The sequence below is a fragment of the Xanthomonas sp. NCPPB 2864 genome (assembly GCF_056675615.1).
On sequence record NZ_JBWWVS010000001.1, the window covers coordinates 1 to 57,671 of the forward strand.

Annotated in this window: 36 protein-coding genes, 1 tRNA gene and 1 other RNA gene; 23 read left to right on the plus strand and 15 right to left on the minus strand. The window is 65.1% G+C overall.

What is annotated here, in order from left to right; translation table 11 throughout:
* Positions 1 to 305 precede the first annotated feature (305 nt).
* The gene (locus AC1KVE_RS00005; RefSeq protein ID WP_024938175.1) at positions 306 to 1,502 is read right to left on the minus strand and encodes a GAF domain-containing sensor histidine kinase; all 1,197 of its coding nucleotides are present in this window, start codon (positions 1,500 to 1,502) and stop codon (positions 306 to 308) included.
* A 293-nt stretch (positions 1,503 to 1,795) separates the two neighbouring features.
* Here AC1KVE_RS00005 and AC1KVE_RS00010 point away from each other — a divergent pair, with 293 nt between their 5' ends.
* From AC1KVE_RS00010 to AC1KVE_RS00020, 3 genes are all read left to right on the plus strand, one after another.
* Positions 1,796 to 2,227 (plus strand): DUF2946 family protein, encoded by a 432-nt coding sequence (locus tag AC1KVE_RS00010; protein ID WP_102251413.1) that lies wholly within the window; start codon positions 1,796 to 1,798, stop codon positions 2,225 to 2,227.
* A 195-nt stretch (positions 2,228 to 2,422) separates the two neighbouring features.
* Complete coding sequence (locus AC1KVE_RS00015; RefSeq protein ID WP_184456965.1) at positions 2,423 to 4,426, plus strand: TonB-dependent receptor; 2,004 nt, start codon at positions 2,423 to 2,425, stop codon at positions 4,424 to 4,426.
* Positions 4,426 to 5,973: a PepSY-associated TM helix domain-containing protein gene (locus AC1KVE_RS00020; protein ID WP_184456685.1), complete on the plus strand. Its 1,548-nt coding sequence runs from the start codon at positions 4,426 to 4,428 to the stop codon at positions 5,971 to 5,973. The genes AC1KVE_RS00015 and AC1KVE_RS00020 overlap by 1 nt, the downstream gene beginning before the upstream one ends.
* Positions 5,974 to 6,102: 129 nt before the next feature.
* Here AC1KVE_RS00020 and AC1KVE_RS00025 read toward each other — a convergent pair whose 3' ends face one another.
* The 3 genes from AC1KVE_RS00025 to AC1KVE_RS00035 all read right to left on the minus strand — a co-directional run bounded on the left by AC1KVE_RS00025 (position 6,103) and on the right by AC1KVE_RS00035 (position 10,499).
* Positions 6,103 to 6,828, minus strand: a complete 726-nt coding sequence (locus tag AC1KVE_RS00025) for a phosphoadenylyl-sulfate reductase (RefSeq protein ID WP_024940721.1) — start codon at positions 6,826 to 6,828, stop codon at positions 6,103 to 6,105.
* Positions 6,825 to 8,546, minus strand: a complete 1,722-nt coding sequence (gene cysI / locus AC1KVE_RS00030) for an assimilatory sulfite reductase (NADPH) hemoprotein subunit (protein ID WP_184379098.1) — start codon at positions 8,544 to 8,546, stop codon at positions 6,825 to 6,827. Before cysI ends, AC1KVE_RS00025 begins: the two co-directional genes overlap by 4 nt.
* Before the next feature lie 105 nt (positions 8,547 to 8,651).
* Entirely contained in the window at positions 8,652 to 10,499 is a 1,848-nt protein-coding gene (locus AC1KVE_RS00035; RefSeq protein WP_184456687.1) for an assimilatory sulfite reductase (NADPH) flavoprotein subunit, read from the minus strand.
* 179 nt (positions 10,500 to 10,678) lie between these two features.
* Between AC1KVE_RS00035 and cysD the strand changes: the two genes are divergently transcribed.
* The 9 genes from cysD (at position 10,679) to AC1KVE_RS00080 (ending at position 24,501) form a co-directional block, all read left to right on the plus strand.
* Positions 10,679 to 11,587 carry a sulfate adenylyltransferase subunit CysD gene (cysD, locus tag AC1KVE_RS00040; RefSeq protein WP_167709535.1) on the plus strand — a complete coding sequence of 303 codons (909 nt, stop codon included), beginning with the start codon at positions 10,679 to 10,681 and terminating at the stop codon, positions 11,585 to 11,587.
* A complete protein-coding gene (cysN, locus tag AC1KVE_RS00045) occupies positions 11,587 to 13,563 on the plus strand; it encodes a sulfate adenylyltransferase subunit CysN (RefSeq protein ID WP_167763781.1) in 1,977 nt (658 codons plus the stop codon). The genes cysD and cysN overlap by 1 nt, the downstream gene beginning before the upstream one ends.
* Before the next feature lie 260 nt (positions 13,564 to 13,823).
* Complete coding sequence (locus tag AC1KVE_RS00050; RefSeq protein ID WP_046344036.1) at positions 13,824 to 14,897, plus strand: efflux RND transporter periplasmic adaptor subunit; 1,074 nt, start codon at positions 13,824 to 13,826, stop codon at positions 14,895 to 14,897.
* Positions 14,894 to 18,019: an efflux RND transporter permease subunit gene (locus AC1KVE_RS00055; protein WP_024940307.1), complete on the plus strand. Its 3,126-nt coding sequence runs from the start codon at positions 14,894 to 14,896 to the stop codon at positions 18,017 to 18,019. The genes AC1KVE_RS00050 and AC1KVE_RS00055 overlap by 4 nt, the downstream gene beginning before the upstream one ends.
* 298 nt (positions 18,020 to 18,317) lie before the next feature.
* Positions 18,318 to 20,993, plus strand: a complete 2,676-nt coding sequence (locus tag AC1KVE_RS00060; RefSeq protein WP_481092941.1) for a M1 family metallopeptidase — start codon at positions 18,318 to 18,320, stop codon at positions 20,991 to 20,993.
* A 116-nt stretch (positions 20,994 to 21,109) separates the two neighbouring features.
* A non-coding RNA gene (locus AC1KVE_RS00065) (sX9 sRNA) lies at positions 21,110 to 21,186 on the plus strand.
* Positions 21,187 to 21,203: 17 nt separating this feature from the next.
* Positions 21,204 to 21,746 (plus strand): GNAT family N-acetyltransferase, encoded by a 543-nt coding sequence (locus AC1KVE_RS00070; protein WP_481092940.1) that lies wholly within the window; start codon positions 21,204 to 21,206, stop codon positions 21,744 to 21,746.
* Positions 21,747 to 22,066: 320 nt separating this feature from the next.
* The gene (locus AC1KVE_RS00075) at positions 22,067 to 22,990 is read left to right on the plus strand and encodes a TrmH family RNA methyltransferase (RefSeq protein ID WP_184456693.1); all 924 of its coding nucleotides are present in this window, start codon (positions 22,067 to 22,069) and stop codon (positions 22,988 to 22,990) included.
* A complete protein-coding gene (locus tag AC1KVE_RS00080) occupies positions 22,987 to 24,501 on the plus strand; it encodes a carboxylesterase/lipase family protein (protein ID WP_481092939.1) in 1,515 nt (504 codons plus the stop codon). The genes AC1KVE_RS00075 and AC1KVE_RS00080 overlap by 4 nt, the downstream gene beginning before the upstream one ends.
* Before the next feature lie 83 nt (positions 24,502 to 24,584).
* On the opposite strand, the gene AC1KVE_RS00085 is transcribed toward AC1KVE_RS00080, so the two are convergent.
* A complete protein-coding gene (locus AC1KVE_RS00085) occupies positions 24,585 to 26,549 on the minus strand; it encodes a glycoside hydrolase family 97 protein (RefSeq protein ID WP_481092938.1) in 1,965 nt (654 codons plus the stop codon).
* A 219-nt stretch (positions 26,550 to 26,768) separates the two neighbouring features.
* Here AC1KVE_RS00085 and AC1KVE_RS00090 point away from each other — a divergent pair, with 219 nt between their 5' ends.
* Positions 26,769 to 30,239 (plus strand): glycosyl hydrolase 2 galactose-binding domain-containing protein, encoded by a 3,471-nt coding sequence (locus AC1KVE_RS00090; RefSeq protein WP_481092937.1) that lies wholly within the window; start codon positions 26,769 to 26,771, stop codon positions 30,237 to 30,239.
* Positions 30,240 to 30,380: 141 nt separating this feature from the next.
* Positions 30,381 to 33,317 carry a TonB-dependent receptor gene (locus tag AC1KVE_RS00095; RefSeq protein WP_184608685.1) on the plus strand — a complete coding sequence of 979 codons (2,937 nt, stop codon included), beginning with the start codon at positions 30,381 to 30,383 and terminating at the stop codon, positions 33,315 to 33,317.
* A 237-nt stretch (positions 33,318 to 33,554) separates the two neighbouring features.
* Here the strand turns inward: AC1KVE_RS00095 and AC1KVE_RS00100 are convergent, their stop codons facing one another.
* The 5 genes from AC1KVE_RS00100 to AC1KVE_RS00120 form a co-directional block, all read right to left on the minus strand.
* Positions 33,555 to 34,607: a LacI family DNA-binding transcriptional regulator gene (locus AC1KVE_RS00100; protein ID WP_024940315.1), complete on the minus strand. Its 1,053-nt coding sequence runs from the start codon at positions 34,605 to 34,607 to the stop codon at positions 33,555 to 33,557.
* 189 nt (positions 34,608 to 34,796) lie between these two features.
* Positions 34,797 to 36,215 carry a M28 family peptidase gene (locus AC1KVE_RS00105; RefSeq protein ID WP_039519353.1) on the minus strand — a complete coding sequence of 473 codons (1,419 nt, stop codon included), beginning with the start codon at positions 36,213 to 36,215 and terminating at the stop codon, positions 34,797 to 34,799.
* 109 nt (positions 36,216 to 36,324) lie between these two features.
* Entirely contained in the window at positions 36,325 to 36,756 is a 432-nt protein-coding gene (mscL, locus tag AC1KVE_RS00110) for a large-conductance mechanosensitive channel protein MscL (RefSeq protein ID WP_024940317.1), read from the minus strand.
* A gap of 60 nt (positions 36,757 to 36,816) precedes the next feature.
* The gene (locus tag AC1KVE_RS00115) at positions 36,817 to 37,530 is read right to left on the minus strand and encodes a fumarylacetoacetate hydrolase family protein (RefSeq protein WP_481092936.1); all 714 of its coding nucleotides are present in this window, start codon (positions 37,528 to 37,530) and stop codon (positions 36,817 to 36,819) included.
* Between the two features lie 216 nt (positions 37,531 to 37,746).
* The gene (locus AC1KVE_RS00120; RefSeq protein WP_039512349.1) at positions 37,747 to 38,022 is read right to left on the minus strand and encodes a hypothetical protein; all 276 of its coding nucleotides are present in this window, start codon (positions 38,020 to 38,022) and stop codon (positions 37,747 to 37,749) included.
* 252 nt (positions 38,023 to 38,274) lie between these two features.
* Between AC1KVE_RS00120 and AC1KVE_RS00125 the strand changes: the two genes are divergently transcribed.
* The gene (locus AC1KVE_RS00125) at positions 38,275 to 38,616 is read left to right on the plus strand and encodes a Rieske (2Fe-2S) protein (RefSeq protein ID WP_039512348.1); all 342 of its coding nucleotides are present in this window, start codon (positions 38,275 to 38,277) and stop codon (positions 38,614 to 38,616) included.
* Positions 38,617 to 38,635: 19 nt separating this feature from the next.
* Here the strand turns inward: AC1KVE_RS00125 and AC1KVE_RS00130 are convergent, their stop codons facing one another.
* From AC1KVE_RS00130 to thiS, 4 genes are all read right to left on the minus strand, one after another.
* Positions 38,636 to 40,498, minus strand: a complete 1,863-nt coding sequence (locus tag AC1KVE_RS00130; RefSeq protein ID WP_024940321.1) for an SLC13 family permease — start codon at positions 40,496 to 40,498, stop codon at positions 38,636 to 38,638.
* 75 nt (positions 40,499 to 40,573) lie between these two features.
* Positions 40,574 to 41,332 (minus strand): tRNA (guanosine(46)-N7)-methyltransferase TrmB, encoded by a 759-nt coding sequence (trmB, locus tag AC1KVE_RS00135; protein ID WP_053045691.1) that lies wholly within the window; start codon positions 41,330 to 41,332, stop codon positions 40,574 to 40,576.
* A gap of 173 nt (positions 41,333 to 41,505) precedes the next feature.
* Complete coding sequence (locus tag AC1KVE_RS00140) at positions 41,506 to 42,300, minus strand: thiazole synthase (protein WP_481092935.1); 795 nt, start codon at positions 42,298 to 42,300, stop codon at positions 41,506 to 41,508.
* Positions 42,301 to 42,349: 49 nt separating this feature from the next.
* Positions 42,350 to 42,550, minus strand: coding sequence for a sulfur carrier protein ThiS (gene thiS / locus AC1KVE_RS00145; protein ID WP_024939391.1), 201 nt, complete (start codon positions 42,548 to 42,550; stop codon positions 42,350 to 42,352).
* Between the two features lie 190 nt (positions 42,551 to 42,740).
* Between thiS and AC1KVE_RS00150 the strand changes: the two genes are divergently transcribed.
* The 8 genes from AC1KVE_RS00150 to AC1KVE_RS00185 all read left to right on the plus strand — a co-directional run bounded on the left by AC1KVE_RS00150 (position 42,741) and on the right by AC1KVE_RS00185 (position 57,048).
* A complete protein-coding gene (locus tag AC1KVE_RS00150; RefSeq protein WP_104559908.1) occupies positions 42,741 to 44,525 on the plus strand; it encodes an autotransporter outer membrane beta-barrel domain-containing protein in 1,785 nt (594 codons plus the stop codon).
* Positions 44,526 to 44,629: 104 nt separating this feature from the next.
* Positions 44,630 to 44,703 (plus strand) — tRNA-Gly (locus AC1KVE_RS00155).
* A 53-nt stretch (positions 44,704 to 44,756) separates the two neighbouring features.
* Positions 44,757 to 46,373, plus strand: coding sequence for a DUF6538 domain-containing protein (locus AC1KVE_RS00160; RefSeq protein WP_481092934.1), 1,617 nt, complete (start codon positions 44,757 to 44,759; stop codon positions 46,371 to 46,373).
* A gap of 238 nt (positions 46,374 to 46,611) precedes the next feature.
* Positions 46,612 to 53,004: an HTH domain-containing protein gene (locus AC1KVE_RS00165; protein WP_481092933.1), complete on the plus strand. Its 6,393-nt coding sequence runs from the start codon at positions 46,612 to 46,614 to the stop codon at positions 53,002 to 53,004.
* Between the two features lie 260 nt (positions 53,005 to 53,264).
* Positions 53,265 to 54,116, plus strand: coding sequence for a DUF4398 domain-containing protein (locus AC1KVE_RS00170; RefSeq protein WP_481092932.1), 852 nt, complete (start codon positions 53,265 to 53,267; stop codon positions 54,114 to 54,116).
* Positions 54,106 to 55,599, plus strand: a complete 1,494-nt coding sequence (locus AC1KVE_RS00175) for a MobA/MobL family protein (protein ID WP_184550807.1) — start codon at positions 54,106 to 54,108, stop codon at positions 55,597 to 55,599. The genes AC1KVE_RS00170 and AC1KVE_RS00175 overlap by 11 nt, the downstream gene beginning before the upstream one ends.
* Positions 55,600 to 56,180: 581 nt before the next feature.
* Positions 56,181 to 56,567, plus strand: a complete 387-nt coding sequence (locus AC1KVE_RS00180) for a hypothetical protein (protein WP_026064907.1) — start codon at positions 56,181 to 56,183, stop codon at positions 56,565 to 56,567.
* Between the two features lie 88 nt (positions 56,568 to 56,655).
* On the plus strand, positions 56,656 to 57,048 hold the full coding sequence (locus AC1KVE_RS00185; protein ID WP_023904915.1) for an H-NS histone family protein: 393 nt from the start codon (positions 56,656 to 56,658) through the stop codon (positions 57,046 to 57,048).
* Between the two features lie 115 nt (positions 57,049 to 57,163).
* On the opposite strand, the gene AC1KVE_RS00190 is transcribed toward AC1KVE_RS00185, so the two are convergent.
* On the minus strand, positions 57,164 to 57,472 hold the full coding sequence (locus tag AC1KVE_RS00190) for a hypothetical protein (protein WP_184456705.1): 309 nt from the start codon (positions 57,470 to 57,472) through the stop codon (positions 57,164 to 57,166).
* Positions 57,473 to 57,671: the final 199 nt, after the last annotated feature.

Consider the following 57,671-nt stretch of genomic DNA (forward strand, 5'->3'; position numbering starts at 1 on the left):
CTAGGGGTGGACGGCGCAGGACCGGCGATGCGGCACATCGCATCGCTGGTTTGTTTGTCGGTGTCGTCAAGCGGTTGCTAGCGCTGTCGCATCACCATTGCGCGAGGCTGCGCAATGGAGCGACTGGCGCACCCGGGTCCCTGGGGAGAGACCTGGCGTGCTTGGCGGCGGATCCGGGTCGGGAGCCCGGGTCCGCCTTTTTTTGCGTGGCATCGGCTGCATGGCGTTGCCGGTCTGCGCAATGCCGGCAAGCAGCGCCCACCTGCTGCGCTGACTCAGTCTGGCCCGGCGCTACCGAGTGGTGGTCAGGCCAGCGGGATGCGTACCGAAAAGCAGGTGCCGCCGCCCGGGCGTGGGCGCACATCCACTTCGCAGCCCAGGGTCTCGGCGGTGCGGTGCACGATCCACAGGCCGATGCCCAGCCCGTCGCTGCGCGGGTCGGCCTGGCGGAAGGCCTGGAACACCTGTTCGGGGTGGTCCAGGTTCAGGCCGATGCCGCTGTCGATGATTTCCACCACCGCGTGGCCGGGGCGACGCCGGACGCCGACCAGCACGCGTCCACGTTCGGTGTACTTGACCGCGTTGCCGATCAGATTGCCGAGCAAGGTGGTCAGCAGCGTGGGATGGCTGCGCACGCGTAGCGAGGTGGGCACGTGGCGCAAGGCCAGGCACTTGTCGATCGCCGGTTGCCGCCACACACCCAGCACCGAATGCAGCACATCTTCCAGCGCCAGCGGCTGCAGATCCGGCGTGGCGGTCTCGCTGGCGGCCGCCAGGGTGGCCAGCTCGTCGAGGTTGCGCGCCACCAGATTGATCGCATCGCGCGCGGTGACCAGGGTCGGCACCGAATCGACATTGGCATGCCGGCGCATCTTGTCGATGGCGTAGGCGGCGGTGCGCAGCGGGGTCTTCAGGTCGTGCCCGGCGATGGCCATCAGGCGACTGCGGTAGCGGTCGGATTCTTCGGCCACCTGCAGCGCGCGGCGCAGTTCCAGCTGTGCCATGGTCTGGCGTGCGAGTGCGCGCAGCGCATCGACCTGTTCGGCACTGAGCTGGCGCGGCTGGCGGTCGAGCACGCAAACCGTGCCCAGCGGCAGACCTTCGCTGGTCTTGAGCACGGCGCCGGCATAGAAATGCAACGGCGCCTCGCCGGTCACCAACGGATTGCGCGCGAAGCGGACGTCCTCGCGGGTGTCCGGCACCACCAGCACGTCGCTGTCGAGCAGCGCATGCGCGCACATCGACTTGAATAGCGGCGTCTCGCGCTCGCCCATGCCGCGTTCGCTCTTGAACCACTGCCGCTCGGCATCCACCAGGCTGATCAGCGCGATCGGCGTCTGGCAGATGATCGAGGCCAGCCTGGTGATGTCTTCGAAGGCGGCCTCGCGCGGCGTGTCGAGGATGCCGTAACTGCGCAGCGCCTGAAGGCGCAATGCCTCGCTCGGCGGCTTGGCAGCACAGGGAAGGGGCTCGGCCGCTGGGTCGGACAGGACGGTGCTCATGCGCGCGCAGGTGGATGGATGACGTATAAGCATAGGGCATGCCAGGGCCTGCCATGTGCGCGCTGTCACGTCCACTGCTGGAACTGTGACTACCGACCTCGACAACGGCCGTGCATCGACCCTTCAGGACTTCGTCTGTACTCGCGTCTGCGCGCCTGCAGGGTGCCTGATCGTCAGATTCCGCCACTGCTCAGTCTGGCGGGCAAGGCGGCCGTTGCCGACGGGTGCGACATGCGGTCGCGCACCGGCCGCCACCATCGCCCCTGCGGCATGCGGCGGCTTACACTCGCGCAATGCCTTCGCTCCGCCGCCACCCTTGCCTGCACTTGCTTGCCTGTCTGGCGGTGCTGCTGATGCTGGTGGCGCCGCTGGTCAGCCGTTGGAGCCAGGCGCAGTCGCCCGAGCCGATGTGCATGAGCGGGCCGGCGCTGGACGCGGGCGGGTCGCTGCATGCGGACCAGGCCCTGCCGGCGCAGACGGCCGCGCACCATCACGCCGCCGCTGCATCGCCCGCCAAGCCGGACACCGGCCAACACGCAGGCGCGCATGGTGAAGCCTGCGATTACTGCGTGCTGGCCGCGCGCCTGCTGCCGTGGCTGGCGTTGCTGGTGCTGTGCCTGCTGCAAGCGCGGCCGGCGCCGGCGCCGGTGCACAGGCAGGCGCGCGCAACATCGACGGTGCGCTGGGCCGCACTCGGGGCACGTGGGCCGCCGCTGCACGCGTGAGTCTGGCCCCATCGCGGGCGTCCGCTGCGTTGTAGCGATTGCGTGCCCGACCTTCCGGCGCGCCCGCACGCAGTTGCATGGACGACCTGCTCTCCTGACGTGATGCCTGTGCCCGCCGTGTTGCCGCGGCGCACGGCGGTGTTGCCGTGCCGGCACGGCGAAGGGTTGGTCATGCGGTTGCGATTATTGAAAACGCTGTGGTACGCGCCATCGTTGGCGCTGGTGTGGGGGCCTGCCTGCACTGTGCAGGCGCAGGATGCGGCATTGACCCTGGGCAAGGTGCAGGTGAGCGCGCAGACCCAGCGCAGCCCGAGCACGGCACGCGTGCTGAGTTCGGTGGATGTGATCGGTGGCGAGCTGCTGCACGATCAACACGTGGACTACAGCTGGGAGCTGTTGATGCGTGCGCCGGGCGTGCAGGTCACCCAGTTCCGCATGGGCACCGATGCGGGGCGGTTCTCGTTCCGTGGTTTCAATGGCGAGGGGCGCATCAATGCGGTGAAGCTGCTGATCGACGGCATCCCCAGCAACGACAATGCCGGCGGCATGCCATATCTGGATGCGGTGTTTGCGCAGGACATCAGCGCGATCGAGATCGTGCGCGGCACCAACGATGCACGCTACGGTCTGCATGCGATCGCCGGCAGCGTGGATGTGCTGACCCGTACCGGCGGCAACGATGGCCGCCTGAGCGTGACGGCGGGCAGTTTCGGTGCGCGCGAGGTGCAGTTGGGCAAGGGCTTCGAACATGGCGCATGGAGCCAGAACTATGTGTTGGCCTGGCGCGATTCCGATGGTTATCGCGAGCACGCCGACGCGCGCAAACGCAGTGTGGCCGGCAAGTGGTTCTATACCGACCCCGATGGCGGCTTCCGTGCCGGGCTCACCACGCGTTACTACGACAATCACGCGCTGGAAGCCGGTTATCTGGATGCGGCCAGCGCACGCGCGGCGCCAGGCAGTTCGCCGGCGTATGCGCAGGACGATCGCAGCGAACGCCAGCTGCGGCAGACCGCGTTGCACGCGGACGGCACGCTGGGCGCCGCTGCGCAGTGGAGCGCCAAGGCCTACCAGAACGATTACCGCAATCGGCGCTGGGTACGCTTTTCCGCAGCCGGCCTGCAGCAGGAACGCGATACCGATGAAACCCATCGCGGCCTGCTGTTGCGCGGCAACTGGCAGCCGGATTGCGGCGCGCTGGCGGCCAATCTGGAAGCCGGCGTGGATGCGCAGTGGCAGGACAACCAGTCGCAGCGCTACCGCACCGTGGCACGGGTGCGCGGCGCGCAATTGCGCGATTGGGATTACGACCTGCGCACGCGCGGGGCCTACGTACAGGCGGTGCTGACCCCGGTCGAGCGGCTGCAGCTGGTGCCGGGCTATCGCATCGACCGTGTCGATGGGCAGCTGCACGATGTGCGTGCCGGCATTTACGCACCGACGTACGACTACGGCACCATCAAGCAGCCCAAGTTCAGTGCCAGCTACCGGCTGGCCGGGCAAAGCAGCGTGTACGCGAACTGGGGGCGCAGCTTCCAGATCGGCAGCGGCGATGGCGCGTATCGGCGCCAGCCGGCAAATCTCGGCCCGTCGATCAACGACGGCTGGGAGGCCGGTTTCAAGTTCGCGCCATCGGCGCTGATGGACGGCCGCCTGGCGTATTGGGAGCAACGCGCTTCCGGCGAAGTCGCCACCATCCTGGGCGTCAATGGCGTGCCCGGTGTCGGCGATGTGGCCAATGTCGGGCGCACGCTGCGGCGCGGCTGGGATGCGCAACTGAACCTGCAGCCGGCCGAGCACTGGCGGGCCTGGATGTCGTATTCGCGGCAGAAGGCCAGCATTGCCACGCCGGACCCGAGTGCGCCGACCACGCGCGGCAAGGAGATCGAAAACGTGCCGCACTGGCTGGCCACCGCCGGGCTGGAATGGCAGCTCACCGCGGCGGTGCAGCTGAGCGCCTGGGGCAATGCGCAAGGCGATTATTATCTGGAGCGCAGCAATACGCTGGGGCGCACCGGTGGTTACGCCCTGCTCAATCTGGGCGCGCGCTGGAATCTGGACGCACGCAACGCGCTCAGCCTGCAGCTGCGCAATGTCACCGATCGCGCGTACGTGTATGCGTGGTACGACACCGGTAGTTCCGGCTATTCGCCGGGCGATGGACGTGCGTTGTCGCTGTCCTGGGACTGGAGCTTCTGATGCGCGCAATCATGGGCGATGGCCGCGTCACCGATCCGCGCCGGGATGGCCGCTGGCGCTTTTATCGCGCGGTGTGGCGCTGGCACTTCTATGCCGGTTTGCTGGTGCTGCCCTTCATCGTCTGGCTGGCGCTGACAGGTGCGGCGTTCCTGTACCAGGATACGATCGACCGCAGCGTGCACCATGGCTTGAAGGTCGTGCCGGTGGGCGAGCGGCGGGTGTCGGCGCAACGCCTGGTCGATGCGGCGCAGCGCAGGGTCGGCGGCAGCTTGTTTCGTTACACCACGCCCGCACGCGCCGATGCCAGTGCCGAGATTGGGCTGGTCGACACGCACGCTGTGCGGCAGGTGGTGTATGTCGACCCGTATCGCGCACGCGTGCTCGGCGTGCTGCCCGAGCACGGCACCCTGGCCTGGACGATCCGCCGGCTGCACAGTCTCGAGTTGATCGGGCCGTTTGCGCGCGGCTTGATCGAAATGGCGGCGGGCTGGGCGATCGTGCTGGTGCTGACTGGTGTGTATCTGTGGTGGCCGCGTGGGCGCCGCGGCGGGGTGGTCAGCGTGCGCGGCACGCCGGGGCAGCGGCTGTTCTGGCGCGATCTGCATGCGGTCACCGGTGCCGGCGTCGGTGCGGTATTGCTGTTCCTGGCGCTGACCGGGATGCCGTGGTCGTGGCTGTGGGGCGCGCAGGTCAATCGCTGGGTCAATGGGCAGGACTTCGGATATCCGGCCGGTGTGCGGGTGCAGCTGCCGATGTCGCAACAGCGCTTGTCCGAGACGACCGATCCGGCGTGGTCGTTGCGGCAGGCGCGTGTGCCGGAGTCAGCGGTGCCTGGGCGTGGAGCCGCGGGGGGGGATGAGGGTCTGCATGACGGGCGGGTGGGTGTGACGCTGTCGGGTGCGGAACATTCGGAACATTCGGAACACGCGGAACACGCGGAACAGCCAAGCCGGTCAGAACATGCGGTGCAGTCGGAACATGCCGCACACGGCGGCACCGGCAACGTCGCTGCGCCCGGTCACGGTGCCATCGGGCTGGATGCGGCGATGGCGCGGTTCGATGCGCTCGGCATCGTGCCGGGCTACAGCGTCTCGCCACCGCGTGGCGCCACCGGGGTGTATACCGCCTCGGTCTATCCGGCCGACCTGCAGCGCCAGCGCGTGATCCATCTGGATCAGTACAGCGGTGCGGTGCTGCTGGACATGCGCTACCGCGATTACGGGCCACTGGCGCGCGCGCTGGAATGGGGCATCAACGTGCATCTGGGCCAGCAATACGGCACTGCCAATCAGGTGATCCTGTTGCTGGCCTGCGCGGCGATCGTGCTGCTGTGCGTGAGCGCGGCGGTGATGTGGTGGAAGCGTCGCCCGGTCGGCGGCCTGGGCGTGCCGCCGTTGCCGGCCGATCCGCGCACGCTGCGCGGTCTGCTGGCGCTGCTGGTGATCTGCGGGCTGATCTTCCCGCTGGTCGGGGTGTCGTTGTTGCTGATGTGGCTGTTCGACCGCTACTGGATGCAGCGCAGTCAGGCACGTGTTCCCGCGGCATGAGTACGTGCGCGTCACCTCAATGCGCTGCGGACGCGCCGAGTCAGGGATGCGCTTGGCGGTGTGCCCACCGGCAAACTCGACGCGTAGTGGTGCAGGCAAGCTTCGTAACGAGCGCGCGCTGCGCCGCGCTCAGATGTCCTCGTGGATGCCGCATTCGCGCTTCAACCCGAAGAAGCGCGTGTCCTCCTCGCGCATGCCCGGTTCCCAGCGGCGTGTGGTGTGGAAGTCGCCGATGGACACGTAGCCTTGTTCCCATAGCGGGTGGTAGGGCAGGTCGTGCGCCTGCAGGTATTGCCACACGTCGCGGTCGGTCCAGTCGGCGATCGGGCTGACCTTGTAGCGCTCACCGCGCTTCTGCACGATCGGCGTCTGCGCGCGGCCACCGGACTGGCTGCGGCGCAGGCCGGTGAACCAGGTGCCTACGTTGAGCTCGTCCAATGCGCGGCGCATCGGCTCGACCTTGCGCAGGTTGTTGTACTGGTCGATGCCGACCATGCCCTGTTCCCACAGGCGGCCGTGGCGCGCCTCCATCCAGGCGCGGCTGACCAGCGGGCGGTAGACCTTGAGGTTGAGCTTGAGCCGGTCGGCCAGCGCGTCGGCAAACCGGTAGGTTTCCGGGAACAGGTAACCGGTATCGATCAGGATCACCGGAATGTCCGGGCGCTGCTGGGTGAGCAGATGCAGCGTGACCGCCGACTGCGCGCCGAAGCTGGACGACAGTGCCGCCTCCTGCGGGCCGTGTTGCAGTGCCCAGGCCACGCGCTCGTCGGCGCGCAGGCCTTCCAGCTGCGCGTTGAGCGCGTCCAGGTCGTCCAGCGCGGACGCAGTGATCGATGCAGCGGGCAGCGCGGTCATGCGAGCAATTCCAGGTCGAGGTGACGGTGTGTGGGGTAGGGCGGCAGCGCGATCAGGCCGCTGCGATGCAGGAAATCGCCGAAGCCTTCGTCGCCGGCCTGATCGCGTTCTGCCGCATAGCGCGCCAGCAGCGGTTCCAGTGCGGCGAGAATGTCCGCTTCGGTGATGTTTTCGCGGTACAGCGTGTTCAGGCGCTGGCCGCGGCGGTCGCCGCCCAGCATCAGGTTGTAGCGGCCGGGCGCCTTGCCCACCAACGCGATCTCGGCCAGATACGGGCGCGAGCAGCCATTCGGGCAGCCGGACAGGCGCAGCACGATCGGGGTGTCGGCCAGCCCGTGTTGCTCCAGCACCGGCTGCAGGGCCGCGCTGAAGTCGGGCAGGTAGCGTTCGGCCTCGGCCATCGCCAGCCCGCAGGTCGGCAGCGACACGCAGGCCATTGCGCCGCGTGCCAGCGCGGTGGGCGCGCGATTGCCGGCATCCAGGCCGTACTGCGCGACCAGGGCATCGACGCGCGCTCGCTCGCTGGCCAGCACGCCGGCGATGACCAGGTTCTGGTTGGGTGTCATGCGGAACTGGCCGACGTTCAATTGCGCAATCGCGCGCAGGCCGCTTAGATGCGCAGCGGTGTCGGTATCGGCGATGCGCCCGGCAGGCAGGGCCAGGGTCAGATGCGACAGACCATCGTCGCCCTCGACCCAACCGTAGCGATCGCCGTTGTGCTCGAACGCGAACTGCCTGGCGGGTTGCAACGCAAAGCCGGCACGGCGTTCGATCTCGGCCACGATGGTGTCCAGGCCGTGATCGTCGATGGTGTACTTGAAGCGCGCGCGCTTGCGCACCGCACGGTTGCCGAAGTCGCGCTGGGTGGTGACCACGGCGGTGGCCACCTCCAGCAACTGATCGCGGGTGACGAACCCGACGACATTGGCCACACGCGGCCAGGTTTCCGCATCGCCATGGCTGGCGCCCATGCCGCCGCCGATGCTGACGTTATAGCCCAGCAACTCGCCGTCGTGCAGGATCGCGATGAAGCCCAGGTCGTTGGCGAACACGTCCACATCGTTGAGCGGCGGCGCGGCGAAACCGATCTTGAACTTGCGCGGCAGATAACGGTCGCCGTAGATCGGCTCTTCTTCGTTGCCGGAGCCGGACACGCGCTCTTCGTCCAGCCAGATCTCGTAATACGCACGGGTGTTGGGCAACAGATGCTCGGACACCCGCGCGGCATCGGCATACAACGTGGCATGCGCCTGCGACAGCAGCGGATTGGCGGCGACCTGCACATTGCGATTGACATCGCCGCAGGCGGCCAGCGTATCGATCAAGGTGGCATTGATCGCCTGCATGGTCGCCTTGAGCTCGCGCTTGATCACGCCATGGAACTGGAACGCCTGGCGCGTGGTGATGCGCAGCGAATGATTGGCGTACCGCGTGGCGATGCCATCCAGCGCCAGCCACTGCGTGGGCGAGATCACCCCACCCGGCGTACGGGTGCGGATCATGAACTGGTACGCCGGTTCGAGCTTCTGCCGACGCCGCTCATCGCGGATGTCGCGATCGTCCTGCTGGTAGCTGCCGTGGTACTTGATCAGAGTCTGATCATCCTCGCGCAACGCACCGGTCACCGCATCGGCCAGGCTCTGTTCCAGCGACCCGCGCAGACGGCGACTTTCGGATTTGATGTCTTCGACGGAGTGGCTCATGACGGGATTCGGCATTCGTGATTGGGGATTGGCAAAAACAAAAAAGCAGCAGCACGACAACAACCAGACCCGGGGAACCCGCAGTTACGAATCCCCAATCCCCAATCCCGATTCCCGGCACTAATAGACATCACGCGCATACCGCCCCTCCACCTGCAGACGGGTGAGATACGCCGCGGCGGCTTCTGCATCCACGGCGCCGTGGGTGGCGACGATGTCGAGCAGGGCGGCGTGCACGTCCTTGCCCATGCCGATGGCGCCGCACACGTACAGATGCGCACCGCCTTGCAGCCAGGCGTAGACCTCGGCGCCGCGTGCGCGCAGGCGATGTTGCACGTAGATCTTTTCGGCCTGGTCGCGCGAGAACGCGACTTCCAGCGCGTGCAGTTCGCCGCGTTGCAAGGCCTGTTGCCATTCGGCCTGATACAGGAAATCGGTATTGAAATGCTGCGCGCCGAAGAACAGCCAGTTGCGGCCCTTGGCGCCGGTTTCGGCGCGTTCCTGGACGAAGCCGCGGAACGGCGCCACGCCGGTGCCCGGGCCGATCATCAGGATGTCGCGATCGGTATCGGCCGGCAGCCGGAAGCGCGCATTCGGCTCGATGTAGACCGGTGCGGTATCGCCTTCGCGCAATGCGGCCAGAAAGCCGCTGGCCGAGCCCAGATGCGCATGCCCGTGCGCCTGGTAGGTGAGTTCGTCCACCACCAGGTGCACTTCCTCGTCCACGCGCTTGCGGCTGGAGGCGATCGAGTACAGGCGCGGGGTGAGCGGGCGCAGCGCGGCCAGCAGGCCTGCATGGTCCCAATCCGCCGGCCAGCGTCGCAGCACGTCGATCAACTGGTGATCGGCAAGCAATGACGCCAGGCCGGCGGTCTGGGTCGGGGCGAGCAGCGCTTGCAGCTCGTCGGCGCGCGCACGCTCGGCATGGGCGGCCAGCAGCGGCCGCGACAGCTTGGTCAATTCGCGCCGGGTGGCCAGCCACTCGTGCAGGGCCAGAGTCTCTTCGCCGACGGTGACCGCGGCATGACCGTCCAGGCGCAGCGTTTCGAGCACCGCATCGACCAGCGCAGGCGGATTGCGATGGCGGATGCCCAGCGCATCGCCGGGCTCGTAGCTCAGCCCGCTGCCTTCCAGCGAAAATTCCAGATGGCGCACGCGCTTGCTCGGCAAGGCGTAGACGCGGAACTGCGGGCCCTTGAAGTCGCGCCCGCTGACGATCTGGTTGGCCAGCACTTCGGCGGGGAAGGGCTGCTGATGCGACCACACCGGTGCGGCTGCACTGCTGCGCAACGGCGTGATGGTGGCCGATGGCGGGCCGCTCCTGAGCTGCTCGCGTGCATGCTTGAGCGCCTGCGTGCGCCAGGGTGCAGCGACGCTGTCGATATCCAGATCGGCTTCGCCGCGTGGCTGCACGCGGCTGCCGCCAAGTTCGGCCAGGCGATCGTCGATGCCGCGTGCGATGCCGCAGAAATCGGCGTAACTGGAGTCGCCCAGGCCGAGCACCGCGTACTTGAGCTCGGGCAGCTTGGGCGCGCGGCGGCTGGCCAGGAATTCCACCAGCCCGATCGCGTCGTCCGGCGGGTCGCCTTCGCCCTGGGTGCTGATGACCACGTAGAGCAGTCGCTCGCTTGCCAGCTCGCGGGTGGGGTACTGATCGGCACGCAGCAGACGCACGCTCAGGCCGGCGGCCTCGGCCTCAGCTGCCAGCTGCTCGGCCTCCCGGCGTGCATTGCCGGTCTGGCTGCCGTACAGCACGGTCAGGCGCTGGCTTTCCTGTGCCGGCGCGTGCGGCTGGCCGCCTGGCAACACCGCCAGCGAGCGCGGCGGCTGGCCTTGTGCCAGCCCGGCGGTGTAGCCGGACAGCCACCACAGCGATGCGGCATCCAGGCCGTCGACCAACCGTTCCAGCAGCGCCTTGCGCTCGTCGGGCAAGGGGCTGGGCGGAAGCGCGGAACTGGCGGCGGTCATTCGGATCCAGGGCGGTTGATGAGACCAGCGATGTTAGGGAAGCGTTGCCGTGGCCAGAAAGGATGAGCCGTTATCGCGTTATGCCGGCCGCTTATTTGGGTGTGGGCGGCCCGCGCCACACACTGCGGCGCCTTGCCCTACCATCGGCTGGTCTGCCCGCCGACGCCCACGACACCTTGATGACTCTGCTGCCCCTGTCACACCTGGATCGGCTCGAGGCCGAAAGCATCCACATCCTGCGCGAGGTCGCCGCCGAATTCCGGGCCCCGGTGATGCTGTATTCGGTGGGCAAGGACAGCTCGGTGCTGCTGCATCTGCTGCTCAAGGCGTTCGCGCCGTCGCCGCCACCGATCCCGCTGCTGCATGTGGACACGCGCTGGAAGTTCGGCGAGATGATCGCCTTCCGCGACCGCCGCGCGGCCGAGACCGGCGTGGACCTGCGCGTGCACATCAACCCCGACGGCATCGCCCAGGACGTCGGCCCGATCAGCCACGGCGCGGCGGTGCATACCGACATCATGAAGACCCAGGGCCTGAAGCAGGCGCTGGAGCAGGGCGGCTTCGACGCGGCGATCGGCGGGGCGCGCCGCGACGAGGAGAAATCGCGCGCCAAGGAGCGCGTGTTCTCGTTCCGCAACGCGCGTCATCGCTGGGACCCCAAGAACCAGCGCCCGGAATTGTGGAATCTGTACAACGCGCGCACCAAACCCGGCGAAAGCGTGCGCGTGTTTCCGCTGTCCAACTGGACCGAGCTGGATATCTGGCTGTACATCTACCGCGAACGGATACCGGTGGTGCCGCTGTATTTCGCCGCGCCGCGCCCGGTGGTGCAGCGCGACGGTGCCTGGATCATGGTCGACGACCACCGCCTGCCATTGCACGACGGCGAGACGCCGCAACTGCGCTCGGTGCGCTTCCGCACGCTGGGCTGCTATCCGCTCACCGGCGCGATCGAATCGACTGCAGACACGCTGGAAGCGGTGATCGCCGAAATGCTGGTCAGCACCAGCTCCGAACGCCAGGGCCGCATGATCGATCATGCGCCAGGCGCGTCGATGGAGCAGAAGAAGCTTGAGGGGTATTTTTGATGGGCAGGGAATCGGGATTCGGGATTGGGGATTCGCAACAGCGGTTCGCCGTGGACGGAGCGGAGGAAGCAGCTGCCTTTGCCAATCCCCAATCCCCACTCCCCAATCCCGGCGCCATCAGCGCCTACCTGCATCAACACGAAGCCAAGCCGCTGCTGCGCTTCATCACCTGCGGCAGCGTGGACGATGGCAAGAGCACCTTGATCGGGCGCCTGCTGTACGACAGCAAGCGGCTGTTCGACGATCAGCTTGCCGCGCTGGAAAGCGATAGCCGGCGGCATGGCACGCAGGGCGAGGGTATCGACTATGCATTGTTGATGGACGGGCTGGCCGCCGAGCGCGAGCAGGGCATCACCATCGATGTGGCGTACCGCTACTTCGATACCGACCAGCGCAAGTTCATCGTCGCCGACTGCCCCGGGCATGAGCAGTACACGCGCAACATGGCCACCGGCGCATCCACTGCCGATGTCGCGGTGGTGCTGGTGGACGCGCGCAAGGGCTTGCTGGCGCAGACGCGCCGGCACAGTTACATCGTGTCGTTGCTGGGCATCGGACATGTGGTGCTGGCGGTCAACAAGATGGACCTGGTGGACTACGACGCGCAGGTCTACGCCGACATCGCCGAGGGCTACCGCGCGCTGGCCGCGCAGCTGGGCATCGCCGATGTGCAGTGCATTCCGCTGTCGGCTCTGGCTGGCGAAAATCTGTCCAGCCCATCGACGCGGATGCCGTGGTACCGCGGCCCGCATCTGCTGCAGCATCTCGACACCGTGCACGTGGAGACGCCGGAAGCCGGCAGCGGCTTCCGGTTGCCGGTGCAGTGGGTCAATCGCCCCCATCAGCACTTCCGCGGCTACGCCGGCACCATCGCGGCCGGGCAGGTGCGGGTGGGCGATGCCGTGGTGGTGGTGCCGTCCGGGCGCCGCACGCAGGTGGCATCGGTGCTGGATGCCAACGGCGAGGTGGACAGCGCACGCGCCGGCCAGGCGGTCACGCTGACCTTGCGCGACGAGATCGATATCAGCCGCGGCGACATCATTGCCGCCGTCGACGACCCACCGGAAGTGGCCGACCAGTTCGCCGCGCATCTGCTGTGGATGGACGATGCGGCCTTGCTGCCGGGGCGCCCGTACTGGCTGAAGATCGGCACGCGCACGGTTACCGCGAGCATCAGCGAGATCAAGCACAAGGTCGATGTGAACACGCAGGAGCGGTTGGCCGCCAAGCGGCTGGAGCTCAATGAGGTGGGCTACTGCAATCTGGCGCTGGACGAACCGATCGCGTTCTCGCCGTACGCGCGCAACCGCGTGCTGGGTGGCTTCATCCTGATCGACCGGCAGAGCAATGCCACCGTGGCCGCCGGCACGCTGGAGTTCGCGCTACGTCGTGCCGGCAACGTGCATTGGCAGCATCTGGATGTGGACCGCGCCGCGCGCGCGCGTATCAAGGGCCAGACTCCGCGCGTGCTGTGGTTCACCGGCCTGTCGGGCGCAGGCAAGTCCACCGTCGCCAACCTGGTCGACAAGCGCCTGCATGCGCTGGGCTATCACACCTTCATCCTGGATGGCGACAACGTGCGCCACGGGCTCAACCGCGATCTGGGCTTCACCGACGAAGACCGTGTGGAAAACATCCGCCGCGTGGCCGAGGTGGCGCGGTTGATGGCCGATGCCGGCCTGATCGTGCTGGTGAGCTTCATCTCGCCGTTCCGCGCCGAGCGGCAGCTGGCGCGCGAGCGCTTCGATGCCGGGGAGTTCGTCGAGGTGTTCGTGGACGTGCCGCTGGCGGTTGCCGAAGCGCGCGATGTGAAGGGGCTGTACCGCAAGGCGCGGGCCGGGCAGATTCCCAATTTCACCGGCATCGATTCGCCCTACGAGGCTCCGGAGGCGCCGGAGGTCCATCTTCACGCCGATGGTGAGAACGTAGAGGCGCTGGCGCGTCATGTGCTCGAGTTTCTCGGGCTGGAACGCTGAGCGGGGCTGACAGGACATAGCGGCAGGCGTCAGGTGGGTGTGGGCAACGCGACGCCGCAATGCATGAATGCGTACATGCAGCGGCCGAGCGGTGGCCGCGTCCGTCCGGCAGCCACGCCGCCGTGTCGGTGGCTGCGCTGACCAGCGCATCGCGCCGACGACAGCAAGGGTCTTTGGTCATGGTGCAAAGCACGCCCTTTCTGTCAACTCCATGGCGGCTAGGTCGTTAAACTTTCGACGTACCCCGCCAGGATGTTCTGATGCTTGTTCGACCCAGCGCGCGTTTCGGCGCAGCGCTCTTGTTGGCCGTTGCGCTGGCCGGTTGTAGCCGTGAGGCCGCCGCGCCGGCCGCCGCCAAACCCATCCCGGTCTCTGTGCAGGCGGTGACCACCCAGCCCTGGAACTCGACCGTGCAGTCGATCGCCACCGTGCGTGCGCGCGAATCGGTGGCGCTGACCGCGGCGGTGAGCGATGTGGTGGAGCAGGTCAATTTCGACAGCGGCGACGAGGTCAAGGCCGGGCAGCTGCTGCTGCGGCTGCGCGGCAATTCGCAGCAGGCGGCACTGACGGCCGCGCAGGCCACCTTCGAGGAAACCGATCAGCTGTACCGGCGCCAGTTGAGTCTGGTTGGCCAGCAACTGGTGGCCAAATCCACTGTCGATACGCAACGCGCGCTGCGCGATGCGGCGCAGGCACGCGTGCAGCAGATGCGCGCGGAGATCACCGACCGCGAGGTGCGCGCGCCGTTCTCCGGTGTGCTCGGCATCCGCCAGATCAGCCCGGGCTCGTTGATCACCTCCAGCACGGTGATCGCCACGCTGGACGATGTGGCGCGCATGTACGTGGACTTCCAGGTGCCCGAGTCGCAGTTCGGCCTGGTGCAGCTCGGCAATACCGTCAATGGCACCGCGGCGGCGTATCCGGGCGAGCAGTTCGAAGGCGTGGTGGCGGCGATCGATTCGCGTATCGACGAGACCACCCGCTCGGTGACGGTGCGGGCCGACTTCCCCAACGGCGACCGCCGCCTGCGCCCGGGCATGTTGCTGGATGTGCGCCTGTTCCAGCCGGCGCGGCAGGCGGTGGTGATCCCGGAGATTGCGGTGGTGCAGGTGGGGCGCGAGTCCTACGTGTTCCGGGTCAAGCCCGACAGCAGCGTGGAGCGCGCCGACGTGCGCCTGGGCGAGCGCCGCGACGGCAAGGTGGAAATTCTCGACGGGGTCAAGGCCGGTGAGCGCATCGTGGTCGACGGCACCGGCAAGTTGCGTCCGGGCCTGAAGGTGGTCGATCAGGCCGCGCCTGCATCTGCAGCGGCGCGCCCGCAGGCAGCACGATGAAACTCTCCGACCTGTCCATTACCCGCCCGGTGATGGCGGTGGTGATGAGCCTGCTCCTGATCGTGCTGGGAGTGATGTCGTTCACCCGGCTGACCTTGCGCGAGTTGCCGGCGATCGACCCGCCGATCGTGTCGGTGGACGTGGAATACACCGGCGCGTCGGCGGCGGTGGTTGAAAGCCGCATCACCCAGGTGCTGGAAGACGCGCTGGCCGGCATCGAAGGCATCGAGACCATCGAGGCGCGCAGCCGCAACGGCTCTTCCGATATCAGTATCGAATTCGTGCAGTCGCGCGATGTGGAAGCGGCCGCCAACGACGTACGCGATGCGGTCAGCCGCGTCTCCGACCGCATGCCCGACCAGGCGCGCCCGCCGGAGATTTCCAAGGTCGAGGCCGACGCCGACCCCATCCTGTGGCTCAACATGAGCTCCAGCACGATGGACACGCTGCAGCTGTCCGACTACGCCGAGCGCTATGTGGTGGACCGCTTCTCCAGCCTGGACGGCGTGGCGCAGGTGCGTATCGGCGGGCGCCAGCGCTATGCGATGCGGATCTGGCTGGACCGCGATCAACTGGCCGCGCGCGAACTGACCGTGGCCGACGTGGAAGCGGCGCTGCAGAACGAGAACGTGGAACTGCCGGCCGGCAGCATCGAATCGGCGCAGCGCGATTTCACCTTGCGCGTGGAGCGCAGTTATCTCAAGCCCGAGGACTTCGCCAAGCTGCCGCTCAGCAAGGGCGAGGGCGGCTATGTGGTGCGCCTGGGCGACGTGGCCAGGGTCGAGCTGACCTCGGCCGAGCGCCGCGCCTACTTCCAGAGCAACGGCGTGCCCAATGTGGGCCTGGGCATCGTGCGCAACTCCACCGCCAACGCGCTGGACGTTGCACGCGAGGCGCGCGCGCAGGCCGAGGAAGTGCAGAAATCGCTGCCGCAGGGCACCAACATCTTCGTTGCCTTCGACACCACGACCTTCATCGATGCGGCGGTTGAGCGCGTGTATCACACGCTGATCGAAGCGGTGGTGCTGGTGCTGGTGGTGATCTGGGTGTTTCTGGGCAGCGCACGCGCGGCGCTGATTCCTGCGGTGACGGTGCCGGTGTGTCTGATCGCCGCATTCATCGCGCTGTACGCGTTCGATTTTTCGATCAACCTGCTGACCTTGCTCGCGCTGGTGCTGTGTATCGGTCTGGTGGTGGACGATGCCATCGTGGTGGTGGAGAACATCCAGCGCCGCATCGATCTGGGCGAGCCGCCCTTGGTGGCGGCCAAGCGCGGCACCGGCCAGGTCGCCTTCGCGGTGATTGCCACCACCGCGGTGCTGGTGGCGGTGTTCCTGCCGGTGGGCTTTCTGGAAGGCAATACCGGGCGCCTGTTCCGCGAGCTGGCGGTGGCATTGGCCGCGGCGGTGGCGATCTCGGCTTTTGTGGCGCTGACGCTGACGCCGATGATGTCGTCCAAGCTGTTGCGCTCGCACGGCCAGGCCAGGCCCAACCGCTTCCATCGCTGGTTCGATGGCCGCATGCAGGCAGTGTCCGGGGCGTACGGGCGCTCGCTGGAGCGGCATGTGCATCGTACCTGGATCTTCGCGCTGCTGATGCTGTTGGCACTCGGCGCCAGCGCGTGGTTGATGGGCCGGATTCCCTCCGAGCTGGCGCCGGCCGAAGACCGCGGCAACTTCCAGATCATGATCGACGGGCCCGAAGGCGCCGGCTTCGATTACACCGTGGGGCAGATGCATCAGGTCGAGGCGATCCTTGGCCCTTACGTGGGCCCGGACAAGCCCATCGTGCGGGCCAACCCGCGCGTGCCCGGCGGCTTCGGCAGCAGCGAGGAAATGCACACCGGCCGGGTCAGCGTGTTCCTGCAGGACTGGGAAAAACGCACGCGCCCGACCACCGAGGTGGCCGACGAACTGCAGCAGAAGCTCAATGTGCTCAGCGGCGTGCGTGCGCGCACGCAGGTGAGCGGCGGCCTGGTGCGCAGCCGTGGCCAGCCGTTCCAGCTGGTGCTGGGCGGGCCGGATTATGCGGAGATCGCGCAGTGGCGCGATCGCATCCTGCAGCGCATGGAAGCCAATCCCGGCCTGGTCGGCCCGGACTCGGACTACAAGGAAACCCGCCCGCAGATGCGCGTCAACATCGACCGCCTGCGTGCGGCCGATCTGGGCGTGCCGGTCACCGCGATCGGTGGCGCGCTGGAGGCGATGATGGGCTCGCGCCGCGTGACCACGTTCGTGGACAACGGTGAGGAATACGACGTGATGCTGCAGGCCGGCCGCGAAGGCCGCATGGCGCCGGAAGACCTCACCGCCATCCGCGTGCGTTCCACACGTGGCGAGCTGATTCCGCTGTCCAACCTGGTCACGCTCAGCGAAGTGGCCGAAGCCGGCACCCTGAATCGCTTCAACCGCCTGCGTGCGATCACCATCAGTGCCGGCCTGGCGCCGGGCTATCCGCTCGGCGAGGCGATCGCCTGGGCGCAGCAGACCGCACGCGAGGAATTGCCCGAGTATGCGCAGGTGGACTGGAAGGGCGAATCGCGCGAATACCAGCAGTCCGGCAGTGCGGTGCTGCTGACCTTCGGCATGGCCTTGCTGGTGGTGTATCTGGTGCTGGCCGCGCAGTTCGAAAGCTTCGCCCATCCGCTGGTGATCATGCTCACGGTGCCGTTGGCGGTGCTGGGCGCGCTGGTCGGGTTGTGGGTCACCGGTGGCACGCTCAACCTGTTCAGTCAGATCGGCATCGTGATGCTGGTGGGGCTGGCGGCCAAGAACGGCATCCTGATCGTGGAGTTCGCCAATCAGTTGCGCGACGAAGGCCGCAGCGTGCATGAGGCGATCGTGGAATCGGCATCGGTGCGCCTGCGTCCGATCCTGATGACCTCGATCGCCACCGTGGTCGGCGCGATTCCGCTGGTGGTGGCCGGCGGGCCCGGCTCGGCCAGCCGCGCCACGATCGGCGTGGTGGTGATCTTCGGCGTGTCGCTGTCCACCTTGCTGTCGCTGTACGTGGTGCCTGCGTTCTACAGCCTGATTGCGCCATTCACCAAGTCGCCCGAAGCGGTGGCGCGCGAGCTGGAAACCCTGGAGGCGCAGACGCCGTCGGTAGGCGGTCACGCCTGAGCGATACCGGCAGCGGCATGCTGCTGCCGGTTGTCGATGAGCGGGGATGCTGCGGCATCGGCGTTGATCGCAGCGTTTGCATCTGGCCGCATCGCAAACAAAACCCAAACATCGGGGCGCAGGCTGTGTCCATCGAGCGCGGCAGCGCCAGGCCAGCGCGATCGATGCGACGCCGCAGCGCGGCCGGTTGCCTTTGCGGGCGGCGCGCTCACCGCATCGGTCGTGCAATGACTAAGGTCACATGACAGTCATGCCCGGCTGTGGTCGACTCCCGCAGTTGCCCTGACCGGAATCGCCAATGCGTCGTCTTGCCTGCCTGCTTGCTCCCTCCCTCCTTGCGCTGTGCTGCGGCACCGCGCTGGCGCAGTCCTCCGGCGAGCCGGTGCCCAATGGCCGCCTGCCGACCTGGGCAGTGCCCGAGCGCTACAGCCTGTCGTTCAAGATCGATCCGGACCAGAGCGAGTTCAGCGGCCGCACCAGCATCCGCGTGCAGCTCAAGCAGGCCTCCGATCACCTCTGGCTGCACGGCAAGGAGCTGAAGGTCAGCAAGGTCACGGTCAAGCCGGTCAAGGGCAAGGCGCTGACGGCACGCTACGTGCAAGCCGATGCGCAGGCCGGTGTGGTGCGCCTGGATTTCGGCCGCACGCTGCAGCCGCAGACGCTCACCGTGGACATCGTCTACAGCGCGCCGCTCAATCAGCAGCTGCAGGGCCTGTATCAGGTGAAGTACCAGGGCCAGGCCTATGCGATGACGCAGATGGAGCCAATCAGCGCGCGCTACGCGTTCCCCGGTTTCGACGAACCCGCGTTCAAGACTCCGTTCGACCTCAGCCTGACCGTGCCCACCGACGACCAGGCGCTGGCCAACACCATCGCCACCTCGACCAAGCCGGCCGGCAAGGGCTGGAAGACGGTGACCTTCGCTCCGACCGTGCCGCTGCCGACCTATCTGGTCGCCTACGCCGCCGGCCCCTGGGACGTGGTGGACGTGCCGGCCATGCCGGCCACCCCGCAGCGCCCCAACCCGACCCCGCTGCGCGGCATCGCCGCCAAGGGCCAGGGCCCGCGTATCACCCCGGCGCTGGACCAGACCCCGGCGATCATCGCCGCGCTGGAGGACTATTACGCCTTCGGCTATCCGTTCGACAAGCTCGATCTGGTCGCCGCGCCGGACTTCAGCGCCGGTGCGATGGAAAACCCCGGGTTCGTTACCTTCCGCGACTGGCTGTTGTTGCTGGACAAGGACTCGCCGGCCGAGAACGTGCAGCGCTCCTTCAACACCAATGCGCATGAGCTGGCCCACCAGTGGACCGGCGACGCCGTCACCATGGAGTGGTGGGACGACCTGTGGTTGAACGAGGCGTTCGCCACCTGGATGCAGCAGAAGATCACCATGCAGCTGCACCCGGAATACCGCGCCAATCTGGACCGCATCGGCGGCGCGCAGCATGCGATGGACAACGACAGCCTGGTCAGCGCGCGCAAGATCCGCCAGCCGATCACCGGCAACGGCGATATCGAGACCGCCTTCGACGGCATCACCTACCAGAAGGGTGCGGCGGTGCTGGCGATGTTCGAGGCTTTCGTCGGCGAAGACGTGTTCCGCCAGGGCATGCGCGCCTACATCGCCAAGCACAAGTTCGGCAGCGCCACCGCCGACGATCTGGTCGATGCGATCGCCGATGCCGCCGGCAAGGGCGAGGAGTTCAAGGCCGCCTTCCGCAGCTTCCTCAATCAGCCGGGCGTGCCGTATCTGCAGACCCAGCTCGCCCGCGAAGGCGGCAAGACCGTGGTCAAGCTGCAGCAGCAACGCTATCTGCCGCTGGGTTCCACCGGCTCCACCGCGCAACAATGGGGCGTGCCGGTGTGCGTCAAGTACGGCAAGGGCAAGAACCAGGTCGGCACTGCCTGCCAGATGCTCACCGACGGCAGTGGCAGCATCGTGCTGGATGGCGCCGGCAAGAACACCTGGGTGTTCCCGAACGCGCGTGGCGCAGGCTACTACCGTTTCAGCCTGCCCAAGAAGCAGCTGGCTGAACTGGGCAAGCAGGTCGGCCAGCTCGACGACAACGAACAGCTGGCCTATGCCGATGCGATCGATGCGGCCTACCGCCACGGCGATACCGACGGCGACGCCGTGCTGGCAGCGCTCAAGCAGTTGGCGCCGTCCGAATCGGCCGATGTGTCCACCGCGCTGCTGAACCGCTTCGTGTGGATCTGGCGTTACCAGGCCACCAGCCAGGCCCAGCGCGACGTACTGCGCAAGGCCGCCGAACAGGCGTATCTGCCGCGTCTGCGTCAGCTGGGTTACACGCGGCGTAGCGGCGAGTCGATCGACGACACCAGCCTGCGCTCGGCGCTGGCCGGGCTGTTCGCGCTGCGCCTGCAGAATGCGGAGGTGCGCAAGGCACTGCTGGCGCAGGGCGATGCGGTCCTGGCCGGCGGCAATGGTGCACTGGACTTCTCCAAAGCCAATCCGGATCTGCTTGGCACCGCACTGGCAGTGACCGCGCAGGAGCGCGGCGCACCGGCGGTGCAGAGCCTGATCGATGCACTGCGCACGCATGCCGACCCGGCGCAGCGCAACGCCATGATCGCCGCCCTGGGCACACTGCAGGAACCGGCGCTGCTCAAGCAGGCGCGTGATTTCGCGCTGACCGATGCGATCAAGGTGGGCGAGATGAAGAGCCTGCTGATGCGTGGTCACAGTTACGAGACCTCGCACGCGTCGATGTGGCCGTGGTTCACTGCCAACTTCGACCGTATCGTGCAGCGCAGTGGTTCGTTCGACGGCGGCGGATTGCCGGCGCTGGGCGCGTCCGGCGGTTGCAGCGTGGAAGAAGCCGACCGCCTGGATGCGTTCTTCAAGCCGCGCCTGGCCACGCTCAGCGGCGCCGACCGCGGTATGGCGCAGACCGGCGAGACCATCCGCCTGTGCGCCGCGCTCAAGCAGGCGCAAACCACCAAGCGCTGAGCCGCGGCCTGCGGCCCGGGTGCGCGGTATCGGCAGTGGCGATACCGCGCATATCGGAGCAGCTGACAAGACGACAGCGTGCACCGCCAGGCGCGCGCCCACTGTCCGGAATCGGCATGTGCCATGCGCACATTGCCGGACTGGGCGCGCCGTCCGCAACCATCTGGCGCCTGCTCGCCAGGTGTCATCAGCCATTACAGGGCCGAAGCGATGGACGAATCACTGACACTGCTTGGAGACGGTTTCGTGCTGCGTCGCTGGCGCCAGGACGACCTGGACGCCTTGCTGCGGCATGCCAACGACCCGCTGGTGCCGCGTGGATTGAGCGAGCGTTTCCCGCATCCGTATACGCGCGCCGATGGCGAGGCCTTCCTGGCCGGACGCGTGGTCGACCTGCAGCATCCAGTGCTGGCCATCGAGATCGACGGCCAGGCCTGCGGCACGATCGCAGTGCGTCCGGGGCAGGGCGAGCGACGCTTTTCGGCCGAGCTGGGCTACTGGATCGGCAGTGCGTACTGGGGTCGTGGCTGGATGACGCGCATCGTGGGCGCGTACGTGCCCTGGGCAATGCAGACCTTGCCGCTCTATCGCGTCCAGGCCACCGTGCTCGACACCAACCCGGCATCGGCCAGGGTGCTGCTGCGCAACGGCTTCGTCGAAGAAGGCTGCAGCCGCTGCGCGATCATGCGGCCGGATGGGCTGCACGATTTGCGCGTGTTCGCGCGGGTGGAGTTGCCGGCCGATCTGGACTGATCCTGGCCACGTGCGCTGGCGAACGCGTGGGCCAGGCGCATTTGCACGCGGCGGGTTGGCGCAGATCCGTCACCGGCATCGGCACCGATCCCGCGTGTCCTGCATAGCGTCAACGTCAACCTAAGTCCCTGTGTTGCAGGGCCTCGAAAGCAGCGCCTCGGCTACCTCGTATACGGCTCGTTGCGCCAGTGGCTTACCATCGTCGCCAATGCGTCTGCACCGCCGGCTATGCCGGCCTGCAGGATGACGAACACCGCTGGTGGCGGAAGGGGCGATACGGTCCCCGCAGCCGGCAAGTAACACGAACCCTGGATACGACGATGACACAGCATGATGGACGCGGCGGACGACCGCCGCGCGATGGCAGCAGTTCCGGCGCCTCGCACAATCCCTGGGGCCGCGCCGCGCCGCGTACACCGGCAGCGCGCCCGCCGGCACGACAGGCGCCAACGGCGTACACGCCTGCTGCTGCGCAGTCCGCGGCTTCGTCGTCCGGCGGCAATGCGCGCGAGCTGCGGCTGTACGGCATCAACGCAGTGCAGGCCGTGTTCAAGGCGCGCCCGGAGGCGGTGCGCAAGCTGTACCTGAGCGAGGCGCGCATCCCGCAGTTCAAGGCCTTGCTGGCCTGGTGCGTGGCCCAGCGCATCGGTTACCGCGTGGTCGAGGAAGCCGATCTCAGCAAGCTCGCTGCCAGCACCCACCACGAGGGTGTGGTGGCCGATGTGCTGCGCGTCGCCCCGCAGCCGTTGCAGGACTGGCTGGCTGCGTTGCCGCAGGGGCCAGTGCTGGCGCTGTGGCTGGATGGCGTGGGCAACCCGCACAACTTCGGCGCGATCCTGCGCTCGTCCGCGCACTTCGGGGTGGCCGGTCTGCTGCTGCCTGCCGGCTCCACGCTGGGTCTGTCCGGCGCAGCCGCGCGCGTGGCCGAGGGTGGCGCCGAAGCGGTGCCGCTGGTGCAGCTGCCCGACACCGCAATGGCGATGGCGCAGCTGCGTCAGGCCGGTTTCGCAGTGGCGGCCACCCTGGTGGAGGGCGGCCAGGACGTGTTCGCCGCCGCGCTGCCGCAACGGCTGGTGTATGTGATGGGCGCGGAGAGCGAGGGCATGGACCGCCAGTTCGCGCGCGATTGCGACCTGCAGTTGTCGATCCGCGGCAGCGGCAAGGTCGAAAGCCTCAACGTGGCCTCGGCCACCGCCGTGTTCCAGGCCGCCTGGCGTGCCCGTGCGTTGGGTGGAGAGTCGTGATGCGCCTGTGTGCCGGTCTGCTTGCCGCCGCTTGTGCGTTGGGCGTCAGCGCGCATGCCGCAGCGGCCTCCACGCCTGCCGCACCGCCGCAGGTGCGCACTGATCACGGCCTGGTGCGCGGGCAGTGGCAGGACGACGGCAGTGCGGTGTTTCGCGCGATTCCGTTTGCCGCGCCGCCGCTGGGCGCGCTGCGTTGGCAGCCGCCGCAACCGGCTGCTGCCTGGTCGGACGTGCGCGATGCGACCCAGGCCGCCACCCCGTGCGTGCAACCGGCGCTGGGCTGGAACGACGCCATGGCCAGACGCGGTACGGAAGATTGTCTTTACGTCGAGGTGCAGACGCCCACGCTGCAGCCGGCCAAGCCGCTGCCGGTGTTCGTCTGGATCCACGGCGGCGCCAATGTGGCCGGTGGCGCCGATGGCCATCTGCCGACCAACCTGGTCGCACAGGACATGCTGGTGGTGACGCTGCAGTACCGGCTCGGTGCGCTCGGCTTCCTGTCGCTGCCGGAACTGCGCGATGGCGACCATCAAGCCGCCGGCAACTACGCCTTGCTCGACCAGATCGCCGCGCTGCAGTGGGTGCGCGACAACATCGCGCAGTTCGGTGGCGACCCTGCGCGGGTCACCATCGCCGGGCAGTCGGCCGGTGGCCAGGATGTGGGCTTGCTGATGCTCAGCCCGTTGGCACGTGGTCTGTTTTCGGCGGCGATCGAGCAAAGCGGCACCGCCGGGTTCGGATTGCCGGCGCGTTCGCTGGAAGACAATCGCGCCCTGGGCGTGGAGATCGCCAAGCGTGCAGGTATCGATGACCCCACCACGCGTCTGGCGCAACTGCGCGCGCTGCCGGTGGAGCAGCTGATCAAGGCCGGGCAGGGTGTCGACGTGCCGGCACTGGATGACGATGGCTACATCTGGCTGCAGGCGATCGTCGATGGGCGCGTGCTGCCGCGTGCGCCGGCCGCGTTGCTGGCCGACGGTGCACAGGCCAAGGTGCCGCTGTTGATCGGCTATGTGGTGCAGGAGCTGGAATACGGCGGCAAACAGGGTGCACAGGCGCGGCTGCGTCGCGACTATCCGGCGCAGGCCGATGCCGTGCTGCAGGCGCAACGCACGCATGCGGCGCAGCGTGCCGCACGGCAGGGCGACGCAGCGATGCAGCTGTCCACCGATCTGACCTTCCGTTGCCCGGCAGTGACCGTGGCCCAGCATCAGGCCGCGCTCGGCGTGCCGGTGTGGCATTACGTGTTCGATACCGCCGCACCGGGCGGGCGGGTCACGCATAGCGCCGAGCTGCCGTTCCTGTTCAAGGGTCTGCCGATCGGCCAGCCGCCGGTGAGTCTGCAGCGCTATTGGGCCGCGTTCGTGCAGCGTGGCAATCCCAACACCAAGGGCTTGCCGGCCTGGCCGGCATTTGCGCCCAAGCATGCGGCATTGCAGTTCGCCGCCAGTGGCGTGCGCCCGCTTAAGGATGCACGCCCGGCGGTGTGCGCAGGCGTGGACCTGCCGTAATCGATCGCGCGTACCGCCACGGTACGCGCGCTTGACTCAATTCGACTTGGCTCAACTCAGCGGACGCAGCCCGTCCGCCGAGCTTATTTTTTTTGCAGTCGCACGGCGGCGCCGCCGTTTGCAGCCAATGGCAGCTGCAGGCTGTCGTTGGAGGTGAGTTTGCGCGTATCGATACGCACCTCCGTCGGGGCCGCGCCGTCGGCATAGATGGTGGCGGTCCAGCTGCCCTTGCCCAGGAATGCCAGCGGCAAGGTCAGCGTGCGCGCCTGCTCGTTGGTCATCGCGCCCACGTACCAGTCCTTGCCGCTGCGCCGCGCCAGCGCGATGTGCTCGCCGATGGCGCCATCGAGTGCGCGCGTCTCATCCCAGCTCGCCGGCACATCGCGCAGGAACTGCGCTGCCGGTACGTTTTCGTATTGTTCCGGGCTGTCGGCGACCACCGCGAACGGGCTTTCGTAGACCACATACATCGCCAGTTGCTGCGCACGCGTGGTCATCACCTGCGGCGCGATGTGCTGCATCTTGAACTCGGCCGGACGCACATTGCGGAAGCCACCCGGTGTGTAATCCATCGGCCCGAGCAACATGCGCGTGAACGGCAGCGTGAGGTTGTGGGTGGCGGTGATGCGGGTGGTCCACTTGTTGTACTCGGCGCCGAGCACGCCTTCCTGCGTGAGGTAGTTGGGATAGGTGCGGGTCAGGCCGGTCGGGTGATAGGCGCCATGCAGATCCACCAGCAGTTTGTGCTCGGCGGCCTTGGCTAGCAGGCGGTGATAGAAATCCACCATCTGCTGGTCGTCGCGGTCCATAAAGTCGACCTTGATGCCCTTGATGCCGAGTTGCTGATACCAGGCGAGTGCTTCGTCCATGTGCGCATCCAGCGCGCGCCAATGCGCCCATAGCCACAGCCCGACATCGCGCTGCCGTGCGTAGGCCACCAGACCCGGCAGGTCGAGCTGCTCCACCGGGCGGCGGATATCGGCATCGACGTTGTACTGGCCATCGCCGGTGCTGCCGAAATACCAGCCATCGTCGATCAGCATGTATTGCAGTTTCAATTGCTGCGCGTGATCGATGTAGCGCTCAATCGTGGCGGTATTCATGCCCGGCTGTGCCACGCCGCTGGCCAGTGAGCCGGACCACCAATCCCATGCCGATTTGCCCGCGCGCACCCAGCTCGCATCGAAGGCCGGCGGTGGGTTGAGTGCGGAAATCAGATTGGATTCAATCAGGCTGGCCGGGCTGTCGCCCAGCATGATCACCCGCCACGGCGTGGCGAAATCGCGGCCCTTGGCATCAAGGCTGACGGCCAGCGTGGGGTCGTCCAGGCGTGGCGATAATTTCGCCGACACGCCCAGGCTGCCATCCTCGCGGCCGCTGAGATACAGGCCGGCATAATCGCGCAGGTTCGCCTCGGCAATTGCCAGCGTGGTGCCGCTGGCATCGGTCTGGCACACCAGCGGCAACTCGAGCAGATTGTGCGGGCGCAACCTGGATGCGGCGATCGCATCGTATTCGCCCTCATGGCTGGTGCCGAAGCGGCCCAGGTTCAAGCTCCAGCATGCGTAATCGCTGGGGAATGCAAAGCTGGTGAGCTCATTGCGAATCCGCACCTCACCGGCGTCGGGCAGCACATAACGCAGCGCAACGCCATCGTCGTAGGCGCGCAATTCCACTGTCAGGCGTCGCTGTTTGGGGTCTGACAACTGCACGCGCAATTGGCGGTAGTGATCGCGTGCCTGACGCGTCTTGCCCACGGCCAGGGCGAAGCGGCTGTCATGTGTTTCGGTGGTGCTGCCCTGCAACGTCATCGCCTTGCCGAGCGTGTCGGCAAGGCCCAGATCCAGTCCGAGCGGAGCGTCGTCGAGCACGACTTTGTTGCGATACAGCACGCGATAGCTCGGCACGCCGCCCGCGCGCAACGAGAATTCCACCTGCGTACGTGTGTCGGGTGACTGCACCTGCAAACGCTGCGCAGCTGCAGGCAGCGCGATCGAACACAGCAGCGCGCACGCCGCCGGTAATGCGGACTGGATCAGGTTTCGCATGGGTCCCTCCTCCTGGGAGCGCCAACCCTAACGCAGAACGGTTGTCGTCGATATCCACCTGGGGTAACGTTACCTCGCACCATGGCCGCTGAAACAGGGGCGGCAGCCACGGGCGGCATCACGACAGATGCAATGACAAGGCGACGACGCGTCGCCTTGGCGGTTGCGTCCAGGTGGTGTGCACCGTTGCTTGGCAGTAGAGCTTGGGAGAGGCCTCTAATGCTGATGGTTCGCAAGGCGTTCCGCCGTGGAGCGCTGTGGTTGTTGTGTGCTTGCATCGCCTGGACTGCAGTGGAGGCTGCACCCGCCGATGCCGATCCGCCCGGTCCCTACGACGTGCGCGTGCTCGCGGGCGGTCTCGGGCTGAGCAAGAAGCTCGCTGCCGGAACCTCACTGCTGGCCGCCGATGCGGATTGGAGCGTGTCCGCCTGGGTGCGGCCCTCCAGCGGAACCACCGGCCCGGCCTTGATTGCCGGGCTCGGTGATCCGCAGGCGGCTGGCCGTTTCTTCGTCATCGACAACGGCCTGCTGGGCTTCGCCCAAGGCGCCGAGCATGTGCTGCGCAGCAAGCAGCCGCTGCGCGCCGGCGTCTGGACGCAGGTTGCCGCAATTGCGCAGGGCACGCGCCTGAGCCTGTATGCCAATGGCCGCCAGGTGGCCAGCGGCAACGTGCAGCAAACCGCAGTCGCGCCCACGCTGGTGTTCGGTCCGCGCCAGCAGCCGGCGGCGTATACGCAGCACTTCGGCGGCGAGATTGCAGGCTTCACCGCGCAGGCCGGTGCCTTGGATGCTGCAACCATCGCACGGCTTGCCGGACAGACACCGGATCCTGCGCTGCAGCGCTTCGAAGACGCATCGCCCGGCTGGCGTGTGCAGGTCAAGCAGATGGCAGGGCAACTCGCACCGCAAGCGGCGGCGACCCTGCCGCGGAGTGCTGCGCCCTTCCCGGCGCCGGTCGCCAGGCCGGTGTCGGAAGCGCCTGCGCTGCAGCCGCTGGATGCCGCCGCATGGCGGCTCGGTGCATGGCAACTCGCTGCGGCACCAGAGCTCGGTCAGGCCAGCGGTGCGACGCTGTCGCGTAGCGATTACGCTGCCGGCAAGACCCGCTGGCGCGCCGCGACCGTGCCGGGCACGGTACTCACCACGCTGGTCGATCGTGGCGTGTATCCGGATCCGGATATCGGCCTCAACAACATGGCGATTCCCGAATCGCTGAGCCGGCAGGATTGGTGGTACCGCAGCAGTTTCGATCTGCCTGCAGCACTGCAAGGCAAGCGATTGGAGCTGTTGTTCAACGGTATCAACTACGCCGGCGAGATCTGGGTCAATGGCACCCAGGTCGGCCGCACCCGCGGCGCATTCGCACGCGGTCGCTTCGATGTCAGCAAGCAGCTCAAGCCGGGCAGGAACGTCGTCGCGGTACGGGTGTCGCCACCACCGCATCCCGGCATCGCGCACGAACAGTCGATGACGGCCGGTGTCGGCGAAAATGGCGGCATGCAGGCGTTGGACGGGCCGACCTTCATCGCCAGCGAAGGCTGGGACTGGATTCCGGCGGTGCGCGATCGCAATGCCGGTCTGTGGCAGGACGTGCAGCTGCATGCCACCGGTCCAGTGGCGCTCGGTGATACGCAAGTGATCACCGCGAAGCTGGCACCGGATCATCACCGCGCGGAACTCGAAATCAACGTGCCATTGCGCAACGACACTGCCGCAGCAGTGCAGGGCACGTTGCAGTTGGCCTTCGGCGATGTACGCATCCAGCGCGACGTCACGGTGCCGGCCGGTGGCAGCACGCTCAAGCTCACTGCTGCGGATACGCCGCAGTTGGTCGTCGCCAATCCGCGTCTGTGGTGGCCAAACGGTTATGGCGAGCCTGCGCTGTATACCTTGCAGGTCAGCGTCGAAGTGGCCGGTACGCCGTCGGACGCGCAGCAGCTGCGCTTCGGCATTCGTCAGGTGACCTACGAACTGTCGTTGTTCGACGACGATGGCGCGCTGCGCCGCGTCCTGGTCGATCTCAATCAGGCCCGGCAACGCGGCGAGCGCATCGTCGACGTGCGGCATGCAGCGATCCGTTCGGTACCCGGCGGCAATGCGCAATCCCTGTATCCCGGCGCCTTGTCCTCGCCGGCGGTGCAGCAGCTCGACGACAGCAGCCTGGCCCCGCATCTGGCACTGCGCATCAATGGTGTGCGTATTGCGGTCAAGGGCGGCAACTGGGGCATGGACGACTGGCGCAAGCGGGTCTCGCGCGAGCGTCTGGAGCCGTACTTCCGCCTGCAGCGCGATGCGCATTTCAATGTGGTGCGCAACTGGGTGGGGCAGAACACCGAAGCCAGCTTCTTCGAACTGGCCGACGAATACGGCATGCTGGTGCTCAACGACTTCTGGCAATCCACCCAGAACTACAACATGGAGCCGGCCGACGCGGCGCTGTTCCTGGACAACGCCGCCGAGGTGATCAAGCGCTTCCGCAATCATCCTTCCATCGTGCTGTGGTTCGGGCGCAACGAAGGCGTGCCGGCGCCGATCCTCAACGAAGGCCTGGACCAGCTGGTGGCCGAACTCGATGGCACGCGCTGGTATACCGGCAGCTCCAACGAGATCAATCTGCAGGGCAGCGGCCCGTACAACTACCGCGAGCCGGTGGCGTATTTCAACAAGCTGGCGCAGGGCTTTTCGGTGGAGGTGGGCACGCCCTCGTTCTCCACCCTGGAGTCGTTCCAGGCATCGGTACCTGCGGCGCAGGACCAGTGGCCGATCGGCGATGTCTGGGCGTATCACGACTGGCACCAGTCCGGTAACGGCGACACCGCCAGCTTCATGCGCTCGCTGACCGACAAGCTCGGCGCGCCGACCAGCCTGGCCGACTTCGAACGCAAGGCGCAGCTGCTCAACTACGAAACGCATCGCGCCATCTTCGAAGGCTTCAACGCGCAGCTGTGGAGCAAGAACAGCGGGCGGCTGCTATGGATGAGCCATCCGGCCTGGCCCAGCAACATGTGGCAGATCTACAGCCACGACTACGACACCCACGCGGCGTACTACGGCGTGCGCAATGCGGCAGAGATGCTGCATGTGCAGATGAACCTGCCCGGCCACGAGGTGGTGGTGGTCAACAATGCGGCCGAGCCGGTGAGCGGCCTGCGCGTGCGCGCAGACGTCTATGCCGCCGACGGAAAGTTGCTGCAGCAGCGCGAGCAAGCGCTGGAGGCCGCGGCAGTTGCGGTGTCGGCACCGGTGCTGCAACTGGCGCCGTTGCTCAAGGATACCAATGGCCTTGGCTTTGTGCGGCTGCAATTGCTCGATCGCGACGCGGTCGTGCGTTCGCGCAATTTCTACTGGGTGGCGCGCGATGCGGCGGCCATGCGTGGCCTGGATGCGCTGGTGGCAGTGCCGGTGCAGCTCAGCACGCAGCTGCAGGAGGGCGCGGAACCGGTGCTGCGCGCTAGCGTACGCAATGCCTCGCAGCAGGTTGCGCTCAACACCAAGCTGACCCTGGTGGATGCGCAAGGCCAACGCATCCTGCCGGCGTACTACAGCGACAACTACCTCAGCCTGGTGCCGGGCGAGCAGCGCGAGATCGAGATCCGCGGCCCGTCCGCGGCGAGCTTGCGCACTGCCACGCTGCAGGTGCGCGGCTGGAATGTCGAACCATCAACAGGCGTTGCCAACGGGCCTCCGTAGCGGCGCCAGCGCGTTGCCGCGCCGTGCCCCCGCACGGCGTTCGCACTGACGCGCCGATTGCGCGTCAGCCAATACCGCATTGCCGTTGCTGCAATGCCATTCGAAACGGTCGTGGATTGTCGTCATCCCTGGGAGGGGACCATGAACAAGCTGCATTCGAACACCCGCCACACCCCACTGGCCGCCGCACTCGCGGCTGCACTTACCCTGCTTGCCGGCAGCGCAGGCGCACAGGACGCCGGCAATGCCGCCGGGGTCACCGACCTGGACAAGGTCATGGTCAAGGGCGTGCGCGGCGCGCAGGCAGAGGCTATCGAGAACAAGCGCACCGCCGCGCAGATCATCGACTCGATCTCTGCCGAAGACATCGGCAAGTTGCCCGACGTCACCATCACCGATTCGCTGCAACGCGTGCCCGGCGTGCAGATCCGGCGTTCGGCCGGCGAGGGCTCGCAGCTCAATATCCGCGGCATGCCGCAGGTGCAGACCACCATGAACGGCGAGTTGTACCTGAGTGCCGGTGGCGGCGACCAATACGGCCAGCCGAACATCGGCCGCGCACAGCCGGATTTCGTCGATATCCCGCCGACGCTGTTCAGTGGCGTGGACGTGATCAAGTCGCCGACCGCCGCCGATCTGGATGGCGGCATCAGCGGTACCGTCTCGCTGAAGACGCGGCGCCCGTTCGACCTGCCGGAAGGCTGGACCTTCAGCGGCCAGGCCGAAGGCTCCTACGGCGACCGCGTGCAGGAACTCAACGAGCTGTACTCGGGGCTGGCCAGCTTCCGCACCGAGCGCTGGGGCGCGTTGCTGGCCGTGTCGTACTCCGACGCCACGCTGGAGAACAAGCACCCCAGCGTGTATTCCAACGGCGCGCAGAAATCCACCGAGCAGAATGTGGGCTTCGATTTCAACGGCGACGGGCGCATCGGCAGCAACACCGACCCCAGCAATCTGCCGCGCGATTACTTCTACAACTGGGTCGCCACCGAACTGGACAACCGCAGCACCGATCGCCAGCGCACCGGCATCAACGGCTCGTTCCAGTTCAACATCAACGATTCGTGGACGGTGTTGGCCGATGCGGCCTACACCAAGCTCGAAGACCAGGACACCTCGGTGGCCGCGCAGCTGCACACCGGCTGGGCCACCAACCAGTTGCAGCCCGGGTCGGTGGTCGATTCCAACGGCGTGCTGGAATACGGCCAGTTCCGCTACAACCGCTTCCAGGCCCACTCGATGGCCGGCGTTGCCGACTCGGACGCGCTCAACACCAATCTGGAGTTGCGCTTCGACGATGGTGGCCCTTTGCGTGCCTCGTTCCGCTGGGTGCATGGCGATGCACAGCGCACCTACGACGAAGCGCGTGCCGATGCGGTGGTGACGCGTGGCGACCAGATCACGCGCGCCGGCGGCGTCACGCAGTGGGCGAACGCCAACGGCTTGCCGACAGTGGATGCCTCGGTGGATTTCCGTGGCACCTATCCGGCGGTCAACCTCGGCACCGACGTGTCCAACCCGGACAACTGGCAGCTGATGTCGACCTGGGCGCAGGGCAACAAGATCGAAGCGACGATGGACGCGTTCCGCGCCGATGGCACCTTCGAGTTCGACGAGGGCGTGGTGCGCGGCTTCCAGTTCGGCATCCGCTACGGCGAGCGCGAGGTCAAGCTGGATACCTATCGCTATCTGTCGCCGGTATCGACCAGCTGCGCCGACCCGAACCGCTCGCTGTATTACTTCAAGGATCCGCTGATCGTGGACACCTGCAGCGGCGTGTCCGAAGCGCGCCTGCTGCCGTTCAATTCGATTCCCGGTTACTGGGCGTATTTCAACGACTTCGATCCGCTCAGGGTCACCGGCCTGGGCAGCCAGGGCCTGCCGGCGATCAACCCGCAGGTCATGAAGGACCCGGTGGGCTATCTCAACAGCCTGTACCCCGGCAACGTGGCCTACCAACAGGCCGCCGACTCCTACAAGGTCACCGAAAAGAGCACCGCGGCGTATTTTCTGGCCAATCTGGAAGGCGGTACCGGCAGCGCGGTCCCGTGGACGGCCAACATCGGCGCGCGCATCGTGCAGACCAAGCTGGCGATCGACCAGTACCTGAGCAGCGGCAATGTGTTCATCGGCAATGTCGAATGGAACGGCGTCAGCCCGGCGATCGGTACCAATCGATTGAATCGCCAGTACACCGACGTGCTGCCCACCGCCAACCTGTCGCTGGACATCACCGACGCGCAGAAGCTGCGCTTTGCCTACAACAAGGCCGTGGCGCGCCAGGATCTGCCCGATCTCGGGCGCGGGTTGGTGAGCTTCTATGCGGTCAATGGCACGCCACCGCGCAACCCCGCGTTGCCTTCGGATGCGGTGCTGTTCCTCAATGGCCGCTCCGGCAATCCGGATCTCGATCCGTATCGCGCCACCAACTACAACGCCTCGTGGGAATGGTATTTCTCCGATGCATCGTTGGTCAGCGTGGGTGCGTTCCTGATCGATGTGAAGTCGTTCCCCACCACGGTGACCAATATCGAGCTGTTGCCCGACGCCGATGGCGTGGCGCGGCTGGGTGGCCCGGTGGAGCGCATCGTCAACGGCGGTGGCGGCAAGATCAAGGGCTTTGAAGTGGGGTATCAGCAAGCCTTCGACTTCCTGCCCGGCTGGTTGAGCGGCTTCGGTACCAACATCAACTACACCTTCTCCGACGCCGACACCGACAACACCGATATCGACGGCAACACCTTGCCGATCGGCGACAACTCCAAGCATCAGGCCAACGCGGTGCTGTGGTACCAGAAGGACAAGCTGCAGGCGCGTGTTGCCTACAACTGGCGCAGCAAGCGCTTCAGTCAGGTCAACAGCGGTGCCTGGGGCGACGAGCTGGCGATCTGGAACGACGACGTTGGCTACCTCGATGCGTCCTTCAGCTACGACGTCAACGATCACCTGACCCTGTACGCCCAGGCGACCAATCTGACCGGCGAAAGCGAGCGGCGCTACGCGCAGTGGACCAACCACTACTACGACCAGAACATCTTCGAGCGTCGTTACTACGCGGGCTTGCGTCTGCGCTTCTGATCCGGCTGCACCGTTGTGCGACCCAGCGCACCCCCGCGCTGGGTCGCGCATGTTTCGCTGTTGTCGCTCTCCAAGCGGTCATTGCGCTTTCTTCCCGTCGCCGCCGAGTGCGGCGCTGCAGTACGCCTGACGGCAACGTCGGGCACCCTCCCATTCGGCCGCATCGTCGGGAAGCGATGTGGCCGTTTTTTTGAGCGTGACGCCGCAGGCGTTGCACGGTGCCGATCGATGCGGCGCTTACCGCACCGGTGGCCCGGCCGTCGAGCCGCGCTTGACCACGGTGTACTTCATCACCTGATGCACGCCCTGCGCGGGATCGCCCTTGCGTCGCTGGCGGATCGCATCGGCCAGCAGCGACACCGCCGCGCGGCCCATCGCGGTGACCGGTTGATGCACGGTGGTGAGCTCGGGCCAGATGGTGGTGGCGACCGGGGTGTCGTCGAAGCCGGCGACCGATACATCCTCGGGTACGCGCAAGCCCAGTCCGTGTGCGACCGCAACGGCGGCTGCCGCCATATCGTCGTTGCTGCAGAACAGGGCGGTGGGCGGTTGCGCCTGTGCGAGCAGGCTGCGCGCGGCGAGCAGGCCGGAGTGATAGGTGAACAGACCGTCTGCCATCAACTCTTCGGCCACAGGCAGGCCGGCAGCCTGCAGGCTGTCGAGATAGCCGTTGGCACGTAATGCACTGGGCGTGTGCTTGGGGTCGCCCTTGATCAAGGCGATGCGGCGATGGCCCAGTTCGATCAGGTGATCGACGATGGCGCGCGCGGCCTGGTAATCGTCGATGCGCACCGAGCTGATTTGCGCCATCGGTGCGCCGCTCGCCACCGCCACGACCGGGATGCCGCGTGCATCGAGTTCGGCGATGGTCTGGCGCGAATCGCATAGCGGGGGCGGCAGGATCACGCCGTCCACGCCGGCCGCCAGCAAGCGCTCGGTGGCGGCACGCTGGCTGCGGATGGCGCCGCATTTTTCCACCAGCACCTGGCTGCCATTGAGGCTGCTCTGTTCGAGCAGCCCGAGCATGAATTGGTTGAGGTAGGCCGCGCTGGGATTGCTGTACAGCACGCCGATGCGCAACAGGCCGCTGGTGCGCAACGAACGGCCGGCCAGGTTGGGGCGATACCCCAATGCCTGGACCGAGGCTTCCACACGCACGCGCATCTCCTCGCCGACATGCGGGTGGCGGTTGATGACGCGCGAAGCGGTCATCGGCGAGACCCCGGCGTGCTTGGCGACATCCAGCAGGGTTGCCGCGTTGTTCGCACTGCGTTGGCGCTTGGCCGCCATTGTGTGTGCTCGTCCTGGAGTGGAAGCAAAAGGCAGGTGGCGTGCTTGAGGCCTGCAGCGACCAGGACGTGCCTGGCCGCTGGCAATCGTCGCTGCGATGTCGGTATCGGCACAGATCACGCGCAGCGTGCGCGTGCCCTGTGCCGCGCGCACTCAACCGAGGTGCGCCCGCGACGTCTGCAAATGCAGTTATTCGCTCGGCGGCTGCACGCTTTTTGCGCGGCTGCCGAAATCGCCATCGGCTTCGGCCGCCAGGTACGCAAACACCGTGTAGGCCGCGACGTTTTGCGCAAGCGCCTTGGGGTCGATCTTGTCCAGCGTGTCGTCGGCGGTGTGGTGCAGATCGAAGTAGTCGGTGCCGTCCTGGGCCAGCCATGCCCAGGCGCCACCCTTGGCGGAAATCGGCCCGACATCCGGGCCGGGGCCGCCCTTGCTCGGTTCATACGCGATGCCCAACGGCGCGAGTACCTCGGCAATCTGTCTGGTCGCTGCGCGCGACGCGTCCGGTGCCGCCGAGCCGGTGTTGAACGCATAGATGCGCCCGGCACCGAAGTCGCTCTCCGCGCCGATCTGATGCAGCGCCATGTCCTTGGCATCCTTGCCGTGCGCGGCCGCATACGCCTTGCCGCCGTACAGGCCTTGCTCCTCGTTGGCGAAGGCCACCACGCGGATGCTGCGCTTGGGCGCCTGCTTGAGTTGGCCGATCAGGTGGCCCGCGGCCATGGTGATCGCCACGCCGGCACCATCGTCGATCGCGCCGGTGCCCAGATCCCACGAATCCAGATGCCCGCCGATCACCACCACTTCCTTCGGCTTGCTGCGTCCGGTGATTTCGCCGATCACGTTGTAGGAGGTCGCGGTGCCGTCCCAGCCGCAATCCAGCGCCAGCCGCACACGCGTGCTGCCCAGCGCGGTCAGGCGCGCGAGCTGGTTGGCATCTGGCACCGACAAGGCCGCTGCCGGCACCGGCGTCACGCCTTCATCGAAACGTGTGATGCCGGTATGCGGCACGCGGTGCGAGTCGGTGCCGGCCGAGCGCATCACGAAGCCGATCGCGCCCTTGCGGATCGCTTCCGACGGACCCTTGCTGCGCACCGCGCCGCCATTGCCGTAATCCTTGCCGTCGCGCGCCTTGGTCATCTGGTAATCGACGAACGCGATCTTGCCGGCCAGCGAGCCGGCCGGTGCGGCCTGCAGCGCGGCCAGGTTTTCGAAGCGCACCACCTCGCCTTCGACGGTGCCGCCCGGGCTGCCGCCCAGTGCGGTGATATGCAAAGGCTGCGCATGCGCGCCGATCACCGCCGCCTGTTCGCTGCGCCGCTGCCATTTGGGAAAGCTCACCGGCTCGGTCCACACCTTGTCGAAGCCCAGCGACTGGAACTTGGCCTTGGCCCAGGCCACCGCGCGCGGATCGGCCTCGCCACCGGCAATGCGGGGGCCCACTTCGGTGGTCAACGATTCCACCACCGCAAAGCCGGTGGTGTCGGCCAGCGCCTGCTCGCGCAGCTGCGCGGCGGTGCGCAGCGCGCCATCGGCGATGGTGGTCTGTGCGGCAAGCGCGGGTGTGCAGGCGAGTAGGGCAGAGATGGCAACAGCGAGGCGACGCATGCAGGGCGGCTCCAACGACAAGGGGACCCCGAGCTTATCAGCGCGAGGTCCCCCGTCTGCGTGCGAAAGGTCATCCTCCTGCGCGAAGTTGCGCAGCGGATGTGTCCGCTTACGGCACGCCCGGTGTCTTCAGTGTGTCGTTCTTCAACGAATCGCGGATCTCGCGCAGCAACAGCACTTCTTCGCTCGGGCCCTTGGGAGCATCCGGCTTGCGGTGGGTCAGGCGGTTGATCAGCTTGACCACCATAAAGATCGCAAAGGCGATGATCACGAACTGCACGACGGTGTTGATGAAATCGCCGTAGCCGATCGCCACTGCCGGAATTTCCTTGCCGGTGGCATCGACGCCGGCTGGCTTGAGCACCCAGGCCAGGCGCGAGAAATCCACATTGCCGATGGCCCAGCCGATCGGCGGCATGATGATCTTTTCCACCAGTGCAGTGACGATCTTGCCGAACGCTGCACCGATGACCACACCGACCGCCAGGTCGATGACATTGCCACGCATCGCGAATTGCTTGAATTCGCTGACCATTCCCATAGCGCACTCCAGATGCGGTCGCGGACCAACTGCCGCAGGGTGATCGTAGCGGGCCGCGTGTCAGCCCGCGATGATGCCGTGGCGCTCGGCAACGTTTTCCAGGCGCGCACTGAACTGATCGCCGGGCAGCAGCGGGCCGACACCGGCCGGCGTGCCCATGAAGATCAGGTCGCCCGCGCGCAATGCATAGAGTTTGGAGAGCTCATGCAAAATCTCCGGCACGTTCCAGATCATCTGATCCAGCAACGACTGCTGGCGCACCTGGCCGTTGACCTCCAGCGACAGGTTCAAGGCCTCCAGCGCACCCACTTCGCTGGCATGCACCAGCTCGCTGATCGGCGCGGAGTGGTCGAAGCCCTTGGCGATGTCCCACGGCAGGCCCTTGGCCTTGGCCGCTGCCTGCAGATCGCGTCGGGTCAGGTCCAGGCCCACGCCGTAGCCGTAGATCAGCGCCTCTGCCTGCTCCACCGGCAACTCGCCGGCCGGCGCATCGCTGCCCAGTGCCACCACCAGCTCCACTTCGTGGTGCAGTTCCTTGGTGCCGGGCGGGTACGGAATGTGGTCGCCGTGGCCGACCACGATCGCATCGGCAGGCTTCATGAAAAAGGTCGGCTGACCACGCTCGGCCTTGGAGGCAGGCGCAGTGGCGCCCATCTCGCGCGCGTGATCGGCAAAGTTGCGGCCGACGCAGTAGATGCGGTGCACCGGAAAGTTGCCGCCACCAACCACCGGAATGCGCGGAACATCGGCGGCGGGAATCACATCGTGGGTCATGCACGCATCCTTGGGGAACGGAGCACGTGAGTCTAGCCGTTTGGCTGTGCATGACGGAACCGTCACGCTGCAGCGTGCAGTGCGGCGCAACGTCTGGCTGGCAGGTTTGCGATCACGGCTTGCATCGGCGCACGCAAACTCGCGCAGACCGGTCAATACCTGCGCGACTGATTCGGGATTGGATGCTAACCGCGCTGGAGGCGGTGGACTGGTGCCTCAGTGCGACAACGGCAGCGCAGGCTTGCGCACCACGCGGTATTCGGCCTCGACCACGCGGGTTTGCTGCGGCGTGCGACGGTTCGATTTGCTCAGCAGCTTCCAGGCAATGCCGCCCAGGATCATCGCCGCGCCCACGAACACGCTGAAGAAAATCAGCACCGCAAGGATGACCAGACCAGCCAGGCCGGCGGCCACGCGCACCAACGGGTGCCGCGGCTTGCGCGGGGCAAACAGGTGGTGGAGGTTACCGAGTTGGAATATGCGTGCAGGCATGGCGGTGGGCTGCCGGGCAGGAAACAGGCAGGCAGTATCGTTGCGGTTTCATGTCATTGAGTGAAAACTTCGTTAAACGTTCGCTCGTTTTGTTAAATCCATCACATTGGGTGTGCTGGGCGATTGTCGCTCTGGCAGCCCGGAGCACCGCCCGTACGGGCCGGCAAGCGGGCGAATTGCAGCCCGCCGCGTGGCGTCGGGGCGATGCAGGCGCATGCCACAATCGCGGTCCGTTCTCGAACAGCAGACTGCATGTCTTCGTCATCGTCCACCACGCTTGTCGAACTGGCGCAGATTCCCGACGCCGGATTTCTGGAAGTCGAAGCGGTCTGGGACGGCGGCCCGGAGTCCCTGGTGCTGTATCGCGACGGCGCCCAGGTGCGCGCCTGGTTGAACGTCTGCCCGCACGCCGGCCGCCGGCTGGACTGGGCGCCGGGCCAGTTCCTCAAGACCAAGGACGGCCATCTGGTGTGCGCAGCGCATGGCGCAGCGTTCGAGCTCACCGGCGGCGAATGCATCAGCGGCCCGTGCCGCGGTCAGTCACTGCTGGCGGTGCCGGTGCGCATCGAGGGTGAGCAGGTGGTGCTTGGGTGACTGCTGAAAGTGGTGCGGCTCAGCGCGCTGCCCACCAGAACATCAGGTTGATCATCGACACCATCACCACGATGTAGATCAGCGACAGCGGTGCGCCCACGCGCCACAGCTCGCGCGGCTGATAGTTGGCTGGGCCCGCCACCATCGAGATCACCGGGTTGGAGGCCGTCATCAGATTGTTGGACGCCGACAGCGCCACGATCAGCGCGAATGCGGTGGGGTTGCCGTTGGCGGCCAGCGCCAGGTTGACCGCAATCGGCACCATCACGATGGTGGCGCCGACATGGCTGATCACCAGCGAAAACGCGGTGGTCAGCAGCGCCAGGCTGATTTCCAGCGCCCATACCGGAATGCCTTCGGGCAGGCGGTCGATGGTGTGGCCGGCCACCCAGGCCGCGGTGCCGCTGCTGTCCATCGCCCAGCCGAGTGGAATCAGGCCGGCCATCATGAAGATGGTCTTCCAGTTGATCGAGGCGTAGGCCTCGTCCATGCGCAGCACGCCGCTGACCAGCATGCAGGCCACACCGGTCATCAAGGTCAGTGCCACCGGCAAGCGCGAGGTCAGCGCGATCAGGATGGTGAAGGCGAAGATCGCCATGGCAATCTTGAACTTGTGCGGGCGCTGCTCGCCCTTGGGGAAGTCGGTCACCGGCACGAAATCGCGGCTTTCCGCCGCCTGCGCCAGGTCCTGCCAGATGCTGTGGAACACCAGCATGTCGCCGCCGCGCAGCGGCACGTTGCGCACGTCCTCGCGGATCACCTGCTTGTCGCGGTTGATCGCCAGCAGGCTGATGCCGCTCTGCTTGCGCAGGCGCAACTCGGCCGCGGTCTTGCCGATCAGCCGCGAGTTGGGCGGGATCAATGCTTCGGAAATGCCTGCCAGGCTGGGGTTGAACAGATCGCCCAGGTTGCGCAGGCGCGAGGACATGCGCAGGAACTGGTTCTGCGCAAAGTCGGTCACTTCCTGGCGCGGCCCCATCGCCCCGAGCACGCTGCCGACCCAGATACGCATGTCGGCCGGCGGCGCCAGGCGGGTGTCGTTGCCGGTCTTCAGGGCCAGCAACAACGGCGCGTCGTGCAGCGCTTCGGCCTCGCCCAGGGTCATGCCGACCAATGGGCTTTCGGCGCTGACGGTGAGCTCGAACACGTCGCCGTCGATGCCGTAGGTCTTGGCGAAATAGCTTTCGGTGCGCGAGGGTGTGACGCCTTCGTTGATCAGGCGTTCTTCTTCGATCAGCTTGCGGTCGCCGTAGAAGCGGAAGTACAGCAGTGCGGCGATCAGCAAGGCCACGCCGATCGGCAGCGGCGCGAACATCGTCAACGGCTCGATGCTGGCCATGCCCGAGGGCAGGTTGTTGTTGGCGGAGACCAATAGATCGTTGAGCAGGATCAGTGGTGAATTGCCCACCATGGTCAGCGCGCCGCCCATCACGATGGCTGCGGCGATCGGCAGCAGCATGCGTTGCAGGGTCAGCCCGGTGCGCGTGGCCAGCCGCGAGGCGACCGGCAGGTACAAGGCCATCACCGACGGGTTCTGCATGAAGGACGAATTCAAGCCGGAGATGGCCAGCGTCATCATCATCAGGCGTTGTTCGCTGCCGTGCGAGCGCCGCAGCAACCAGGTCGCCAGCCGATTCAACGCACCGGTGCGCTCCAGCCCCGCACCGAGAATGGTGGTGGCGATGATGCTCATCACCGCGTTACCGGAAAAACCACCGAACAGTTCTTCCGGCGCCACCAGCCCGGTGACGCCCAGCACCACCAGCACGATCAAGGCCACCACGTCGGCGCGGATGCGCTCGAACAAAAACATCGCCATCGTGAAACCGACCAGCCCGAGGACGAGCTTCATATCGTTGGTCAGTGTCAGCGCGGTATCCATTAGGGGCCGGGATTCGGGATTCGGGAGTGGGGATTGGTCAGGCGACTGCGGCGTCGAGTATGCGGGGTAGCGCTGTTACGAATCCCCAATCCCCGCTCCCGAATCCCGGTCATAAACCAGATCCCACACGCCGTGGCCGAGCTTCTGGCCGCGGGTTTCGAAGTGGGTCTGCGGGCGCCAGGCGGGGCGTTCGACGTGGCCGCGCGGGCCGGCGCGATTGACCAGGCCCGGGGTGGCATCGAGCACGTCCCACATCTGTTCGGCGTAATCGGCCCAGTCGGTGGCCGCATGCAGGCGGCCACCATCGCGCAGCTTGCGCACCACCAGCTGAGCGAACGCCGGCTGGATCAGGCGGCGCTTGTTGTGGCGCTTCTTGTGCCACGGATCGGGGAAGTAGATGCGCACCTCGTCAAGCGCGCCATCGGCGATCTCGTGTTCGAGCACTTCCACTGCGTCGTGGTGATACAGGCGCACATGCGTGCTGCCATCCTCGTCCAGCGCATTGAGCAGGCGACCGACGCCGGGCGCATGCACCTCGATGCCGATGTAATCGCGGCTGGGGTCCTGCTGCGCGGCAAAGCGCAATGCCGCGCCATTGCCAAACCCGATCTCCAGCACCTTGGGTGCGGGACGGCCGAAGGCCGCATCGAGATCGCGCGGCGCACCGCTGTAGTCCAGGCCGAAGCGCGGCCACAGCTCGTCGAACGCGCGCTGCTGCGCCGGGGTGAAGCGGCCCTGGCGCAGCACGAAGCTGCGCACCTGCCGGCGGCCCTCTTCGATGGTAAAGGGCTTGGGCGGCATCTTGGCGCCGTCGCTGGTGAAAGGATCAGTCATGAGTTAAGTCACATCAAAAAACAAAAGCCCCTCTGCCTTGGGGAGAGGGGTTGGGGTGAGGGTACGGCGTAAGGGAGCACGTGCAGCGACGCCCGATCCAGCAACGGCCACATCCGGCACGTCACACGGCCGAGCGGTGCGCATCGACGGCAATGTCAACGCAGCCCACCCACTCATCCAATCACGCCATCCACCGGACTCGACGCCGAGGCATACCGCTTGCGCGGAATCCGCCCGGCCAGGAAGGCTTCGCGTCCGGCCTCGATCGCCTTGCGCATCGCGCTCGCCATCAGGATGGGGTCGCGCGCACCGGCGATGGCGGTATTCATCAGCACGCCGTCGCAGCCCAGCTCCATCGCGATCGCCGCATCCGATGCCGTGCCCACGCCGGCATCGACAATGATCGGCACCTTGGCGTTTTCGATGATTTCCAGCAGGTTGTACTTGTTCTGGATGCCCAGCCCGGAGCCGATCGGCGCGGCCAGTGGCATCACCGCCACGCAGCCGATCTCTTCCAGGCGCTTGGCCAGGATCGGATCGTCGGAGGTGTAGACCATGACGTCGAAGCCATCGGCAACCAACTGCTCGGCAGCCTTGAGCGTCTGCACCACGTCCGGATACAGCGTGCGCTCGTCGCCGAGCACTTCCAGCTTGGTCAGGTTGTGGCCGTCCAGCAGCTCGCGCGCCAGCCGGCAGGTGCGCACCGCGTCTTCGGCGGTGTAGCAGCCGGCGGTGTTGGGCAGCAGCGTGTAGCGATCCGGCGGCAGCACATCGAGCAGGCTGGGCGTGTTCGGGTCCTGGCCGATGTTCACCCGGCGGATCGCCACGGTGACGATCTGCGCGGCGGCCGCTTCGGTGGCCAGTCGGGTTTCGTCCAGGTCCTTGAACTTGCCGGTGCCGGTCAGCAGGCGCGAACGGTAGGGCTTGCCGGCGATGATCAGCGCATCAGAGGGGGCGGTATTGGTCATCGGGCAATTATCACCGATCGCGCGCAGCTGCGCCGGCCTGTGTGCCGCATCAACCGCCGCCCAGCGCGTGCACGATCTCCACCACATCGCCGGCACGCAACCGGTGCGTGGCATGCCGCCCGCGCGACACGATTTCGCCATTGATCTCCACCGCCACGCGCCGTTGTGCAAGACCTTCCTGCTCCAGCAGGGTGGCCAGCAGCAGATCGTCGGGAACGTCGCGCGGGGTGCCGTTGAGTTGAATGTTCATGTCATCATTGTGGCATCGCGTGCCGCCAGGGCGCGCGTTTTTGCGTTATGCGGCAATGCAGCGTGAGCGCGGGCGGCGAGGGTGAAACCATGTGCCATTCGCCGGCGTACGTCAGCAGGTCCGGTCCAGTTCCACACTACCTTGAGCAGGCACTCCCATGGCTTCAACCCTTCGCCCGATCCGTTCCCTGATGGCTGTGGCCATCGCCATTGCGGCCACCCCGGCCATGGCCGCGTCTGCGTTCGACCAGACCGTGTTCTTCGGTGACAGCCTCACCGATAGCGGCTACTACAACCCGTTGCTGCCGGCCGCCTCGCGCGCCGTCACCGGCAAGTTCACCACCAACCCGGGCTGGGTCTGGGCCGAGTACGTCGCCGACCATTACGGCACCAATGCCGCGCCCAATGGCAATGGCCAGACCGGCGACAACTACGCCGCCGGCGGCGCCCGCATCCAGGCCGGTTCGACCAGCGTGCTCGGTGCCGCGCCTTCGGTGACCAGCCAGATCAACACCTACCTGAGCGCCAACGGCGGCCAGGCCAACCCGAATGCGCTCTACACCGTATGGGGCGGCGCCAACGATCTGCTCGCCGCTGCAGCCGTGCCGGCCCAGGCGCAGGCCATCATCGGCAACGCGGTCACCGCGCAGGTCGGTGCGGTCGGCGCCTTGCAGGCCGCCGGCGCGCGCTACGTGATGGTGCCGACCATTCCGGACGTGGGCATCACCCCGCGCTTCCGCGCCGGCGGTGCCGCTGCGATGGCGCAGGGCACTGCTGCGGCAACCGCCTACAACACCGCATTGTTCAATGGCCTGCGGTCGGCCGGCCTGCGCGTGATCCCGGTCGACACCTTCCACATCCTGCAGGAAGTGGTTGCCGATCCGGGCACCTACGGCTTCAGCAACGTCACCAGCACCGCCTGCAACCCCGCCGTGCCGCTGCCGGCCTGCAACCCGACCAGCCTGGTCGCCGCCAACGCGCCCAACACCTATGTGTTCGCCGATGGCATCCACCCGACCACCGCCACCCACCAGATCCTGGGCGAGTACGCCATCTCGCTGCTGGAAGCCCCGCGTCTGCAGCAGGTGCTCACGCATTCGGCGCAGGCGATCGGCCGCGCGCGCGCCGACCAGGTGGCCTGGCATCTGGACGGCAAGCCGGACGCCGATGGCCTGCGTTGGTGGGGTAGCGTGCGCGGCGACATGCAGCGTTACGACCACGCCGATCTGTACGACGGCATGGCCCCGGCCGGCCTGTTCGGTGTGGACTGGACTGCGGGCGACCTGGTGTTCGGCGGCTTTGCCGGCTTCGGCAGCATGGACGCCGACTTCGGCAACCGTAACGGCAGCTTCAAGCAGGACGACACCACGCTGGGCGGCTTCTTCGGCTGGTACACCGGCCCGGTCTGGGTCAATGCGCAGGTCAGCTACAGCTGGCTGAGCTACGACGTCGACCGCGAAGTGCAGCTCGGGCCGGCCACCCGCGTGCACAGCGGCTCGCCGGACGGCAGCAACCTCACCGCCGCGGTCAACGCCGGCTATTCGCTGGGCGAAGGCAACGTCAAGTACGGCCCGGTGGTCGGCCTGACCTGGCAGAAGCTCAAGCTCGACGGCTACACCGAGAGCAACGAAAGCTCCACCGCATTGGGCTACGCCGATCAGGACATCGACTCGATGGTCGGTCGCATCGGCTTCCAGGTGCGCCTGGACGGTGCTGCGGTCAAGCCGTACCTGCAGGCGACCTATGACCACGAGTTCAAGGACGGCACCGAAGCCAGCGCCTGGCTGCAGTCGATGCCGGACGTGGGCATGTACACCGTCCCGGGCCAGAACTTCGATCGTAACTATGCGACCGTCGTGCTCGGCGCCCGCACCGGCCTGTGGGGCCTGCAGAGCAATATCGGCCTGAGCACCACCACCGCCCAGCGCAGCGCCCGCGACGCGACGCTGTTCGTGAATTTCAGCGGCAACTTCTGATCCAAGCACCACGCGCGTTGCAAACGAGGGCCGGGCAACCGGCCCTCGTCACATCTACGCATTGCGCCCGGCCCCCGCACCCGCCTAAACTCTCGCAACGCCGCGCGGGCGTAGCTCAATGGTAGAGCTGTAGCTTCCCAAGCTACTGACGTGGGTTCGATTCCCATCGCCCGCTCCAGATCAAGCCTTTTTCAGCGTAAATAGCTGTTTCTAAAGGCTTTCAAGAACAACATGGCGACGCCTAAATCGACCCCCTTGGGTATCGTTTTAGGTATCGTTTTCATGCCAAAGCCGTTGTTCCTGGTGCGTCCCTCAGGCCTGTATGTCCGCTTCCGAGTCCCCTCGGATTTGCGTGCGCAGGTCGGTGCGCGCCTCCTCATCCGATCCTTGAAAAGCTATCGCTGCGACGACGCCCGGCTGGTCGCCGCGGTCTTCGCTGTGTCACTCTCCCGAGCGTTCCAAGCGATCAGGCAGGGCACACGGATGGTGGATGTCAAAAAGCTTCTGGAAGACGCCCAGCGACGTGTCGAACGGCGCTCCGGTGATGAGGATGAGCTGGGCCAGATCCGGCCGTGGACAGCCAGCGGCTTGCGCCTTGGCAATGTCGATCTTGGGGAAATCCAGGTCAATGGCCCCCAGGACACCGAAGACCTAATCCGCTTCGCGCGCTCGCTGATTGAAGCCCAGCCCCAGGCGGTGGCAGCGCTATCTAGTGTTCCCGTCGCATCCGAGCTGTCACCGTTGCTCTCAGTGGCGATTAAGAATCATCTGGGCGATATGGTCCGTAGGCAGCTTGCGGCGGACACCATCTCCGAGAGCCGCCATTCCCTGCGTCTGTTCCTGGCGATCACGACCGATATCCACGTCAGGGAGATCAAAGTTGATCACATCCGCAAATTTCTGGATGAAGTGAGGTGGTGGCCACCCCACGCCGGGGTCAAGCCGCAGTTCCGTGGCATGTCGGAGCTGGAAATTCTAGACTGGGGCAAGGCCGACAATATCCCTGAACCCCCGGCCAATACCCGGAACAAGCACACGCAAAAACTCGGGGCGTTCCTCAACGATCTGGTGGGCATGGATCAGTTGAACAAGAACCCGCTCATCGGCCTGAAAGCAAATATCGATACGTCCACCGATATTGAAACCGGTAGGCCATTCACGCCCGATGAGCTAGCCGCGATGTTTGAGCCGCAGCGGTTTTCTGCGTGGGCCAGGGAATTGCCGCACCGCTGGTGGGGGCCGATGCTCGGATTGTTCTCGGGAGCGCGGGTCAATGAAGTGGCACAGATCTACCTCGACGACGTGCAAGAGATTGCAGGCGTGTGGGGCGTGTTCTTGTGGAAGAAAACACGCGGCCAGAAGATCAAGAACAAGTCCAGTATTCGCTTCCTGCCGTTGGCAAAGCCACTGTTGGATGCAGGCTTTTTGGACTTCGTCCAAGACATGAAAGCGACGGGGCATCCGCGATTGTTTCCGCATCTGCCGATGGGCACGAAGGAAGACGGCACGCCGAATGGGAAGGGATACGGGGTGCAGCTGTCCAAGCAGTTTGGCGCCTACGCTAAGACCTTCGGGATCGAGAAAGGCACAGGCTTCCACGCCTTCCGCCACACGATCTCCACAGCCTTGGCTGAGCAGGGCGTGTCCTCGCCGGATATCGCCCTGCTGACGGGGCGTGCAATCCAGGGACAGGTGCCGACCCTGGAAAAGCACTACATCCACATCGCCCAAACCGCCACGCTCCCCAAGCGAGTCAGGATGCTGGCCAAGTTTAAGCCACCTGTGGCGTTGGTGAAGTATCAGCGGGGGCAGTTTGCGGAAGCGCTTAGCTCATCATTGCACGCATGATGGCAAGTCTACTGATCTTGAAAGAATGGCTAAAGGTGATGCGTATGTGCAATAGGATCCCCATCTCAGACAGCGTAAGCCGGACCGATTACAGCGATAAGCAGCCGATCCACGCGGATAACAAGACCGAGTTCCCGGGCGACGGCTCGCTATGGTCAAGGGTAAACGCGCTCGAACCGGCTCAATTACAGGTAGGTTCGCGTCGCACCGTGGGTCAATTGCCGGTTCCCCAAGCAGCATGAGTGCCGGCGAGCCATTGATGGGAATTGCCGGCACCGATGCTGCGGCAACGCAGGGCGGTTTTCAGTATCAGAACTATGCGTCTGCTTTAGCGTGGCTGCGTCTTGAACCCGACGGAATGCTGTATATCGAGACGGCCGAAGACTATGCCACGCAGGACGCGGCCGGCGCAGTTGTCGTGCAGGTGCGTCGCGTCCAACAAGCGTTAACGCTCCGGGGCGTTCTGCCGTTTCTTGGAAATGTGGTGCGCCACATCGAAAATCATCCTGCTCTGCAGCTTCAGTTCGTCTACCTGACCACGGCGACCGTGGGGACAGAGAACCCCCGACTGATCTCAGGAGGCCGGAGCGGGATCGACGCCTGGAACGCGGTCAAGCGCGGCGAAGATCCTACCGAACTTATCGGCGTTTTGAAGGATCTGGCGGACGAGGGCGGCGCACTCGCCGGCTTTCTCGCAAAGCACGACACAGCGACAGTGTTTGCCAAGCTGATTACCGCGATCAGTTGGCTGCACAGTGCTGCCGATATCGAGGACTTGCGCTACCAAGCGCAAGAAGCTTTCGCCGCGCGTGTGCACGCGGAGACTGGCGCTGGTGCGATCGAGGCGAGAAAGGCATTTCCACAGCTTGTGGACCGCATTACGAGCGTTTCGGCGAGCAAGGAGGCGTCGGCTCGCGTGCTGACGCACAAAGACCTGACGCAGCTAATTCAGAATGCGGTGGGGCGCTTTTTGCTGCACGACGAGCACCAAAAACTTAAATTCGCGGCTGAAATCGCACAAAGCATCGAGCCCTCATACTTCGACAGCAAGATCATCGAGCGCACGACAAGGCTTCGCAAGGGCCGCTTCTTCATCTCCGAGGAAGAGCTGGTTAGGGATGGTCTGGCGCTATTCCAAGATACGCGTCGCGGCGGTAACTTGCAGGGCGGAACCCCGCCCGTGCGCGCATTGGCTTTGAACTGGTGCGCCCGAGTGCTCTTGGATAGAGCACCCGAAGAAGCGGACGCTGCTTTCCTTGAAGCAAGAAGCTTGAACAAGGACGAACTGGGGCACGTTGTCGCGGCGCTGCAAGCAGCAAGAACCGATCCGGAGGCCGGGATTGCGTTGTTGCACGAACACCGAAGCGTCTTGGCTATGACGGTGCGCTATTTCCTGAAGCGTAAGGTATCCACGGAGGCCGCACTTGATTGGGTAAAAGCGATAGATATGCAACCTGAAACGCTCGACGAAGATGGACGCTTCTTCGTCCTCAACGACTTGCTGTCCGTTGGGCGCTGGGAGCAGATCGAGCGGTGGATCGCTCGATTGCCGCCATTGACGGGTGAGTGTCCTGCGCTCAACTGGAGTGTGGGGTTCGGGCTGACGGGTCTGTCGGCCACACCCAGCACGCGAGGCGAAGTGCTACATGCAGTGCCCTTATTCGGGCAAGTCATGCTTCGCGACACGGGCGGGGCGCAAGCCAAGAGAAGCCGGGCCGCGCATGAGTTTCGAAGTTTCTCGGCGTGGGCGTCCGAGAACGGTCTGACTGATCGGGCGAACAATGCGCTCAAATACGCGATCTGGCTTGATCTCCAAGATCCCGCGCGCAAACAGTCAGTGCGTGCTGAAATCGAGTCGCGCCGGGAAGCCGAGCCGGACAGCTTCGAATGGATCGCAATTGCGGCCTACGCCCGAGTCAATCTCGACGCGCCGACACTGATCACGTCGCTGGAAAGGCGGATTAGAATCTATGGCGGGTTGCAGTCTGTCGAGGCGGAGTCGCTCCTTGCACTGCTGATTTCGAGCGATCCGGCGGAATGGCTAGATCGCTGGGCACTCTTTAACGAAGAGCTCAGGCGCCACCTTTCAGAGACTGGACTGGCCAACTTTGCCATTCAAGCCTTCATGGCTCGCGAGCGCGTGGAGGATGCGCGGGTCTGGCTACGGGAAAACCTAGTAGGGGATCCAGAAGCGCGGCAACAGCTTCTCGCGTGGATCGAAACGAGGACGGGGGGAAATGAGGTAGCGCAACTACAGCAGCGCATGGAAGACGCACCCTCTGAAGCTGCTCGGCGCGAACTCTTGGACGCGCTCATGCGCACTGCGCAATGGGCGCGCGCACTGCCCTTGGCGCGCACCGTTTTCGACGATAGTCAATCTCATCATGACGCTGAAACTCTGGCGCATGCGCTCGATGCGGAGGGTCAGTGGGCGCAGATCGTAGAGTTGTTGGCCGATCCGCAGCTCGTCGGCACATCGCGGTTGTTACAGGGGCACTTGGTTACTGCGCTGTTCAACCTGGGGCGATGGGAAGAGGCTCTGAGCGCCGCGCGGAGTCTTGAGATGTCGCCTGAAAGGCTCGACGAGGTCGAGCAGCGGGTCGCACTATATTCGGGTCATTGGGACCGGTTGGGTATCCAGCTTGAACGCGCAGCGGCAGCGGGCAATCTTTCCCCGGATGCGCTATTGCAGTGGGCGCATATCGCAAAAGTGCTTGATAAGCCTCGCCTATCGAAGAAGCTGACGCACCAAGCCTTGGCGTTGCCCAATGCCGACCCGCAGCGCTGGATGCAGGGCTACTCGCTTGCCGTGAGCGGCAACTGGGAAAGCGACCCTGAAGTCACCGGCTGGCTCCACTTGGCCATTCAGTCCGCGAGCGATGATGGCCCTGTCCAACGGCGCAGCTTGAAGGAGCTTGTCGCAGCCGCGCCCGAATGGAAGGAGAAGACCCAGCAGATTGCAGCCGGGATCTCATCTGGCAGCATGTTCCAAGCAATCGCGGCAAAGCAGCTTAACCGGGGGTTGTCTTCACTCTATTGCGCGACATCTGAGCACAATCGACGCGAGCGGGACCCTGGCCAGCGCGCCGCTATCGCAGCGTATGCCGCGATCGCGCGTGAGAGCGGGCCGTTGAGTGAGGTGAGTCACATTGCGCTCGATACCACTGCATTGTTGACTCTGGCCGAACTCGAATTGCTTGATGCTGTGCTCAGAGTCTTCGACTCGGTCGCGCTTCCGCATGCGCTTGGTGCATGGATTTTCAAGGAGCGCGAACGCACGCCGTATCACCAGCCCAGCAAGGTCGCCGACGCCAAAAAGCTGGTCAGCAGCTTTTCAAGATCCCATATAAAGGTTTTGACCCGGCCGGCAGAGTATTCCCGCGCGCTCGCCGCCGAGGTTGGGGAAGAGATCCCCCGACTCATCGCGTCGGCGGAAGCGAGCGGGCTTTTGGCCGGGCAGTGGCTCATTGTCGAGACCGCGCCAGTCTATCAACCGAATTCCTTGGGCGAGGAAGAGGCTGATGTCGGGCCGTGTGCCCAGCATTTGCGCAGTCTGCATTGTGTCGTCGAAAGCCTGCAAAAATACGGGGCCATACCGGCCAAGAGCTACGAGCGTGCGAAGGCCTATCTGGCGAATGTCGATCGGGGATGGGGCGAGGAGCCCACAATCCCCCGAGGCACTGCGCTACTTATCACCGATCTGGCGCTCAACTATCTGGAGCACTTGGAACTGATCGATGCCTGCATGCACAGCGACTTTGCGCTTTGGGTCGATCGCTCAGTGCGCGAAGAAGCGCATGCCTACGAAGCCGTTGAAGACGTAAGCCAAACCGTGCTTTCGCGGCTAGATCGTGTCAGGCAACTCCTCATGCTTTCGGGAAACAATCCCAAGATCACGGTGCTGCCGCGCCCACCCGCCCCGCGTGTCGACGGCGACGGCGACGCAAACGAGCAAGCCAAGCTTGAAGCCATGGCTAATGACGACGGCGGGAGCGTCATGTTGTTGCACGATCTTTTTACCGACCTAAGTTCGGTCGAAGCGCTAGTGATTGACGATCGAGCAGCCAACCGCTACCCGAAGATGACCGATGGTCGGGGCGAGGATGTGGTCGTCGTGTCCACCTTGGATGTGCTCGACGCATTGAAAGATCGTGGAGAAATTTCTTTCCATGATTGGATGGCGGCACGGACGGAGCTCAGACGCGCGGGCTATGTGTTTATTCCATTCGTCAAAGAGGAGTTGATCGCGCTCGCGCAAGAGTGTGCCATCGAGAACGGCGAGCTTCGGGAGTCGCTGCAAGCCAGGGCATTTCGGGAGAATCACCAGCTGGCGCAGTTCTCGCGGCTGTTCCAGCAGCCCCAAGAAACTCCATGGTTGGCACACAATAATCGCGCTGTGCGCGAAGCGGTGGTGACGCTCTGGACGGACGCCGAGGATCCGGCATTAGTTTCCATCCAGTGCGCGTGGCTCCTCGAACTTTCGCGTCTGGATGGCTTTGGGCCATCGCTTCCCAGTCCACTGAACGCAGATCGGTGGAATTACATCGAAGCCATGCTGTTGTGGTCGTTGGTCATCCCCATGACGCTGACAGAGGAGCGTCAGGAGCGCTATGCCCATTGGCTTGAAGAAGAATACCTCGACGAGATGGCGAAGCAGCGACCAATCTCCTTTGGCATCGTTGTCGATATGGTCAAACAACAGCTAGCTTCCATCTCGGATTTCATCAATAAGAACGAAATAAAAATTCCCGCAAAGCAGCGGCAACTGCTTGCCTTGAAGCTGGCCGGTGATGCGGTCAATGCGCTTCCGCCTTCGGTGCAAGAGGCCGTGATTGCGGACGTTGCACTTCTTAAGCGCTTTGGCATGGAGCGAAAGCGGTCCATCTCATTGCATCTGAAAGATGATCCTGTGATTGACGCGGTTCTACTCTACGAAGCCGCGGCTCGCTGCGCGAATGACGGCGATGCGCAGAGCATCGAGGATTCGTTGGGTGGGACATGGGCGCTGACGCGCGATGACGTCGGCGAGGTGTGGGGGCGCCGAGCCGATGGCCACGTATTCCAAGTCAGGCACGCGCAACTCCTACTCAGAAACGAGGAACAGCGCAACGCGTATATCCGCTCGGTGTATGAGGCGCATGGGCTGTTTGGCGACAAGATCCCGTTCGAGCGCCTGAGCTCGGCGTCAATCGATGCGATTGATGCGTTCGAGGAAGACGTGGAGCAAACGGCTCGTGGGTTCTCAGAGCGATTGCATCAGCAACTTGCAAGTGGCTCTGTGCAGGGCAGCGCGCTTGTCCCGCGCGACCGGCGGTATTTCGAGCGATTAGTCGGACCACGTGGTGAAAGCCAAACTGTTCAGCAGTTCGCCGGCACTAAGCGCGAAAACCGCGTCGAGCGCGACGGAATCGACGGGTTAGCGGATGATTTGCTCGTGTCAGCGCATTCAATGCTGGTACCGGTAGGGTTGATCAAGTCAGCACCGGCAGCCGAACTCAGATCGTGGATAGCCGAGCGAATCGATGGACTAGATCTTTGGTCGCTGACCGGCCTGATAGAGGGACTGTTGGCACGCGATGATCTATTGGTCGAGTTTGAGTCAGAGGCGATGCAGGGCATTTCACTTCTGACCGAGCATGCCGACGGCGCAAGCGAGCGCCTAGGCCTGCAAGCCGCACTGATCGCCCATATCGACGGGTCGATCAACACAGGTCAGATGCTGTTGGGAGAGCCCCCGTTCTGGCGTAGGGCAGCGAGCATCGCTCAGGCTGCTGTGGTCGAGCGCGTGTTGCTGAGCGCGGGTGTGCCGCTCTCGAGCTTTTCTGTGTGGGCGAAGCAGGCGTGGCCCCGCTTTCAGGCGGCAACGCTTTGCGATCTAGTCAAAGAGCCTCGCTGGCATGGCTACCTGCTCCAACCAGGCCAACTCTCGCAGGAATTGATCGGTCGGGTGATGAATGCAGCCAGTCTTCGGCGCGGGGAGATCGACGGCTCACAGCTTGGCGAACTCATTTTTGCAGAAGCGAAAGGGTCGCTGGCTTCCAAGTGGAGTGTCGCGTTTGCAGGGCTACCTGGGCCGTTGGAGGGTGGAACTGACTTCGCACCTGCTCTTCCTGAACTTCTCATCGAGGAGACGATGAAGGCGCTGGACCAGTTCGAAACGCCGCTACATGAGCGGTTGCTCATCGCCGCGCACACGACAGGTCTTGGACGTGCGCCTGAGCTTCTCATCGACAAGATTGCGGCGACGCTGCGTAGTTTTGATGCCAGCTTGGCTGACGTCGAGGAAGCCTTGGTGCATAAATTCGTGATTGTGCTAGCGATGGCAGCATCCGACAGCAGGCATAGCGGTCTAGCGAAAGCGATTGAAGAGTTTGTGGTTGCTCGGCCGAACCTACCTATAGCCGTGCGCCTACACGCAGGACTGACAGCTTGTGGCGCCTTCGAGAATGAGAGCGAGTGGATCGACGCGGTAGTGCTGCTGGTGCGCCGCTTGACGGCGCGGGGTCTGGATCGTGAGGAGGCGTCTCACATCTACTTTGTCATGAGCACGATGTGTGAGGTGCAATGGTCCCTTCGTGCGCCTTTGGGCGACACTTTGGCGCGCTTGCAGTCCTCAATGCGTCGACTCTAACTGGTCCGCTTTCAGTCATTGAAAGAGAAAATGTGATGCAGTGCTCTTTGACAGCTTGACTGCGAGGTATGCGTTGACAACCAAGCCTAGGTAAGCGCGCTGTGTCACATGGCGTTGCTGCTTACTATTGGATCGCACAATCCAGATGACAGCGCTGTGCGCAGCCGCAGATCAGTCTCACGCCGCGGATGCCGCCTGAGTGGCGCATTTACTCGGATTGTGTCTGAATTCTCTTCGAGAACCAATCACGATTAAGCCAAATGCCTAAGCATCAATATCGAACGCAGGCCCGGCAAGCTCTGGATCGCGCCAAGAAACTGCTGGGCCAGGACCAGCAGTTGCGCTATGCCGCACTCGACTTGCGCTTGGCCATGGAGGCACTGACCTATGACCGTGCCCAAAGCTATCTCGAAGAGTTGCCGCTGGGTGCTCTGGCCAAATGGCAGCCAAAGCAGCTCATGGATGCCTTAATCGAGATTGACCCCACGTCCGGATCTACCTACACGCTCCGTATGGGTGAAGAGCCTGCATTGGGCGTGGCGCCCAAGACAATGTCGACAATGGGCACGGATGTCGTGTTCGGACTCAAAGAGATCAAGCTGCATTACCAGGCGGTTAGTTCGTTTCTTCACATGCCCACCATCCAACAGCACAGCGACGGCAAAGGCTGGGATGCTGGGAAGGTTCGCGCTCGCTTGGAAGAGGCGGCTCAGGCAATTGACGCCTCGCTTAGCTCTGCCGTTTGGAAATGCACGCTTGGAAATTTCTCGAACTTTGGATGCTGTCGTTGCGACAAACCCATCCACAAACGTGTGCCGCAAGGAACTACCGATCTGGTAGCCAAGTGCATCCACTGCAGCGCTCCACACGCTGGCCGAGTGCTCGAAGACGGAAGGCTTGAATGGAAGCCAATGATCGTGCGCTCTACATGTCGGACGCCCGGCTGCACCCACGAGATCGAACTATTTCAAGATGAGATCAAGCGTGGCACGTGCTGGGTTTGCCCAGAGTGCCATAAGAGCTATCTGATCGATCTCGCTGTTCTCTCGGATGAGAAACCAGTGGACGGGGCCTCATCGGGCACTGCGGAGGGTGTGAACCATGACGGATAAATGGTTGGAAGAGGGCGACATTCATTGGGCCTACTTCCTTACATTGGAAGAGGACCTGCATCGACTGTCTCGCTTTGTTGAGATATCGGAAGGAAATTTCGCCACCCACTCAATCGAGTGCACCCGTCTGCTATTGGCAAGTTGCTCAGAAGCAGAGGTGGTTCTGAAGCTTGCGGCGGGATTAGGACATGGCAAATACTTGAAGGATTGCCTTGTGTCGTTGGGTGAGGAGGCAATCGCGCTAGGTCAGTTGCTGGTTGATCGCTATCAGTGCGTCGTCATGGTTGCCATCCATGAACCTGTGGGTGGGAGCGACACGCGCAACCATCACACCCATCTTCTGATGTCCTCGCGCAAGGTTGGCCCAGAAGGATTGGGTGAACGCGCTGGCCTGGCGTTCGATGCACGAGGAGGCAAGGGAGCCGAGGAGGTCCGCGCAGTTCGTGAGCTAGTGGGTGCGCTCATCAACGCGCATCTGGCCCGAGCTGGGATCGAGGAGGCCGTCGACCATCGAAGCCTGAAAGACCAAGCCAAGGCCGCTGCTGCACGCGGCGACCACCAGTCAGCCATCCGTTTGACGCGGCCCCCTACGAAGCACGTGGGCAAGGTGGGCACCCACGCGAGCCGGGAGGCTGCCGTGTCGGAGATGGATCAGGCCATCGCCGCGGCCGCAGCCAGGGGTGCGCTGGTGGCAACGCCTGACCAGCACTCCCACGGGTCAGCCATGGCCGATCGGATCGCCGCCAGGCGCGCGAACCCTCTTCAGAAGCCCCCGATTGTCTGGGGAAGGCTGGCGCGTCCCAGGCAGGCGGGGCAGCCCAGTTACACCGCCCTGCGGCTTGGCAGGCTGGGGCGGATCGCGCGGGCACAGGGTGGCAACGGGGCGGACGTCCTGAACTCCGAGGCCGAACTCATCGAACAATGGCTGGCGGCCCAGACTGCCGCCGCCGAAGCAGCCCTGGATAGCGTCCAAGAAATTCCGTGCATCCGGTTGGAACCTCAGTTCGTCGAGGCCTTGGCATCTCTTCGGACCAGGCGCGTGGCCGTCTACGGCACGAAGTCGTCTCTCTTTGAGGACACCGAGGCACTGTCCTGGGCGATCCAAAACTACGCGATGGAACTGCGTCGCCCCCACGACAAGCGGCAAAGACTCGCCACTGCGTTGGCCCGGGTGTCCGAAGCCGAGAACCCTGCCGACCCAGCTCCCAAGGAGGAAGTCCTCCGTGCGCGACGCGAGCTGTTCAAGGCCAAGGGCGGCGTCTCGCGACTGGCGTTGATCGAGTGCGAGCGCCGACTCAACCAAGCGCGTGAGCTGATGGTAAGCGCGCGCGATGGTATGGAGCGGGACTTCCACATCACGCGAGTGAGCCCGATCGAGCCGGATCCGTTTGGGCCGTTCCCGCCGGAGGGAGGCGGGCATAGGCAAAGCGACTCCAACAGGCGCGAGTTGAAGCCCAGGTCGCCAACGCGGCCTGGCCAGTGAGTCGTGAACGGGGTAGCCCCTAGGGCCGTCAGGGCTGGACAGAAGGGCTTGGGGAGCGGGTAGACTGCCCGGGTATCGTTTTAGGTATCGCCTTGGGAGGCCGGGTTTTTCCCAAGTGCTTGTTCTTATTCGGAGCCGGATGACCTGGAGTAGTCTCCCATCGCCCGCTCCATGTCCGGCAGTGGCCTCTGACGATCTTGTCCACTAGGCCAGCGCGGATTGCTCGATATCTGATCCGTCCTAACTGAATTGCTTACCTTCTGGGCCGGTCGCTGCGCGATTGCACTTACTCCCTGACATGCAATTTCAGGGCGCAGCTCAAGCCTCCGCAGTCGATGGTAACGATTGGTTTTCAGCCGTCGGCTTTTTAACTGCGGATCGGGGGTTTTCGTCGGCTACAACCGATTGCGACGGTGCCGCCGGACATAACATTTAGTGTTTGGACCGGCATTGATTGCAGCGCGCCGCGGCGAATAACGCCAGTTGCGCGCTTCGCTATTTCCTTGCCCATGGTCAGGAACCTCCTGATTGAGCGGGCTCGCGGCGATGGGCATAGTGGCAGCCATCATCGAGCGAGCACCATGACCGCCACGCATCCTCAACTCATCGGCGCACTTCTCAAGGGCATACGCCGCGCCGAATCCGCGCGGGCAGCCTCGGTTGCTCACCGCGCCGAGCAGATGCGTTTTGGTTACGGCACGCCGGACGATGCTGGCAAGGTGCTGGAGATGTTCGCGCTGGATTCCGAGCAGATTCGCGAGCTGGGGCTGGTGGGGGTGGAAGAGCTGGGCGAAGCGGTCTGCCATGCCTGGTCCATCAACGCCGGCGAGCTGGATCGGGTGGTGCAGTGGTTTTCTGCGCCCAGGGTCGAGTTTGTTGGCAAGCACTGCGGTGAGCTGATCCGGGCCGGGCGCATCGGGCCGGTGCTGACCATGGCCCGCGAGCATGCCTTGCTGCGCCATCGCTGAGCGCAGCCAGACTCGGGCGCGTCCTGCCGCTTTACGCTAGCCGGCGCAGCGGCAATACTCGCTGACCCGTCCAACCTCAGTTTTGCCAATGCGCCAGGTTCCGCCCGCTTCACCCTCTGCCGCCGCCAAAGCCCAATTGCTGGAAGAGCTGCGCAAGCTCGAGCAGGAAGAAGCCCAGCTGAAGTATGCCCAGACGCTGGAAGCCTTCGACCAGGTGGTCGAGGTGCTGACCCAATTCGGCAGCCGCTTCAATGCCAAGCAGAAGTCCCAGATTGCCTCGCTGGCAATGACTGGCAAATCCAAGGGGCCGTTGTCGTCCACAGGCGAAGTGGTGGCCAAGTACTGGATTCCGCATTCCGGCGAGACCTGGTCCGGGCGTGGTCGCACGCCGCGTGCGTTCAAGGCCTGGGAAGGCACCAGCTCCTACAAGGAATGGAAGGCCAATCATCCGGACAAGCGATTTCCGCTATATCCGGGCTGAGTTTTGCGTCTTCAAGGTCTGGCTAGGGCGCGTAACGCTTAGCGATCCACGGCCGTCGTGCACTTTGGTGTTATCGCCGTCATTGCCGCATTCGAGACGCTGCCGGATCGTGCAATCACGTCTGGGTGTGGTGATGCTTGCCGATGTCGCCGTGCTTTAGGCCGGAGCCAGCGAATTGCGCGTCCAGCTTGCTGTGGCGATGTAATTGTTTAAGCACAGTGCGTCGCGATAAGCGGCGGGTTTTTCGATAGATGTACTCGAAATGCGTGATTGCCGGGTGCGGCTGTTTCGTTTTTTTTAAGTTGGTTGATCGGCTATCGATAAAGGCGAGCGGTAACTCGATAAATACTGCACCAGGCCGCATCGCCACGCGCGTCACTAGAGACCAAGCCACTGCTCCAAGCGCTTTGGCAAGCAAAGCCATTGCAGCTCTATCTGCGATTGCGGCGCGCCGGCAGCGATTCTGCTTCCCCGCGCTCGACGCAGAGTCTGGCTGTCACTTTCAGAGTTGCACTGCTGCATCGACATCCATGAATCGATAGCGCAGATCCTGTTAAAGCCGTAGCCTCCGTCGCCGATGTCGAAGCAATAAAAAACTCGCGGCCTACCGGGTTTCCGGCAGG

Bases quoted from the DNA above. Each gene is read 5' to 3' on its own strand.
- AC1KVE_RS00035 (WP_184456687.1), bottom strand. From the start codon at position 10,499: ATGACCGCCGCCAGTTCCGCGCTTCCGCCCAGCCCCTTGCCCGACGAG.
- AC1KVE_RS00125 (WP_039512348.1), top strand. From the start codon at position 38,275: ATGTCTTCGTCATCGTCCACCACGCTTGTCGAACTGGCGCAGATTCCC.
- AC1KVE_RS00160 (WP_481092934.1), top strand. From the start codon at position 44,757: ATGGCGACGCCTAAATCGACCCCCTTGGGTATCGTTTTAGGTATCGTT.
- AC1KVE_RS00150 (WP_104559908.1), top strand. From the start codon at position 42,741: ATGGCTGTGGCCATCGCCATTGCGGCCACCCCGGCCATGGCCGCGTCT.
- AC1KVE_RS00095 (WP_184608685.1), top strand. From the start codon at position 30,381: ATGAACAAGCTGCATTCGAACACCCGCCACACCCCACTGGCCGCCGCA.
- cysI (WP_184379098.1), bottom strand. From the start codon at position 8,546: ATGCCGAATCCCGTCATGAGCCACTCCGTCGAAGACATCAAATCCGAA.
- AC1KVE_RS00025 (WP_024940721.1), bottom strand. From the start codon at position 6,828: ATGACCGCGCTGCCCGCTGCATCGATCACTGCGTCCGCGCTGGACGAC.
- AC1KVE_RS00130 (WP_024940321.1), bottom strand. From the start codon at position 40,498: ATGGATACCGCGCTGACACTGACCAACGATATGAAGCTCGTCCTCGGG.
- AC1KVE_RS00010 (WP_102251413.1), top strand. From the start codon at position 1,796: ATGCCTTCGCTCCGCCGCCACCCTTGCCTGCACTTGCTTGCCTGTCTG.
- AC1KVE_RS00180 (WP_026064907.1), top strand. From the start codon at position 56,181: ATGACCGCCACGCATCCTCAACTCATCGGCGCACTTCTCAAGGGCATA.
- AC1KVE_RS00115 (WP_481092936.1), bottom strand. From the start codon at position 37,530: ATGACCCACGATGTGATTCCCGCCGCCGATGTTCCGCGCATTCCGGTG.
- cysN (WP_167763781.1), top strand. From the start codon at position 11,587: ATGGGCAGGGAATCGGGATTCGGGATTGGGGATTCGCAACAGCGGTTC.
- AC1KVE_RS00005 (WP_024938175.1), bottom strand. From the start codon at position 1,502: ATGAGCACCGTCCTGTCCGACCCAGCGGCCGAGCCCCTTCCCTGTGCT.
- AC1KVE_RS00170 (WP_481092932.1), top strand. From the start codon at position 53,265: ATGCCTAAGCATCAATATCGAACGCAGGCCCGGCAAGCTCTGGATCGC.
- trmB (WP_053045691.1), bottom strand. From the start codon at position 41,332: ATGACTGATCCTTTCACCAGCGACGGCGCCAAGATGCCGCCCAAGCCC.
- AC1KVE_RS00105 (WP_039519353.1), bottom strand. From the start codon at position 36,215: ATGCGTCGCCTCGCTGTTGCCATCTCTGCCCTACTCGCCTGCACACCC.
- AC1KVE_RS00055 (WP_024940307.1), top strand. From the start codon at position 14,894: ATGAAACTCTCCGACCTGTCCATTACCCGCCCGGTGATGGCGGTGGTG.
- AC1KVE_RS00190 (WP_184456705.1), bottom strand. From the start codon at position 57,472: ATGGCTTTGCTTGCCAAAGCGCTTGGAGCAGTGGCTTGGTCTCTAGTG.
- AC1KVE_RS00100 (WP_024940315.1), bottom strand. From the start codon at position 34,607: ATGGCGGCCAAGCGCCAACGCAGTGCGAACAACGCGGCAACCCTGCTG.
- AC1KVE_RS00075 (WP_184456693.1), top strand. From the start codon at position 22,067: ATGACACAGCATGATGGACGCGGCGGACGACCGCCGCGCGATGGCAGC.
- AC1KVE_RS00165 (WP_481092933.1), top strand. From the start codon at position 46,612: ATGAGTGCCGGCGAGCCATTGATGGGAATTGCCGGCACCGATGCTGCG.
- AC1KVE_RS00175 (WP_184550807.1), top strand. From the start codon at position 54,106: ATGACGGATAAATGGTTGGAAGAGGGCGACATTCATTGGGCCTACTTC.
- AC1KVE_RS00140 (WP_481092935.1), bottom strand. From the start codon at position 42,300: ATGACCAATACCGCCCCCTCTGATGCGCTGATCATCGCCGGCAAGCCC.
- AC1KVE_RS00050 (WP_046344036.1), top strand. From the start codon at position 13,824: ATGCTTGTTCGACCCAGCGCGCGTTTCGGCGCAGCGCTCTTGTTGGCC.
- mscL (WP_024940317.1), bottom strand. From the start codon at position 36,756: ATGGGAATGGTCAGCGAATTCAAGCAATTCGCGATGCGTGGCAATGTC.
- AC1KVE_RS00120 (WP_039512349.1), bottom strand. From the start codon at position 38,022: ATGCCTGCACGCATATTCCAACTCGGTAACCTCCACCACCTGTTTGCC.
- AC1KVE_RS00060 (WP_481092941.1), top strand. From the start codon at position 18,318: ATGCGTCGTCTTGCCTGCCTGCTTGCTCCCTCCCTCCTTGCGCTGTGC.
- thiS (WP_024939391.1), bottom strand. From the start codon at position 42,550: ATGAACATTCAACTCAACGGCACCCCGCGCGACGTTCCCGACGATCTG.
- AC1KVE_RS00020 (WP_184456685.1), top strand. From the start codon at position 4,426: ATGCGCGCAATCATGGGCGATGGCCGCGTCACCGATCCGCGCCGGGAT.
- AC1KVE_RS00070 (WP_481092940.1), top strand. From the start codon at position 21,204: ATGGACGAATCACTGACACTGCTTGGAGACGGTTTCGTGCTGCGTCGC.
- cysD (WP_167709535.1), top strand. From the start codon at position 10,679: ATGACTCTGCTGCCCCTGTCACACCTGGATCGGCTCGAGGCCGAAAGC.
- AC1KVE_RS00085 (WP_481092938.1), bottom strand. From the start codon at position 26,549: ATGCGAAACCTGATCCAGTCCGCATTACCGGCGGCGTGCGCGCTGCTG.
- AC1KVE_RS00185 (WP_023904915.1), top strand. From the start codon at position 56,656: ATGCGCCAGGTTCCGCCCGCTTCACCCTCTGCCGCCGCCAAAGCCCAA.
- AC1KVE_RS00090 (WP_481092937.1), top strand. From the start codon at position 26,769: ATGCTGATGGTTCGCAAGGCGTTCCGCCGTGGAGCGCTGTGGTTGTTG.